Origin of the sequence: Pseudoalteromonas sp. APC 3691 (genome assembly GCF_030408135.1) — a bacterium.
Lineage (GTDB): Bacteria > Pseudomonadota > Gammaproteobacteria > Enterobacterales > Alteromonadaceae > Pseudoalteromonas.
In genome coordinates, this window is record NZ_JASDCB010000028.1 from 1 (window position 1) to 53264 (window position 53264).

48 protein-coding genes and 2 pseudogenes are annotated in these 53264 nt (G+C 39.9%); 30 read left to right on the forward strand and 20 right to left on the reverse strand.

What is annotated here, in order from left to right; all coding sequences use genetic code 11:
* The first annotated feature begins 161 nt into the window (after window positions 1–161).
* From QL998_RS10615 to QL998_RS10630, 4 genes are all read left to right on the forward strand, one after another.
* Entirely contained in the window at window positions 162–2132 is a 1971-nt protein-coding gene (locus tag QL998_RS10615; protein WP_290192653.1) for a methyl-accepting chemotaxis protein, read from the forward strand.
* A gap of 71 nt (window positions 2133–2203) precedes the next feature.
* Window positions 2204–3670, forward strand: a complete 1467-nt coding sequence (gene ubiD / locus QL998_RS10620; RefSeq protein ID WP_002960958.1) for a 4-hydroxy-3-polyprenylbenzoate decarboxylase — start codon at window positions 2204–2206, stop codon at window positions 3668–3670.
* A 109-nt stretch (window positions 3671–3779) separates the two neighbouring features.
* Window positions 3780–4493, forward strand: a complete 714-nt coding sequence (gene fre / locus QL998_RS10625) for an NAD(P)H-flavin reductase (RefSeq protein ID WP_024605927.1) — start codon at window positions 3780–3782, stop codon at window positions 4491–4493.
* 167 nt (window positions 4494–4660) lie between these two features.
* Window positions 4661–5071: a CBS domain-containing protein gene (locus QL998_RS10630; protein ID WP_024605928.1), complete on the forward strand. Its 411-nt coding sequence runs from the start codon at window positions 4661–4663 to the stop codon at window positions 5069–5071.
* Window positions 5072–5125: 54 nt separating this feature from the next.
* Here the strand turns inward: QL998_RS10630 and add are convergent, their stop codons facing one another.
* From add to cyaY, 8 genes are all read right to left on the reverse strand, one after another.
* The gene (gene add, locus QL998_RS10635; RefSeq protein ID WP_182195477.1) at window positions 5126–6127 is read right to left on the reverse strand and encodes an adenosine deaminase; all 1002 of its coding nucleotides are present in this window, start codon (window positions 6125–6127) and stop codon (window positions 5126–5128) included.
* Between the two features lie 127 nt (window positions 6128–6254).
* Window positions 6255–8942: a CHASE domain-containing protein gene (locus QL998_RS10640; RefSeq protein ID WP_024605930.1), complete on the reverse strand. Its 2688-nt coding sequence runs from the start codon at window positions 8940–8942 to the stop codon at window positions 6255–6257.
* Window positions 8943–8993: 51 nt separating this feature from the next.
* Window positions 8994–10103 carry a heme biosynthesis HemY N-terminal domain-containing protein gene (locus tag QL998_RS10645; protein WP_024605931.1) on the reverse strand — a complete coding sequence of 370 codons (1110 nt, stop codon included), beginning with the start codon at window positions 10101–10103 and terminating at the stop codon, window positions 8994–8996.
* Window positions 10100–11941, reverse strand: coding sequence for a uroporphyrinogen-III synthase (locus QL998_RS10650; RefSeq protein WP_290192654.1), 1842 nt, complete (start codon window positions 11939–11941; stop codon window positions 10100–10102). The genes QL998_RS10645 and QL998_RS10650 overlap by 4 nt, the downstream gene beginning before the upstream one ends.
* Window positions 11942–12880: a hydroxymethylbilane synthase gene (gene hemC, locus QL998_RS10655; RefSeq protein WP_024605933.1), complete on the reverse strand. Its 939-nt coding sequence runs from the start codon at window positions 12878–12880 to the stop codon at window positions 11942–11944.
* 35 nt (window positions 12881–12915) lie between these two features.
* Complete coding sequence (locus tag QL998_RS10660) at window positions 12916–13893, reverse strand: DUF2914 domain-containing protein (protein WP_024605934.1); 978 nt, start codon at window positions 13891–13893, stop codon at window positions 12916–12918.
* A gap of 22 nt (window positions 13894–13915) precedes the next feature.
* Window positions 13916–14572, reverse strand: coding sequence for an alpha/beta fold hydrolase (locus QL998_RS10665; protein WP_002960978.1), 657 nt, complete (start codon window positions 14570–14572; stop codon window positions 13916–13918).
* Window positions 14569–14892: an iron donor protein CyaY gene (gene cyaY, locus QL998_RS10670; RefSeq protein WP_002960979.1), complete on the reverse strand. Its 324-nt coding sequence runs from the start codon at window positions 14890–14892 to the stop codon at window positions 14569–14571. Before cyaY ends, QL998_RS10665 begins: the two co-directional genes overlap by 4 nt.
* A gap of 341 nt (window positions 14893–15233) precedes the next feature.
* On the opposite strand from cyaY, the gene QL998_RS10675 reads away from it, so the two are divergent.
* The 8 genes from QL998_RS10675 to QL998_RS10710 all read left to right on the forward strand — a co-directional run bounded on the left by QL998_RS10675 (window position 15234) and on the right by QL998_RS10710 (window position 21354).
* Window positions 15234–15428: a lipoprotein gene (locus QL998_RS10675; RefSeq protein ID WP_290192655.1), complete on the forward strand. Its 195-nt coding sequence runs from the start codon at window positions 15234–15236 to the stop codon at window positions 15426–15428.
* A complete protein-coding gene (lysA, locus tag QL998_RS10680) occupies window positions 15429–16682 on the forward strand; it encodes a diaminopimelate decarboxylase (protein WP_033028907.1) in 1254 nt (417 codons plus the stop codon).
* Window positions 16683–16746: 64 nt separating this feature from the next.
* Window positions 16747–17577, forward strand: a complete 831-nt coding sequence (dapF, locus tag QL998_RS10685; protein WP_002960987.1) for a diaminopimelate epimerase — start codon at window positions 16747–16749, stop codon at window positions 17575–17577.
* On the forward strand, window positions 17574–18185 hold the full coding sequence (locus QL998_RS10690; protein ID WP_290192656.1) for a DUF484 family protein: 612 nt from the start codon (window positions 17574–17576) through the stop codon (window positions 18183–18185). The genes dapF and QL998_RS10690 overlap by 4 nt, the downstream gene beginning before the upstream one ends.
* Window positions 18182–19126, forward strand: coding sequence for a tyrosine recombinase XerC (locus QL998_RS10695; RefSeq protein WP_290192657.1), 945 nt, complete (start codon window positions 18182–18184; stop codon window positions 19124–19126). Before QL998_RS10690 ends, QL998_RS10695 begins: the two co-directional genes overlap by 4 nt.
* 10 nt (window positions 19127–19136) lie before the next feature.
* The gene (locus QL998_RS10700; RefSeq protein WP_165743260.1) at window positions 19137–19844 is read left to right on the forward strand and encodes an HAD-IA family hydrolase; all 708 of its coding nucleotides are present in this window, start codon (window positions 19137–19139) and stop codon (window positions 19842–19844) included.
* A gap of 28 nt (window positions 19845–19872) precedes the next feature.
* Entirely contained in the window at window positions 19873–20976 is a 1104-nt protein-coding gene (locus QL998_RS10705) for a retroviral-like aspartic protease family protein (RefSeq protein ID WP_290192658.1), read from the forward strand.
* 21 nt (window positions 20977–20997) lie between these two features.
* The gene (locus tag QL998_RS10710; RefSeq protein ID WP_002960998.1) at window positions 20998–21354 is read left to right on the forward strand and encodes a HopJ type III effector protein; all 357 of its coding nucleotides are present in this window, start codon (window positions 20998–21000) and stop codon (window positions 21352–21354) included.
* 10 nt (window positions 21355–21364) lie between these two features.
* Here QL998_RS10710 and QL998_RS10715 read toward each other — a convergent pair whose 3' ends face one another.
* Both QL998_RS10715 and QL998_RS10720 read right to left on the reverse strand, forming a co-directional pair.
* On the reverse strand, window positions 21365–21772 hold the full coding sequence (locus tag QL998_RS10715; RefSeq protein ID WP_290192659.1) for a GNAT family N-acetyltransferase: 408 nt from the start codon (window positions 21770–21772) through the stop codon (window positions 21365–21367).
* 40 nt (window positions 21773–21812) lie between these two features.
* Window positions 21813–22118, reverse strand: coding sequence for a DUF6482 family protein (locus QL998_RS10720; RefSeq protein ID WP_290192660.1), 306 nt, complete (start codon window positions 22116–22118; stop codon window positions 21813–21815).
* A 90-nt stretch (window positions 22119–22208) separates the two neighbouring features.
* On the opposite strand from QL998_RS10720, the gene QL998_RS10725 reads away from it, so the two are divergent.
* The 3 genes from QL998_RS10725 to QL998_RS10735 all read left to right on the forward strand — a co-directional run bounded on the left by QL998_RS10725 (window position 22209) and on the right by QL998_RS10735 (window position 24612).
* Window positions 22209–22907: a pseudouridine synthase gene (locus tag QL998_RS10725; protein ID WP_290192661.1), complete on the forward strand. Its 699-nt coding sequence runs from the start codon at window positions 22209–22211 to the stop codon at window positions 22905–22907.
* A 109-nt stretch (window positions 22908–23016) separates the two neighbouring features.
* A complete protein-coding gene (locus QL998_RS10730) occupies window positions 23017–23391 on the forward strand; it encodes a BlaI/MecI/CopY family transcriptional regulator (RefSeq protein ID WP_165722699.1) in 375 nt (124 codons plus the stop codon).
* A gap of 9 nt (window positions 23392–23400) precedes the next feature.
* Window positions 23401–24612, forward strand: a complete 1212-nt coding sequence (locus QL998_RS10735; protein WP_290192662.1) for a M56 family metallopeptidase — start codon at window positions 23401–23403, stop codon at window positions 24610–24612.
* Between the two features lie 73 nt (window positions 24613–24685).
* Here QL998_RS10735 and QL998_RS10740 read toward each other — a convergent pair whose 3' ends face one another.
* On the reverse strand, window positions 24686–25069 hold the full coding sequence (locus tag QL998_RS10740) for an MAPEG family protein (protein WP_290192663.1): 384 nt from the start codon (window positions 25067–25069) through the stop codon (window positions 24686–24688).
* Between the two features lie 227 nt (window positions 25070–25296).
* Between QL998_RS10740 and QL998_RS10745 the strand changes: the two genes are divergently transcribed.
* On the forward strand, window positions 25297–26175 hold the full coding sequence (locus tag QL998_RS10745) for a DMT family transporter (RefSeq protein ID WP_290192664.1): 879 nt from the start codon (window positions 25297–25299) through the stop codon (window positions 26173–26175).
* A 66-nt stretch (window positions 26176–26241) separates the two neighbouring features.
* Here QL998_RS10745 and QL998_RS10750 read toward each other — a convergent pair whose 3' ends face one another.
* From QL998_RS10750 to QL998_RS10765, 4 genes are all read right to left on the reverse strand, one after another.
* On the reverse strand, window positions 26242–26559 hold the full coding sequence (locus QL998_RS10750; protein WP_024605947.1) for a multidrug efflux SMR transporter: 318 nt from the start codon (window positions 26557–26559) through the stop codon (window positions 26242–26244).
* Window positions 26559–28091, reverse strand: coding sequence for a bifunctional GNAT family N-acetyltransferase/carbon-nitrogen hydrolase family protein (locus QL998_RS10755; RefSeq protein ID WP_024595458.1), 1533 nt, complete (start codon window positions 28089–28091; stop codon window positions 26559–26561). Before QL998_RS10755 ends, QL998_RS10750 begins: the two co-directional genes overlap by 1 nt.
* Window positions 28092–28179: 88 nt before the next feature.
* Window positions 28180–29028, reverse strand: a complete 849-nt coding sequence (locus tag QL998_RS10760; protein ID WP_290192665.1) for an MBL fold metallo-hydrolase — start codon at window positions 29026–29028, stop codon at window positions 28180–28182.
* Between the two features lie 58 nt (window positions 29029–29086).
* On the reverse strand, window positions 29087–31372 hold the full coding sequence (locus QL998_RS10765) for a penicillin acylase family protein (protein ID WP_290192666.1): 2286 nt from the start codon (window positions 31370–31372) through the stop codon (window positions 29087–29089).
* Window positions 31373–31528: 156 nt separating this feature from the next.
* Here QL998_RS10765 and ycaO point away from each other — a divergent pair, with 156 nt between their 5' ends.
* The 7 genes from ycaO to folX all read left to right on the forward strand — a co-directional run bounded on the left by ycaO (window position 31529) and on the right by folX (window position 40218).
* Complete coding sequence (gene ycaO, locus QL998_RS10770) at window positions 31529–33289, forward strand: 30S ribosomal protein S12 methylthiotransferase accessory factor YcaO (RefSeq protein WP_024595461.1); 1761 nt, start codon at window positions 31529–31531, stop codon at window positions 33287–33289.
* Between the two features lie 115 nt (window positions 33290–33404).
* On the forward strand, window positions 33405–36767 hold the full coding sequence (locus tag QL998_RS10775) for an ATP-binding protein (RefSeq protein WP_290192667.1): 3363 nt from the start codon (window positions 33405–33407) through the stop codon (window positions 36765–36767).
* 43 nt (window positions 36768–36810) lie between these two features.
* Entirely contained in the window at window positions 36811–37440 is a 630-nt protein-coding gene (locus tag QL998_RS10780; RefSeq protein ID WP_002962344.1) for a YceH family protein, read from the forward strand.
* Window positions 37441–37508: 68 nt separating this feature from the next.
* Complete coding sequence (nadE, locus tag QL998_RS10785; RefSeq protein ID WP_290192668.1) at window positions 37509–38339, forward strand: ammonia-dependent NAD(+) synthetase; 831 nt, start codon at window positions 37509–37511, stop codon at window positions 38337–38339.
* A gap of 221 nt (window positions 38340–38560) precedes the next feature.
* Entirely contained in the window at window positions 38561–39280 is a 720-nt protein-coding gene (folM, locus tag QL998_RS10790; protein WP_290192669.1) for a dihydromonapterin reductase, read from the forward strand.
* A 22-nt stretch (window positions 39281–39302) separates the two neighbouring features.
* Window positions 39303–39857, forward strand: coding sequence for a GTP cyclohydrolase I FolE (gene folE, locus QL998_RS10795; protein WP_290192670.1), 555 nt, complete (start codon window positions 39303–39305; stop codon window positions 39855–39857).
* Between the two features lie 4 nt (window positions 39858–39861).
* Window positions 39862–40218, forward strand: a complete 357-nt coding sequence (gene folX, locus QL998_RS10800; RefSeq protein ID WP_007377309.1) for a dihydroneopterin triphosphate 2'-epimerase — start codon at window positions 39862–39864, stop codon at window positions 40216–40218.
* A gap of 17 nt (window positions 40219–40235) precedes the next feature.
* Here the strand turns inward: folX and QL998_RS10805 are convergent, their stop codons facing one another.
* Entirely contained in the window at window positions 40236–40670 is a 435-nt protein-coding gene (locus QL998_RS10805; protein ID WP_290192671.1) for a YqaA family protein, read from the reverse strand.
* A 135-nt stretch (window positions 40671–40805) separates the two neighbouring features.
* Window positions 40806–41171, reverse strand: coding sequence for a DUF4870 domain-containing protein (locus tag QL998_RS10810; RefSeq protein ID WP_007580507.1), 366 nt, complete (start codon window positions 41169–41171; stop codon window positions 40806–40808).
* Between the two features lie 185 nt (window positions 41172–41356).
* On the opposite strand from QL998_RS10810, the gene QL998_RS10815 reads away from it, so the two are divergent.
* The 4 genes and pseudogenes from QL998_RS10815 to QL998_RS10830 all read left to right on the forward strand — a co-directional run bounded on the left by QL998_RS10815 (window position 41357) and on the right by QL998_RS10830 (window position 45088).
* Window positions 41357–42058, forward strand: coding sequence for a spondin domain-containing protein (locus QL998_RS10815; protein WP_290192672.1), 702 nt, complete (start codon window positions 41357–41359; stop codon window positions 42056–42058).
* A 10-nt stretch (window positions 42059–42068) separates the two neighbouring features.
* Complete coding sequence (locus QL998_RS10820; RefSeq protein ID WP_024607274.1) at window positions 42069–42803, forward strand: spondin domain-containing protein; 735 nt, start codon at window positions 42069–42071, stop codon at window positions 42801–42803.
* A 62-nt stretch (window positions 42804–42865) separates the two neighbouring features.
* A pseudogene (locus QL998_RS10825) lies at window positions 42866–43590 on the forward strand (response regulator transcription factor).
* Window positions 43591–43600: 10 nt separating this feature from the next.
* The gene (locus QL998_RS10830; RefSeq protein ID WP_024605412.1) at window positions 43601–45088 is read left to right on the forward strand and encodes a HAMP domain-containing sensor histidine kinase; all 1488 of its coding nucleotides are present in this window, start codon (window positions 43601–43603) and stop codon (window positions 45086–45088) included.
* A 43-nt stretch (window positions 45089–45131) separates the two neighbouring features.
* Here QL998_RS10830 and QL998_RS10835 read toward each other — a convergent pair whose 3' ends face one another.
* Window positions 45132–47306 carry a S9 family peptidase gene (locus QL998_RS10835; RefSeq protein ID WP_290192673.1) on the reverse strand — a complete coding sequence of 725 codons (2175 nt, stop codon included), beginning with the start codon at window positions 47304–47306 and terminating at the stop codon, window positions 45132–45134.
* A gap of 191 nt (window positions 47307–47497) precedes the next feature.
* On the opposite strand from QL998_RS10835, the gene QL998_RS10840 reads away from it, so the two are divergent.
* Window positions 47498–47968 carry a DUF2721 domain-containing protein gene (locus QL998_RS10840; protein WP_121953461.1) on the forward strand — a complete coding sequence of 157 codons (471 nt, stop codon included), beginning with the start codon at window positions 47498–47500 and terminating at the stop codon, window positions 47966–47968.
* Between the two features lie 90 nt (window positions 47969–48058).
* Window positions 48059–48511, forward strand: a complete 453-nt coding sequence (locus tag QL998_RS10845) for a cytochrome c (protein WP_024598794.1) — start codon at window positions 48059–48061, stop codon at window positions 48509–48511.
* Between the two features lie 90 nt (window positions 48512–48601).
* Here the strand turns inward: QL998_RS10845 and QL998_RS10850 are convergent, their stop codons facing one another.
* Window positions 48602–51724 carry an efflux RND transporter permease subunit gene (locus tag QL998_RS10850; RefSeq protein ID WP_290192674.1) on the reverse strand — a complete coding sequence of 1041 codons (3123 nt, stop codon included), beginning with the start codon at window positions 51722–51724 and terminating at the stop codon, window positions 48602–48604.
* A 12-nt stretch (window positions 51725–51736) separates the two neighbouring features.
* A complete protein-coding gene (locus tag QL998_RS10855) occupies window positions 51737–52915 on the reverse strand; it encodes an efflux RND transporter periplasmic adaptor subunit (protein WP_290192675.1) in 1179 nt (392 codons plus the stop codon).
* Between the two features lie 222 nt (window positions 52916–53137).
* On the opposite strand from QL998_RS10855, the pseudogene QL998_RS10860 reads away from it, so the two are divergent.
* Window positions 53138–53264: pseudogene (locus QL998_RS10860) on the forward strand (IS5/IS1182 family transposase); the annotation flags it as partial.

Here is a 53264-nt window from a genome sequence, read left to right on the forward strand (position 1 = left end):
TTCTGCTTGCTGAGAAGCTATTTATCGACTTGCAGAAAACAATATGTATCTGCAAGCCTAGCCCTTGAGTTATTATTCAAAAATCAGCTGCCTGATGTATTCATTTCAGATGAGGCTGAATAGTTACAATAATTTTAGCTTTTACAGCCATTGGTTTATTGGTGCTAACAAGTAGTGTGTTTTTTTATTGGTCATTAAACAAAATTAGCGTTAACAATACCCGAACCGAAAAATTAGCAGTTCCGGTACAACAGTTCAGTAAAGATTTAAGGCTATCATTACTGTCTATTACCAAATTTAATGCCTTAGCTTACAGCCAAGCAAACCTTGATTTACTTCAACAAAATAAAAAACAGGCGCAAGCTGAGCAACAACAATTTAGCGATATGCTCAATTCGTTAAGCACTCAACTAAATCAACAAATAACAATGCAAAATTTACTCGCCAGTACCAACGAAGGCTTTGAGCAACTGACTAAAGTAAGTGTCGCAATGTTTAGTGCTAAAGAGAGTAAGTTTGTAGCGCAAAATTCCACCATAGAATTATCAGCAACGTTTAACGAGCAACTTTACAATTTAAGTTCTAACTTACTTGATATAGAACTTTTAGAAGTGCCTGCAAAACAGCAGGCGCTACTTAATGCTATGTTTGGAACAGCGACCCGTATAGATGATTTATTGTTTAACTTAAGCAATAATATAAAAAGCATTACTCAAACTACAAGTATCAATGATTTAAATAGCCATCAGCAAGATACCCTATTTCTACTAGATAACATCCAACCTAATTTCACCTATTTAGAGCAACAAGCGCTACCCTTTAATAATGCGTTTAATGCTAAAAATTTAACGACTAAGTTTAATCAATTAAGAGAGTTACTTAACAACGATACAGGAATTTATGCCCAACAAAATAAAGTACTCAAAAGTACTATTGCTGCGGCTCAAAATTTTGAACACTTTCAACAGCAATTTATAACAACAGAAGATCAGCTTATTGAACTTAATAAATTGGCTGATGAGCGCTTTAATGCCTTACAAACTAATGCAAAGGCCGCCATAAATACAGGGATTAGTTCTGTAGTAATTATTACGATTGTTTTAATTATATTGATTATCGCTATCTCTATTTTTACAACTCGCGCAATGCTAAAACCGCTTAAAAAAGTAAACCGCGATTTAGCCCGAATCGCCTCAGGTGATTTATCAAAGCGAAGCCACCCACGTAGTAAGGATGAATTTGGTACTTTGCTAAATAACATAAATAAACTCAGTGAAGACCTTACTAACCTAATTGGTGCAATTAGTAGCGACGCCCACGAACTAGACAGCAGCGCTATTAAAACCAGTGAAAAAGGTCAGCAAATGACGGTTGTTGCACAACAGCAGTTAGAGCGAAGCGCGCAGGCAACATCGCTTGCACACAATATGCTAATCAACTCACAAGCGGTTTATGAACAAGCAGATAAAACATCAAGTGAAATAACAAACGCATCGCAATTTGCAAATGATGTAAACGAGATTGCTAATCAAAATAGTCTAAGTATAGAAACTTTATTGCAGCGTCTTGATAAAGCAGTAGGCAGCACAGAAGAACTCGCACAGTACACTCAGCTTATTGAAGCCATTGTTGAAACAATTAGTAGCATTGCCGAGCAGACTAACTTACTTGCACTTAATGCTGCAATTGAAGCAGCGCGAGCGGGTGAAAACGGACGCGGGTTTGCTGTAGTTGCTGATGAGGTTCGATCATTAGCTGCACGTACACAAACCTCGACTAGCGAAATAAACACCATGATCCAAACATTGCAACAACACACTAAAACAACTCAAGAACACATTACTGATGGCCAACACCAAGCCAAGCAATGTGTTAAAAACAGCACTGAACTAAATAAAGCCGTAGAGCGTATTAAAAGCACATTGTTGTCTGTTAATCAGATGAGTGAGCAAATTGCTCATGCATCACATGAGCAATTGACTAACAGTGGCGACATTCAACAAATAATGGCAAAGGTGACAGAGCAAGCAACCTTGAATGCCCAAAACGCGACAACCCTAGCAAGCGAAAGTGAAGACGTAAACCAACTTGCACACTCTTTAACGAGTGCCGTAGAGCGCTTTAAGTTTTAAGTGCAAGTAATGACTTGCCTTGCATGAAATGGGTATAATACTTTAACTCTTTTGCTTAATAGCGGCCCACAATGAAATATAAAGATCTACGTGATTTTATCGATTTGCTTGAAAAAAAAGGCGAACTTAAACGTATCACCCAAGAAATCGACCCGTATCTTGAAATGACCGAAATATCTGATCGCACATTGCGTGCAAAAGGCCCTGCGTTATTATTTGAAAACCCAAAAGGCTACGATATGCCGGTGCTTACCAACTTATTTGGTACACCAAAACGCGTAGCAATGGGCATGGGCCAAACAGATGTTAGCGAGCTTCGCGAAGTGGGCAAGCTACTCGCTTTTTTAAAAGAACCTGATCCACCAAAGGGTATTAAAGAAGCTCTAGGCGCTATACCTATTTTTAAGCAAGTGCTTAATATGCCTGCAAAAGAAGTTAAAAAAGCGCCTTGCCAACAAGTAGTTTTAGAAGGTGATGATGTAGATTTAACTAAATTACCTATTCAACATTGCTGGCCAGGTGATGCAGCACCATTAATTACTTGGGGCCTTACAGTTACCAAAGGGCCTTATAAAAAGCGCCAAAATTTAGGTATTTATCGCCAGCAATTATTAGGCAAAAATAAAATAATTATGCGCTGGTTGTCACATCGTGGTGGCGCGCTTGATTTTCAAGAATGGTGTAAAGAAAACCCAGGGCAACCCTACCCTGTATCGGTAGCATTAGGTGCCGATCCTGCCACTATATTAGGTGCTGTAACGCCTGTACCTGACACTCTAAGCGAATATGCATTCGCTGGCTTATTACGTGGCAGCAGAACCGAAGTTGTAAAATCTATTTCAAATGACCTACAAGTCCCTGCCAGTGCAGAAATAGTACTTGAAGGTTACATAATGCCTGGTGAAATGGCGCCAGAAGGCCCTTATGGTGACCATACCGGTTACTATAATGAAGTAGATGACTTTCCAGTAATGACGGTCACTCATTTAACGCATCGTAAAGATCCTATTTATCACAGCACATTTACCGGCCGTCCGCCTGATGAGCCTGCTATTTTAGGTGTGGCACTTAATGAAGTGTTTGTACCGATACTACAAAAGCAATTCCCTGAAATTGTCGACTTTTACCTTCCGCCTGAAGGGTGCTCATATCGTATGGCGATTGTAACAATGAAAAAACAATATCCAGGCCATGCTAAGCGCGTGATGATGGGAGTTTGGTCGTTCTTACGTCAGTTTATGTACACCAAATTTGTAATCGTCTGCGATGACGATGTTAACGCCCGCGATTGGGAAGATGTTATTTGGGCTATAACAACCCGAATGGATCCAGCGCGTGATACAACATTAATAGAGAACACACCTATTGATTATCTCGATTTTGCATCGCCAGTCTCAGGTCTTGGTTCAAAAATGGGAATGGATGCTACCAATAAATGGCCTGGCGAAACCACCCGCGAATGGGGCGAGCCTATTGTTATGGATAAAGACACCAAAGACCGTGTAGATGATATTTGGGAAAGCCTTAATATTGTTTAAGTGTTTATATGTAAGTACATATCAGGCTATAAAATAACCCTGCAGATATGCTAGAATCGAGCTATTCGATTGCGTATCTGCTGTTACAAGCGCTGCTAAAAGGTAAAAAATGCAAACATTAAAAGCTGAAGTTGTAGCTATCAGCCCACTTACAGAATTTGTTCATAAAGTAATTTTAAAGCCACAACAACCGGTGACCTTTGAAGCTGGCCAATACATGCAACTCGTATTAGGCGAAAAAGACAAACGTGCTTTTTCTATAGCTAGTCGCCCTTCACAGTGCGATGCAATAGAACTGCATATTGGCGCCTCAGGTGCCGATTCGTATGCAATGCAATCGTTAGAGCATTTACGAAACGCCCATACCACAGGGCAGTTAGTAGACATTGAAGCTGGCTTGGGTATTTCACAGTTGCGCCTGCAATGTGAGCGCCCTATTATTTTACTCGCCGGTGGTACTGGTTTTTCATACGCAAAATCAATGGCTGATCATTTAGCTGAAATAAAATGCGACCGTCCTGTGTTGTTTTACTGGGGCGTAAAAGAAGAATCTGCTTTATACGCACACACAGAAATGCAAGCATGGGCAGATAGCCATGAGAACTTTAAGTTTATTCCTGTAGTAGAAAATCCATCTGCTAATTGGCAAGGACACACTGGCTATGTACACAAAGCAGTAATGCAAGATATTGTGTCACTAGAACCATACGATATTTATATGGCAGGTCGTTTTGACATGATAGGTATTGTCCGTGATGACTTTATTATTCATGGTGCAATTCGTGAAAACATGTACGCAGATGCATTCGCATTTATCAAATAATTGAAATTTACTTTCAGTTATGAATAAAGGCACCTAATCGGTGCCTTTATTTTTATAGCAACAAATATTTAATAGTTAAAACCTATCAACTCCATCAATATAAACAATTTCCTAAATCCCTATCTATAAACCATACTTTGTATAGAACATCAGCGGGAGAGACCCAAATGCTAAATACAAAAGTAAAAGATTTTATGCAACGCAAGTTGCCAAATATCACACCAGATACAGAAATGACGACAGCCATAGCAGAACTACAAAAATTTAAACTACTTGGCGCACCAGTATTTGATAAAGATAAATGCTTAGTTGGATTTATATCAGAGCAAGAGCTGTTAAAACCACTTACGCAAAGCAGTTATTTTTGTGATGGGATGGTTAAAGTATCGCAGCTTATGCAAACAGAGGTAGTGACCGTCAGCGGCGATACCAACATTATTGAGCTTGCACAGCAGATGCAGCCTGGTAAACCAAAAAACTACCCTGTTGTAGAGGGCATTAAAGTAATCGGTATGATCAGCCGAGCAGATGTACTTAAAGCACTTTACGATAATTACATAAGCTGCCAAACACACTAAATTGCAGATACAAAAATGCCGCTTATATAAAGCGGCATTTTTAATGCTCTTACATTAACGTGCGCTAACGAGTGATAAAAGTTCTTTTTTATCGCCATCGCTTAAAAATGCTATTTCTAACGCATTTTTTTGGGCTTTTTCCATATCAGCTTGAGATAAGCCTGCTTTAGGTGCAGCAACGGTATATTCATACTCAATTTCAATACCTTCAACCGCAGGATCATCAGTATTAATACACGCTAAAATACCATGATCTAAAAACTGTTTAAGTGGGTGCTTAGTTAAATCGTTTACTGTACTGGTTTGAATATTACTTGTTAAGCATGACTCAATACCAATACGGTTATCGCGTAAATAATCCATTAGTTTTGGATCTTCAATTGCTTTAACGCCATGCCCTATTCTGCTCGCACCCAACTCATTAATTGCTTGACAAATACTTGGAGCGCCAAGTGCTTCTCCAGCATGGACAGTCGAAGCTAAATACGCATTTCGTACTTGTTTAAAGTGCTCTACAAACAACTCACCCGGGAAGCCAATTTCGTCACCGGCTAAATCAACAGCGACTAAATCATTTTTAAATGCGAGTAATGCATCAAGCTCTTTTTGACACGTTTTTACGCCATAAGTACGCGATAAAATACCAATCAAGTTAGCTTTTATATTTGCGCCCTTTGTTGCTGATTTAATACCATCAACAACGGCCTCTACAACGCCTTCTGGGTGTAAACCTTGGCTTTGTGCCATGTAGTAAGGGCTAAATCGAAGCTCCACATAATCAAGACCTTGTGCTTGTGCATCTTCAATGTTTTCAATTGCGATACGTCTACACGCATCGTAGTCGCCAAGCACAGTAACTCCCCAATCTAACTTTTGTAAAAAAGCCATGAGGTTTGGTTCAGGATCAATAACTTGAACATGAGGGATTAATGCTTCAACGTTATCTGCAGGTAGCTCTATATTAAACTGACGACCAAGTTCTAATATGGTTTGCGCACGTACATTACCATCTAAATGACGGTGAATATCTAGCAAAGGTAATTTTCTATTGATCATAATAGCAACCCAGTTTAGTTAAATTTGCGCGCATGATACGCAGATACAGTTATTTTTCAATTCTATATGATTTGCGGTAAGTTTTAGCGGTCATATGTCTGCTTTTTGTGCAAAAAAATGATATAGCCTATTTTCCTGATAAGTGATGCCAAAGAGTTTTAAAAAGCGTATCTGCATCAATAGGTTTGGTAATATAGCCATTCATTCCACAGGCTAGTGCCTTTTTAACGTCATCGTCATGGGCGTTCGCCGATAGCCCTATTATGGGTAAATCAATTAACTCTAAATCACGACGAATTACTTTTGTTGCTTTGAGTCCATCCATTTTTGGCATTTGAATATCCATAAGCACAATGTCGTAGCTATTTTCGGCTAGCTTTTCTATGGCTTCAAAACCATCGTTAGCAATGTCGGCAATACAGCCTTTCGTTTTTAAAATAGCATTAGCAACATGCTGATTAAGTGGATTATCTTCTACTAAAAGTAATTTATAGCCTGTAAATGATAATGTACTTACGTCTATTGCGTTGTATTGCTGCTGAATTTGCTCTGCCTTTGGTAAAGGCGATATTAGCGGCAAACTAAATGTAAATGTAGAGCCTTTACCTTCATAACTAACTAAATCAATTGCACCACCCATTAACTCAACCAGCTTTTTGCAAATACTTAATCCTAAGCCTGTACCACCATATTGGCGTGAGGTTGAGCTATCAGCTTGTGCAAACGGTTTAAACAATTGTTTCTGTGCTTCGCTACTAATACCAATACCCGTATCGTTAATACTAAAATAAGTCATTTTTTTCGATTGCCAAATTTTCAGAGTGATTTCACCTTCCCCTGTAAATTTAACCGCATTATTGAGCAGATTCAGCAGCACTTGTTTTAAGCGAATTGGATCGGTATTAATGACCAAATTTGATGTTTTATCAAAATCGAGACTTAACTTTATTGATTTAATGTCAGCCTCAAACTGAAGTAAATTAAGCATTTCATCCGCTAAACTCGCTACATTAATAGGCTCTTGTATTAAGTCTAGCTTGCCTGCTTCCATTTTTGAAAAGTCGAGCACATCGTTTAATACCCTCAGTAAAACACCAAGTGCCCCATCTGCTTGCTCTATGTAACTTCTAGCTTGTTGCCAATCGTTTTGCTGGAGCGCTAAATAATGCAGCCCTTTTATACCGTTAATAGGGGTGCGGACTTCGTGGCTCATGTTTGCTAAAAACTGCCCCTTTATATGACTCGCTTCATCTGCTTTTTGTTTTTCTTTGCGTAGTGTATATGTTTGCTTGGCCACTTGTTCGCGAATTTGTATGTTTGTACCAGTAACTGAAATCAAAAATGTAATCAGTAACCACACAAACAACATACCTACTATTTGTGCAAGCCAATATACTAACCAAGACGTTCTAACTATTGGCTCATATAACTCAACCTGCCACATACGTTTGCTAATCAACAATTGATATTCTTTAAACAGCGTTTGCGAGTTATCGGTATCGGCAATATAAATTGCCTGCTTTTTCCCTGGTATCGTTGTATCAAAAAAACTGACTGAAATTGAGTTGTTGTGATCAAATAATAGTGTTTGCGATAAGCGTTTCAGACTGACAATCGCTGCCACAAAACCTTGAAAATCATCTTCGGTAGACGACTCTCCAAAAACAGGATATAAAAAGAGTACACCGTCTTCAGCTGTATTTTGGACCAAGTTAATTGGCTCACTTAGTGCAAGTTCATTAAGCTCTTTCGCTTTGCTAAGCGCTGCACCTCTTACTTTACTAGAAGCTAAATCAAACCCTAAAACATCTTCATTACCTTTTAAGGGATATACGTACTTTACAGGAAAGTAATTACTACGCGTACCTGCTGGTTGCCAAGCTCCATCTAGTGACTTTTCTTTTATATATAGAGGTTTGCCTGTGGCTGTATTATCACGAGCTTCAAAATCTGCGAGTTTATTTGCTGGTATATAAGGTATCCATTCAAACGCTAGAATTTCTTGGCTGTAGCCCAACTGCTTTGAAGTAAATTGTTTGAAGTCTTTAAAATTCACGTCATCACTACTAGCAAAATATGCAGCTAGTAATCCTAAGTGAGCAGTAATACCGTCGAGCTTTTGGCTTATAGCGTTTTGTACAGCAAGTACTTTGGCTTCTTGCTTTTGAATATCTTTTTCTTTTTTAACACTGGCAGCACCATAAAAACTAACGCTGATTAGTATATAAATTAATAGTGAAGGTAAAATCACCAGCATACGATGGCGTACTTGCGTGTAGTTAAAAGCAGCCAATACTAATGGTGTAAATATAAGTACACCAATACTGTCACCAATCCACCATGCGATAAAATTATCAAAAATAGCATTGGTCGGAATCACATTATTTAATGCTAATAAGCTAGTTCCTACTCCTGCAGCAATAACGCAGCATATTGGCCCTGCGACTATTAAGCTTTGAACACTGTGTTTTAAAGAAGATAAATCTAGTGGAGCTTTTATAACATTTACTATAATTTGACGGCCAACCCAAGCCTGTAAAGCCGAGGCTAAAGTAACGCAAGTAGCTTGTAAAAAAACATTAAAGTGAAGAATATCGACTGCGTTATCAAGGTGAATTAAGTTAGTACAAAAAGCACCAATAATAAGGCCAACAAATGACTTACGTCCCCAAATTAAAAAGCTCGCTAAAGCAATTCCTGAGGGCGGCCAAGAGGCGACCGCATAGCCATCTACAGCAAGAAGTGAGTTACTAAAATACCCAGTAAAAAAATAAGCACAAGCCAAGCTAAGGGTTAATATTAAAAACTTTCTCAAAGCTTGTGCTCCTGAACTACAAAAAATGCTAAGTAGTTATAGTGTAGTCATTTATTGATATAAAACGAGCGCCTTTTCTGCCTGTGCACTATTTTTATAACTCAACACAGCTTGTTCAGAGAACTGTTTTTTATTTTCACTATTCAGTGCTTTATCAAAAATTCTAGCTGCTAAGTCATAATCACCCTTAGCATTAGCAAGGCAAGCTAGCGCAAGTAATAGTGAATTATTTGAATCATCCTTCTTAAGGCGTTCTTGAATGCTTATTTGCAACTTAGCTGCATCGGCTGCTGTTGCTTTACTTAATATATTTGCAAGCTCTAAGTGTTGCTCACTATGCTTAACCATCTTAATTAAGTCACTTTCAATAACAGCCAATTGACCTGCTTGCGCCATTTGCATTAAATATGCGGTGTGGGCATGAGCTTGCAGCTTTTTCGGTAGCTGTTTATATTTTTCACTCAGCTTGTCTGCATCTAACGCATTAAAATAAGCACTAAATAACTGCGTCCACTGTGCATCAGTAAGTGCTTTTTTGCGCAGTAAACGCGGCAAAAAGTCTTCCAGCGCACTAAAGTGTTGTTGCTGTACTAATACTTCTGCATAAAGTTTTAACTCAAGTGCGGTGGCTTTTTTAGCTTCTGCGCTAATACGCATTTGTGATTCAATCGCGCTACTATCGCCACTTGCCAACCATAGCTTTGCTACTTTTAATTGATGCTCTGGGCTTATTTCAAATAAACGCTCAAGTGCTTTATCTGTTTGATTATTAGCAAGCGCTGCTTTTGCAAGTAATGCTAAGCGAATATCTTCAAACTTATCTGGTACGCTATTACCCGATAAAGCCTGTTCTACGTGCTCGTAATCATCATTAATAGCACTCCACAGAGCCTGCTCAATAGCTACTTGTTTGCGCTCTTGGCTACGTGCAAAAAAGCCATGCTTAGTATTATGATAAATCGATAATAAATAACGAATTAACTTATATGTTAAATATAAAACAACAGCGGTAATGACTGCCATTATACAAAACGATACTATCGTGCCTTCTATCGTCGTATTGTTAAATGAAATAAGTACATAACCTTTTTCATCTAGAACAAATGGAGTAACCGCTAGTACAACAACAATAGCTACAATTAAAATAATTAGCCCTATCATTGCGCCCACTCCTTAACCTTTTGTGTACTGTTTAAGGTTACTTTTGGATTAAAGTTAAGCTGCTCTTTTTCAAGTTTAGACAACGCTTTAAGTACCGTTTTAGTTGTATCATCGTCTTGCTTAAAGTACTCACCAACTAAACGTTTTGCTTCACTTAAGGCGCTAAAGAAAATACTCGCCTGCTTACTCATAAGTGCATCTTGTGCCTGAGTTATATTAAGCTTGATTCGTTGATTTATTAAATGGCGCTCTTGATCCGTAAGTAATGGCTCAATGGAAACACCCTCGTGCTGACGAATAGTAATAAAGCTATCCACAATTTTATTCCAGCTATTACTCAAGTTTTGCTGCCAATCACTCACGTCACCACTTAAAGCATTTTCATCTATTGCAGCTGCTTCTTCTGGTAAATTAACTGCATTAAAAACTAAGTCGTCAATACTGCTTAGTACACTGTTTAGCTGTAAATAAATAGCCTCTGTTGCAATAGGTTTAAGGCTATCAAGTGTTTGTATATCTTGCATAATCGCTTGGCGAACTTCAACTGTTCCTGGGTGCTCACTAAGTAATCCATCTAAGCGCTTTAAAACAGCACTAGTGCCTTGGTAGTCTTTTTCAGCCCATAGTTTAAACTCAGCCATACGCTGTAAGCTGGTTACTTCTTGCGGGTTTAACGATGAGCCTTGTTGCTGCGCCTTTTGCAAAGCCGCTTTTAGTTCTTGCTGATTTTGAACTGCACTTTCATTTAGGGCTGCGGCAACTTTTTCTTCACTATTAAACAGCGCTTGTTGCAAATTAGATTGCGCCGATTTAAGTGCTTGCAGCTCCTGGGTGAGTAACTTATTTTGCTCGCTTAACTCATTAACGGCTAGGTTTTGCGCCTTACCAGCATTTAATTTTTGATAAAACTCGTAACCCACGCCTGAGGCCACAATTAACGAAATAAGAAGCGCAAGTACTGCAACCTTACTTATTTTTTGTTTACTTTTGTCTGCCGTACTTTTTGTAGCTGTAGGGTCTTGCTTAGTTGATTTAGCAGAGGTCGTGTTAGCTATTGTTGGTGTGGCTTTTTCTGCCGTTACTGGCTTTGACTGTTCGCTCATGTTGCTACCTTGCTGATTTATGCAGGTAAACATAGCATTATCGCTAGCCCCTGCTGCAATGTGTATATTAGCCGAACTTACCTGTTGCAGCTTTAAATAAGCGGCTATACGCTCGCTAGCAACATAAAATCGGCACTGTTGTAACCATTGTAGTTGGTGTGCAGTAAGGCTTTTAAATATAGCATCAACTGCTGCATTACTTGTTGTGACTATACCGTGTACATTCTGGCTTTTCCAGTGGTCTGTCCAGTTGGAGGTGATACTCTCTGTAGGCTCACGTTTGTACACAACACAATTATTTAAAAAAGCACCGCGCTCTTTGAGCGTTTTAGCTAACTCAGGACGGCCACCTTGGCCCTTAACTAATACTATATTACAGCCATCCACCTCGGCGAGTGATTTAAGCGCAAGTAACCCTTCTGAATCATACTGCTTTGGTACTGCTGCGCGCACACCAAATTGCTCATATATAACATCGGCTGTTTGTTGTCCAACCGCATAAAATTGCGCTTTGGTATTTATACCTGGTTTTAATTGCGAAAGTGCACTGACTGCATCTTGCGATATAAATATTATTTTATCTGCATTTAATAGTGGACTAAGCTCAGTGCTGGAGGGTGTTAAATGCGTTATTTTTAATACCGGAAATAAAGACGCCTGATAACCCGCTTGCTCAAGTTGCTGTGCAAGGGCTGCGCCTTTTCCTTCGGGCCGAGTTATCAGAATATGTGTCATTTATGCGTCTCTATAAACTTCAGCTAGTATTTTGTCTGCACCTTGAGCTAGTAATTTTTTAGCAAGCTCAATACCTAGTTTTTCTGCGTCATTTACATGGCCTGTTACTTCGTCACGTAAAATTTCGCTGCCATCAACAGCACCAACTAAACCACGTAAATGCACTTGTTCGCCATCAACCAATGCATAAGCACCAATAGGAACTTGGCAACCACCTTCTAAATAGCGATTCATCGAACGCTCTGCGTTTACGCGAATACGTGTTTGTGTATGCTCAAGTGGTGCAAGTAATGCTTTGGTTACTTCATCATCAATACGACATTCAATACCTACAGCGCCTTGACCATTTGCTGGTAATGACACTTCTGGCTCAATGTAGTCAGCAATACGCGACTCCATTTCTAAACGAATAAGCCCTGCAGCCGCTAAAATAATAGCATCATATTGGCCGTCATCTAATTTACCTAAACGCGTATTTACATTGCCGCGTAAATCACGAATATCTAAATCAGGGCGAAGTGCCTTAATTTGGCACTGGCGGCGTAGGCTCGAAGTACCAACAATAGAGCCTTGTGGTAGGGCACTTAAATTTGCAAAATTGTTTGATACAAACGCATCGCGTGGATCCTCACGCTCACAAATAGTATGCAGTGCTAGCCCTTGAGGAAACTCTACTGGCACATCTTTCATAGAATGTACGGCAATATCAGCACGGCCATCTAGCATGGCTTGCTCTAGTTCTTTAACAAATAAGCCTTTACCGCCAATTTTGGCCAATGGCGTATCTAAAATTATATCCCCTTGTGTCGACATTGGGACTAATTCTACGCGCACATCTGCATGAAAACGCTCAAGCTCTGCTTTTACAAATTCGGCCTGCCAAAGTGCTAGAGCGCTTTTGCGCGTTGCGATGCGTACTAATTTTGTTTTTTCTGTCATAGGGGTATCCAATTAATTACTGCGTTTAGCCAGTTTTAGTCAGCTAAAATTCTAAATTCTTTTTGGGCAATTAAATTACCTTGCTCATCAACTACATCAACACGCCAATGACCTGTTTGTGTGTTCATTATATTTTTTGTTGAGTACGTTCTGTAACGAGGCGAAGTAACATTAAGTGTAATTTCAGCCATCGTTTCACCTTCAAACGACCAAACATGCTTAACTTGCTGGCCTTGAAGGTTTTTAATCTCGCTAAAAAACGATAACCCTTCCTCAAACTGGCTTAACCTAATATCAGCAGCAAACACATTAGTAGGCTCACGCTTACTTACTTTACGAGTAAGTACCGCGCGACTAATTTTATCCGTGTCTATTTGCGCCCCCAATGCCACACTTGCCACATGTGCTGTAGAGGAAAAACCTTCAGTGCCACTCAATGCGCCATCATCACTTTCTAACTCTAAAAGTAAGTCACTTTGACTTGCAGGCTCAGTTACGTTTTGGGCTTCTGCGGTTTCTTCTTGCACATCATTATCAAGGTTTGAGTTTAACTCTGTATTAATACTTTCGCTTTGATCAGTAACAATATCGTTGTTAGCCAACAAAGCCGGGGGATTATTTACAAGGTCTACTTCGGCAGGTGTATTACTTGAAATGCTTAGTTGAGTCTCATTTTGCTCAGCTGACAACGGTTCAATCCGAGCTTGCATTACCTCTGCAGGCTCATTAGGGCTATTGTTTACTGATGATTGAGGCTCAACATCCATTACCTCATCGCTTGTTTGGTTTTCAGCGTTACTGCTGAAACTTAAGAATTGTTCCTGCTCATTTGGGTGCTCACCTTGATCTGCATTAACAGAGGTGGTTAAGCCATAAACAACTGCTGCAGAGGTCATTAATACCAACATAGCAATACTCACAATACGACGCCAATTCCACTCGTAGCTTACCGTTGGTACGCTCTGTTGTAATTCGCGTTTAACATTTGCTTTTATAACTATTTTTTGACTCATATTGACCTCAGCGGTTCCAAAATTAGCTTAAACGAGCAATTAACCATTGGCGAATAGCTTGCAATTCTTCTGCGCAAACTTGATGAGCCATTGGATATTCTTGCCAGCTTACATCCATGTTATGTGCTGTTAATACTTCAAACGCATTTCTACCCGCACTGTGCGGTACAACGTTATCTTGGCTACCATGAGCCATAAATACGTTTAAATCAGTATGTTTTGCTTCATCAGCAAATTTGTGTGGCACACACATATAAGTAGAGAGCGCCATAACACCCCCAAGCTTTTGCTCAAAGCGCGGCGCTAAATGCAAAGACACAACACCACCTTGAGAAAAACCAGCTAAAATTATTTTATTAGCAGGAATGCCATTAGCAATTTCTTTATTAATTAACTCTTCTACCTTTGCAGCAGAATCTCTTACGCCTTGTTCATCGGCACGCTTATCTAATTCTATAGACTTAATATCGTACCAAGAGCGCATTTCCATGCCACCATTTATGGTGACCGGTTGCACTGGCGCATGCGGAAAAATAAACCGTATACCAAGCTCGCTTGGTAAATTTAGCTGTGGGGCTACTGGCGCAAAACCATCCCCAGAGTCACCTAAACCATGTAACCAAATAACCGTTGCTTTGTGTTCACTTTGGGCTGCATATTCTACAAATTCTAAACTCATAGTGATGATTGCCACTTAACTTCTTGGCCTGCTTGGCGAGTTGAGGCTTCATTTATAAACGCCCAAAATTCAGCGCCAGAGCGGTTATCAATCCATAACCCATCACGCATTTCAAAATGATGTCCGTTAAACTTAGTCGCAACCCATACTTGATGAAGAGGTGCTTGCTTATTGATCACTATTTTACTTTTATCAGGAAAAATAATTTCTAAAATACCTTGTGCCGATTCATAATCTAAATCAGCTTCGCAATCATCAACCTGCTCTTCAATAGTGAACATAAGAGCTTCGGCTAATTGGTGATATTCGTGTTCAGTCATTGTTATTTCCTTTGCAGGCGAGCCGCCTAATATTGGGTACGTTTTAGCTTTGAATTAGCTTTAAAAATGTGCAGCTAGGGCCTGTTAACCTTTCAGGATTGAAATTTGTTCTATCTAGGGGCGATTTAATCGCGGCGCGAGATTTGTAACCTAGTGGACTAAGTTAAAACCGAGCAACAAAGAGTAAATCGTTCCTAGGACGAACCCAACGGGCAGCGCAAATTCAACCTCGAGAGATAAACAAGTCCTAGTGTAACAGGAATAAAATCATCCGCGAATAGCTGCATTTTTTAGATATTCTGTTACTCTGCGATTATAAAGCCAGCAACCGTATTAATCTAATGAAAGCGACACATACCTTACAATTAAAAAGACTATTAATAAGCACTGTACTGTTAAGCGCCTTAGCTGGCTGCGGACAAAGCGGTCCGTTATATTTACCAGAGCAACAAACAGAGCAAAAACAACCTCAAAATACAGCTAAACCAGCCACTACCGCTGAGCAAGCTAAAACATCGCAAAGTCAGGAGCAATAAATGGATTATTTTAACTACAAAAACAACCAATTATTTGCCGAAGACGTCAGCGTAGCAAGCATAGCGCAGCAATACGGCACGCCGTGTTATGTATACTCGCGTGCTACATTTGAGCGCCATTACTTAGCATTTGCTAACGCCACTAAAAATCATAAAAGCTTGGTATGTTACGCTGTAAAAGCAAACTCAAATATTGCCGTACTTAATATATTAGCGCGCTTAGGATCGGGTTTCGATATTGTATCTAAAGGTGAACTAGCGCGTGTAATTAAAGCGGGAGGCGATGCTTCTAAAGTGGTTTTTTCAGGCGTGGCTAAAACGTCTGACGAAATAGCTTACGCATTAAAACTGGGCATTAAATGTTTTAATGTAGAGTCGGCGTCTGAGCTTGAGCGTATTTCTGAAGTGGCTTGCGAGCTTAACCTAGAAGCGCCTATTTCTATTCGCGTAAACCCAGACATAGATGCAAAAACACATCCGTATATTTCTACCGGTTTAAAAGAAAATAAATTTGGTATTGATATTCAAACAGCAGTGAGTGTTTATCAACAAGCAGCGGCTTTACCTGGTTTAAAAGTAATTGGTGTCGATTGCCATATTGGCTCTCAATTAACGCAAGTTAGACCTTTTTTAGAAGCCCTTGATAAATTAATGGCGCTTATTGATGAGCTAAAAACTAACGGTATTGAGCTAACTCATTTAGATATTGGTGGCGGTTTAGGCGTGCCATATAATAATGAGCAACCACCACACCCAAGTGAATATGCAGCACAAGTTACCGAGCGCTTAGCTAACTACAAACACCTTGAACTTATTTTTGAACCAGGACGCGCCATTGCAGCTAATGCGGGTATTTTGGTTACTCAAGTTGAATTTATTAAACAAAACCAAGACAAATTTTTTGCCATTGTCGATGCGGGCATGAACGACATGCTTCGCCCTGCGCTTTATCAAGCGTGGCAAAAAATTATTCCGGTATCCGTTCGCGACGACGAAACACCTACTCACAACTTTGATATTGTGGGTCCCGTGTGTGAAACCGGCGACTTTTTAGGAAAAGACCGTGAACTAGCGCTTAAACAAGGCGATTTACTTGCACAACGAAGTGCGGGTGCATATGGCTTTACAATGAGCTCAAACTACAACTCGCGCCCGCGTGTTGCAGAAATAATGGTAGATGGTCAGCAGCATCACCTTATTCGTGAACGCGAAACTATTGAAAGCCTTTATCAAGGTGAGAAAGTTTTACCATAAACGTTTTTGTCTACTAGCTGCTCTGTGGCATGATTAGCACAGAGCAAAACCGAATTAGAGCGCTATGTTAGTTAATTTTTCCAAAATGCACGGCTTAGGTAACGACTTTGTTGTGATTGATAACATTACACAAAATGTTTTTTTGTCGCGAGACCAAATCAAAAAACTGGCAGATCGCCACTTTGGCATTGGCTTTGACCAATTGCTGATGGTTGAAGCACCATATTCACCTGATCTCGACTTTCATTATCGAATTTTTAATGCCGATGGTACCGAAGTAGAACAATGCGGTAACGGCGCACGCTGTTTTGCCCGCTTTGTACGCATGAAAGGCCTTACTAACAAGCACAAAATTAGTGTATCGACTAAGTCGGGCAACTTAACGCTCTACATAGAAAAAGACGGTCAAGTAACTGTTAACATGGGCCATCCTAATTTTGAGCCAAGTAAAATTCCGTTAAAAGCCAGCAAACGCGAGCTTACTTATATTATTAGAACGCAAGAACACACTGTATTTAGTGGCGCGGTATCTATGGGTAACCCGCATTGCGTGCTAGAGGTTGACGACGTAACCACCGCACAAGTTGATATATTGGGTCCATTACTTGAAAACCATGAACGCTTTCCCCAAAAAGCGAACATTGGCTTTATGCAGGTTGTATCGCAAGAACACATTAAGCTAAGAGTGTGGGAGCGCGGCGTTAACGAAACCTTAGCCTGTGGCACTGGTGCATGTGCAGCGATGGTGATTGGTCATATGCAAAATAAATTATCAACAACCGTTCAAGTAGATTTGCCGGGCGGTACTTTGCAAGTGCGCTGGAGTGGTGAAGGTCACCCGGTACGTATGACTGGTCCCGCAGAGCATGTTTTCGACGGACAAGTAGCACTATGAGCGAGCTAAGTACAGAGCAGGTTATTAATTACTTACAGCAACATCCTGACTTTTTAGTTCATCACCCTGAGCTACTCGCACAACTTGAGCTGCAACAGCAAGCTCAAGGTGCAACGTCACTAGTACATATTCAGCAACGTCAATTACGCGAGCACAACACGCTTTTAAAAAGCCAAATAGATGCTATGAGCAAGCATGCAACGCAAAACGAGCTCGTATATCGTTTGTTTAGCCAATGTCATCGCCAGCTTTGGAATCATGACGATTTTGACACTCTTGCAAATAATCTACGCAATATAATTTGCTCGAGTGAAGATGTTAACGACTGCAAATTAGTAAAATACAATCCCGAGTACGACGAGCTTATTGCGCATCGCCTTACCCATTCTGGGCATTATTTAGGGCGAATTAATAAACAAGAGCGCGAACAATTATTTAGTGAAGATACACAATCCGTCGCTATTTATTTAATTGGCGACACCAAGCACCCTATCGCTATTTTGGCGTTTGGTAGCAATAACGTAAACCATTTTGAGCCCGCGCAAGATAACCTGTTTGTGCTCGACTTAATAAACGCATTACACCTGCGGTTACAAAAACTAGCATGAGTGACGATGCGCCTAATATTACTGAGCTAAGTGACAACTGGCGTACACCCATAACGCTATTTAGCGATTATTTAAAGTTTGAAAAACAATATTCAGCGCACACAGTTAATCAATACGTAAGCCAACTTGGCTTTGCTGCCCTATATTTTAGCAAACTATGTGATGACTGGTTTGGCGTACAAGGCGAGCATATTCGCCGCTACAGTATGGCACTGCGATCAAAGCAATTAAGTGGCCGTACAATTAGCTTAAAGCTCAGTTGTATTCGCAGCTTGTATAAGTTTTTAAAAGCAAAAAATATTGCCGAGCAATCGCATTACCATAATCCGGCTATAGGTATAAAAGGCCCTAAGTTTGCAAAGCCCCTACCTAAAAATCTCGATGTAGATCAAATGGCACGCTTGCTCGAAATACCCGACGACGAACCTCTCGCAATTAGAGATAAAGCAATGATGGAGTTAATGTATTCATCAGGGCTGCGTATAAGCGAGTTAGTTGGCGCTAACATGCAAGATATTAGCGCTGCCAATGGTGAAATTTTAGTGCGTGGTAAAGGTAATAAAGAGCGATTAATTCCGGTGGGCAAAAAAGCGTTAGACGCATTAAAAAAATGGCTCACAATACGCCCTCAGTTTGCAAAGCCCGATGAAATAGCAGTATTTTTAAGTAGCCAAAAAAACCGTATTTCGATTCGCCAAGTGCGCCTACGCATGCAAGAGTGGGGAATAAAACAAGGCATTAGCTCGCAGGTTCATCCGCATAAGCTACGCCACTCGTTTGCGTCACATATTTTAGAATCATCTGGTGATTTACGCGCCGTGCAAGAGTTACTAGGGCACAGCAGTTTGTCGGCTACACAAGTGTATACACATTTAGATTTTCAACATTTAGCCAAAGTGTACGACAACACTCACCCTCGTGCAAAAAAACGAACTGATTAGGTAAATAAAAATGATCCGATTTAATCGTGCTATTAAGCCATTTTCTGTCATGAGCTTTGATTTAGACGACACGCTATACAACAATCACCCCATTATAAAAGCAGCGGTTAAAGCGCAGCAAGATTATTTAAACACGCTCCCTAGCTACTTAGCCCAAGGCCCCAAATACTGGCAACAATGCCGCAATGAGGCCGTATTAAAGTTACCTGAACTTGCTGATAACGTCACTAAATGGCGCCAACATACACTGCGCTTAGCCCTCTCTAAACTAGATTTGAACGAGCAAGAGGTAGAGCATCATGCCGATGCTGCCTATAACGCCTTTGCCAATGCGCGCAGTAAAATAGTGGTAACCGACGACGTACTAAAGCTGCTAGATAACTTAGCCCAGCACTTTACGCTGGTTGCTATAACTAATGGTAATGTTGAAATTGAACGCTTTAACTTACACGATAAATTTGAGCTTGTATTACAAGCCGGTATGCACGGTAAAGCAAAACCTCACAGCACCTTATTTGATAAAGCCGCCGAGCACTTAAACGTTGCTAAAAGTGAAATTTTACACATTGGCGATAGCCTAGATACCGACGTACAAGGCGCAAATAATGCCGGTTGCCAATCGGTATGGTTAAACGATCAAGGCGCCAATTATGCTTATAAAGGGCTGGCTGATATTGAAATAGCCAATATTCATGCCTTAACGCACTTTATTAAATAATACCAATTGCATTAAATAAGAGGTCACAATGAGCCACTATACCAAGCTAATTACCTTGCTATTAATTGGCTCACTTAGCCTTAACGCTTATTTATTGTGGCCGCAGCCCGCGCCAACCAAAGTACAAAAAACGCAAGGTGCTGAAAAAAGCATATCGCCTAAACAACAAAATACGCTATTAAATACGGCAAAGCAGCAGTTTAAAAAACACCAATTTGAAGCCGCACTTAGTAGCTATCAACAACTCAAAAACAGCAATCCAGAAATCGCAAAAAACCTTTATTCATCGTGGCTAGTGCAGCTTAAAACATGGCTAAATAGCAATTTATTACTCAGCGAATCATTTCTCAATGCGCTATTAAATAACAGCCCTTATAACGTAGAGTTACTTAATTTACAGGTTGAGTATTTAATAAATAGCGAGCAAACACAAAACGCCATTATTGCTTTATTTGAGCTTAATTCATTACTGCCTGCTGATCAGCAAAGTAATGTAAATACACGTTTAAATACGCTCACTCAAAACGAATTACACACATTAACTGAGCAACAAAATTGGCAAGCTATTATTGAGCAAACACAAATTTGGCTTGATTATAAAAGCGATAACGCGCAGTTTTTATATCCGCTTGCGTATGCCTACTATCAGCAAGGCGATTTAATTAGCGCACAAGCAACCCTTGATCGAATGCCAAACCAGCACAATCTAAAAAGCCAAGTGCAAACACTGCAAGCGATGATCAATAAAGCACAATCGCAAGACGACTTTGTTGCTTTAACGCCTTACGGCGCGCATTACTTAATAAACACCGAAATAAATAATAACCTATCAACCGAACTAATGATTGATACAGGCGCAAGCGTAACCTCACTACCTACAAATATTATTGAGCAAATTTCGCCACAGCCTTTATATTTAGGCGATGTAACGGTAAATACAGCGAATGGTCAAATTGTTGTAAAGCGTTATCAAATTGAATCGTTTAAAGTGGGCTCGCAAATTATTTACGGCTTTGAAGTGCTAAGCATTGAAAACACCCGTGGGCAAGGTTTGCTAGGAATGAACTTTTTATCGCGATTTAAATTCAATATAAATCAGCAAACAGATGAGCTAGAGTTGAGCGCTAAATAATTAAAAACCCAAAGGTAACACATGACACTAAATAACTATTTAAAAGCACTTGCTGAAAACCCAAAAAGCATTCAATTTACCGATACAATGGCCGTGATAGAAGCAAATTACGACTTTACTGCATGTGGCTTTAATAACCATGGATTACTTAGCGCTGCGAGTGAGAACAACGGCTCGTGTAAAATTTTTGCGTTTGCTAAATTAAACGATTTAAGTAAACAAAATACGTTGGATTGTTTTGGTAAGTTTTACCGAGAAGACGTGCTGCAAAACCCTAAAGGGGATGATCATATGAACATTCGCACGTTTATGTTAGCACCAGAGGCAACACCTTTTTTAGGTATTACCTTTGAAGGCGAGCCACTAAAAGCGAAATAGCCAGCAAAAATTAAAGTGCTTTTTCCATAAAATAACGCGTACCTGAGCGTGGGTAATTATTAAGTTGATACTTAACACTATAACCGCGCTTTTCGTAAAAAGGTTTTGCCTGAAAATCAAGTGTATCAAGCTGAGCAGTTGTTGCTTCTAGCTCAATAGCAGCTTGCTCAAGTGCCGTTAGCAGTTTATCTGCAAGCCCTTTCCCTCGTGCACTATCGCTACACCAAAGCCAACTAATCATCAGCCAATTTCCAAACACACACCCACTAATACCGGCAACAAGCTCGCCTTGCTCATCAGTAAATTTATAACCTAATGGCACTCTTTGCGCATCAAAATACTGGGCGTTAAATTCAACCATTTGTGCGCGAAGCGCTGAGTTTAACTCATCGGTATTATCTACTGTTAATTGATACATGTGCCGCCCTTAAAAAGCAGATACTAGCAAATTAGCTCAATCAATACAGATTATTTTTACCGTAAGGTACTTCAAGCATATTGCTGCTGGTTTTTTCTGGCTGGCCACACATTTCATCATAGGCGCTAGTATGTCGAAGCACCATTTCGGCGTAGGCTATTTTGTCAAAACGCTTTTGTACATGCAGTGGGCTGAGAGCTCTTAAAAACTCACCGCTGTCTTCTGTTACATAATATTCAACGTTATTAATCATTACCGATACTTGATAAAGCGCCATATCTAAAGAGTGAACAATAACTTTTTGTAGCGGCTCGTGCTTTTTTAACTGTGAAAATTTAATACCCATAATTTTTGCCTTAATTAAATTTAACATTATCGATACGCAGCTTTGCTATAATCGCGATCAAATTTTTATTAGCCGCTGGCATCACACGTTATGAGCACAAAAACCCGACTCGCTAAATATATTGCCCATGCAGGTATTTGTTCTCGTAAACAGGCATCGCGTTTAATTGATGAAGGTGTTGTGACTGTAAATAATCGCCCAGCAAATCATATTGATCACGTTGATGAGCAAGACACAATAATAGTTAACGGGCAAGAAATTGAAGGTGTAGCAGATTTAGTTTATTTTGCGTATCACAAGCCGGTAGGCATTGACTGCAAATTAAATATTGATGACCCTGCCAGCCTTATTCACTACTTGCCTACACTTACCCGTGTTTACCCTATTGGTCGATTAGATAAAGACTCTCGTGGTTTGCTTATTTTGACCAACGATGGGGGTTTTTGTAACCAACTAATACATCCAGACTTCCACCAGCCTAAACATTATTTAGTCACCGTACATAAGCCTTTAGACGATGCTTTTTGTAAAAAAATGGCAGCAGGCGTACCCGTTGATAAACACATAACCCTGCCTTGTGAGGTAAGTAAAATAGCCAGTAACCAGTTTAGTATTGTTTTAAAGCAGGGGCTAAACAGGCAAATACGTAAAATGGCGCATTACTGCGGATACAAAGTTATTGATTTATATAGAGCGCAATTTAGTGGCCTTGCACTAGAAAGTTTAAACCTCCCTGAAGGGCAGTATATCCGCATTAATAAAGCTGATATTTTAAAAGCCCACAGCTAACCTCCTGCCTATTAGGTTAAATAACATGCTAAAAAGTTAAAAAATAAACTTGCATTTATAGATTACAGGTGTAGTCTTTTAATTAAAGATTACATTTGTAGGCAATAGCATGATTGAGTTATCAAAAGCAGAGTTTGACGTGCTCGACGCACTTTGGATTAACTACCCCGCCACCGCGAGCCAAATAATTGAACGCTTAAGCGACGATAAGCAATGGCACGAAAAAACAATTAAAACCCTACTAGGTCGACTAGTAAAAAAAGGCGCACTTACATTTGAAAAAGAAGGTCGCCAATATATTTATATGCCGTGTATTGAGCGCGCCGACTACACCTTAAAAGAAAGCCAAAACTTTATTGAGCGCTTTTTTAGTGGGCGTATTGCGCCACTTGTAAGTGGTTTTGCTAAATCGGAGCAGCTTTCTCAGCAAGATATAAACGAGCTTAAAAAAGTTATAGATGACTGGGAAAAAAACCAAAAATAAGGGATTAACATGGTTATTCAAACTGGTTTTAATTGGTTGATTGAGCAGCAATTACTATTAAGCATTTGGTTTTGTGGATTTATTTTACTCGAGCGATTTGGTTTAAAAGCCCTTGGCTCACGGTTTGTATATAAATTAGCATGGCTATTACCTGCAGCATTGGTTATTGCTAATTTACCAAATGCGGTTAAACCACTGCAAAGTAGCAATATTAGCCATTATTTAATCACCCCTAACCAGCCCTTTGCACATGGAATGGGTATTAACTGGGCGCTCATGTATGTACTTATTACTGCAGGGTTATTAATAGCTAGCTTTATTACACATACCCGTTTTGTTAAAAATCTGCAGTTAACTGAGTTAACACAATTTGAAGGTACTCTTACCACTGGTGTTAAAACCTACACCAGTCAACATGTAGCCACACCAATGGTGGTCGGGATTTTAAACAGCAAACTGGTGTTACCGAGTAACTATAATACTCAGTTTGATAAAGCCACATTAGCGCTTATTTTAGAGCACGAAAACGTACACATTAAACGCAAAGACAACTTAACAAACGCACTTATATTACTGCCTACTATTTTACTATGGTTTAACCCACTAGCTTGGTTTTGTTACGCAAGTATGCGCCGACTACAAGAGCTGACTTGTGATGAACGGGTACTTAGCAATAAGACCACACAACAACATATTTTATATAGCAAAGCCTTAATAAGCTGTGCGGCAAATGCGCCCACAGGACTTATAGCTTATTCACACTACGGAGATAAAAAAACGATGTTACAACGACTTACTAATATAAAACACAGCGGGGAGCGTTCAAAGTTTGCTAAAGGTGGCTTATTACTTGTAGCCGCAAGCATGCTAAGCGGCTTAGCAATTGCAAAGCAACCAGAAGTAAATAAAACGCAAGAGGAACATATTTCACCAACAATACGCATTGAACCTGCTTACCCAATAAAAGCAGCTCAACAAGGGATCAGCGGCTCTGTTGTATTAAAATACGATATTGCAGCAAACGGTAAAACAAAAAACATTAGTGTTATTCAATCTAAACCTAAAGATGTTTTTGATAAATCAGCGAAAGAGGCACTAGCAAAATGGAAATATAAAGCATCTGATTCAGGTTTTGAAGATGTACTTGTACAACTAGATTTTGCGATTAATAGTGAAGTGGCGCCTACCGATTTAATTGAGCGAATTAAAGTATCGCATTAACGCCACGAGTTGTTCAAGACTACAAAGCAAGCGCCCTTTTAGGCTGCTTGCTTTGTGGTTTTAAAATATAAACCTACAAACTCACCACAATCATGGCAATGGCTGTACCCAAACCAATAAACCAAACTAATGAGCGAATTATATCTAGGTTCATATAGTAAAATACGCAATACAAAACACGCGACACAATATGCGTAACCGCTAGCGATTCGGTCACTGCACCTACAGAGTTAGTGCCGAGTACAACTGCAATAGCGACAGCAAAAACAGCAAGCGATTCAAAACAATTTTGATGAGCAGCGAGCGCCCGTGCACCAAAGCCGGTTAATTTTATTTGTTGCGCCCTTGGGTGTTTATTGTCGTATCGACCTAATTTTGCCATTGCTATAGCAACCGGCACTTTTGCAAAGTAAGGCATTAATACCGCAAGTAATGCACATACAACTAATGTTGTCATAATTTATCCTTTTAATGTTTCGGATAATTTAGCATAAGCGCAATAAAAAAGCCGCCAGATACGTTTATGACAAACTCTGGCGGCTAACACCTACTATAGCTAAATTTATCCTCAAATCCGTGCGACATAATGTCGCAGATGATGAATATTCAACATCACGGTTAATACATCGCTTTACTTCACAAAGCTTGCTAACTTTACTGCCTTACATTTTAACGATGACAATCATGACTTGGATCTTTTTCACTTTTTTAGCCGCTTTCATGCAAGCATGGCGTAATGCCCTGCAAAGTAAATTAAGTAACGATGTGAGTGTTGCTGGCGTAACCCTCTCCCGCTTTATTATTGCAGGCCCTATTGCTGCCGTGTATTTATATGGTTTGTATCAATATCAAGATACCACCATGCCTACATTTAATAATGCCTTTTGGGGATTTATTGTAGGCGCAAGTGTTATGCAAATACTTGCTACCGGTTTAATGGTTAAGTTGTTTAAAATGAATAATTACGCTGTAGGTGCTGGTCTTGCTAAAAGCGAGGCGTTAGTAGCTGCCATTTTAGGTGTATTATTTTTTGGCTCGGCACTTTCTTTGCTTGGTTGGCTTGGTGTGTTTTTTGGCGCTATTGCCGTATTGCTGCTCAGCGGCATAACAAGCGTTAAACACTTTAATGCTAAAACTGCATTACTAGGCCTTGCTTGTGGTACTTGCTTTGCACTTACCTCACTGTGGGTACGAGAAGCGAGTTTAAATTCAGGGTTACTATTCCCACATTCTGCCGCTTGGGTTTTACTGTTTGTAATCAGCCTACAAACGCTAATACTACTTGGCTATTTATTATTAAAAGAGCCGCAAACACTCAGTAAACTGTGGCAATACAAAGGCACTACAGTCGCAATTAGTGTTTTTAGTTGTGTCGGCTCTATTGGTTGGTTTAGTGCAATGAGCTTACAACATGTTGCTTACGTTAAAACACTTGGACAGGTTGAAGTATTTTTTACCATGCTAATTGCTGTACTTTGGTTAAAACAGCCACTTAAAAAACAAGATACTGCAGGCTTAATACTCATAGCCATTGCCGCTGTTTTGGTCATGTTGCCAAGTTAAGGGCATAAAAAAGCGCAGGCTTTTATACCTGCGCTGTTATAATTTTTATAGCTTTAAGAACTGATTCTAAGAGCTTATTTTAAGTGTTATCACACCGCTAATAATCATTAGTACACCGGCAATACGACCAAATGTGGCGGCATCGTTATAAAACAATATACCCACTAAAAACGTACCTGCAGCGCCAATGCCTGTCCACACGGCGTATGAGGTGCCCATTGATATTTGCTTTTGGGCAAGCCACAGCATAAAACCACTAGTAACTAAAAATGCCACCGCTATTACTATGCCTTGCCATCGGGTTTCTGGGTTTTGCGATATTTTTAAGCCAATCGGCCAGCCAATTTCAAGTAACCCAGCAATAATTAAGTACACCCACGCCATTAAACGTCTCTCTTTTTAACAATCACTTCGTATAAATCTTCGCGGCGATCTTTTAAATTACGCACTGTGCCTTCGCTGTGAAGTATTTTAAGCTTATCCATATCAAGGTCACTAAATAGCAGCATTTCGGTGTTTGGTGTGGCTTCGTTAAGTGTTGCATCGTGCGGGAACGAAAAGTCCGATGGCGTTAATACCGCCGATTGTGAGTACTGCACATCAAGACTTTCTACCTCTGGTAAATTACCCACCGAACCTGCAATTACCACATAACATTCGTTTTCTATTGCACGCGCTTGTGCACAGTGGCGCACACGTAAATAACTGTTTTTAGTATCAGTCCAAAATGGCACAAACAGAATATCTAACCCTTGTTTGGCCAATATGCGTGAAAGCTCAGGAAACTCTACATCGTAACAAATTTGAATACCTACACGACCGGCATCGGTATCAAACACGGCAATTTTATCGCCGCCTTGAATAACCCAATCGTTTTGCTCATGCGGGGTTATGTGTATTTTACGTTGCTCGTCTATTTTACCGCTACGATGGCATAGGTAACTTACGTTATAAATTTTATCATCTTCGGCAAGTGGCATAGAGCCGGTAATAATATTAGCGTTGTATTCTATTGCCATACGCGACATGGCATTTTTAAATGTTTCGGTGTATTCCGCTAAATAGCGAATCGCTTCTGTTTGATTACTTTGATTCCCTAGCCCCATTAGTGGCGCATTAAAAAACTCAGGGAATAGTATAAAGTCACTTTTGTAGTCAGATACGGTATCTACAAAGTATTCAACCTGCTTTAGCATTTCTTCAACCGATTCAACACAACGCATTTGCCATTGCACAGCACCTACACGCACGATTGATTTAGTTGACTCAAGTACCGTGTCGGTTGGCTCATACATGATGTTATTCCACTCAAGTAGAGTGGCGTAACCAACAGACTCTTGATCCTCCGGTAAATACTTTTTAAGTAATCGTTTTACCTGAAAATCGTTAGATAACTGAAAACTTAAAATAGGATCGTATAATTCTTTTTGATCTACTTTTGCAATGTATTCCATTGGCGTCATTTCACTGCTGTGATTGTAATAACGCGGAATACGCCCACCTGCTAAAATAGCGCGTAAGTTATATTGGCGGCACAATTCTTTACGGGCATCATAAAGGCGACGACCTAAACGCATGCCTCTGTGACTTTCGCTAATAGCAACATCTAAGCCGTATAGCGCATCGCCGTCGGTATCGCTAAATACACGGTCGTGACCGTCTGCAATATCTTCGTATGTATGCGGGTTTGAAAAACGCGTGTAATCAACCTGCACGCTTAATGCTAAGCCCACCAGCACGCCGTCATCCACAATACCTATTTGCCCTTCAGGAAACTGGTCTATTAATCTAAAAATGGTATGACTTGGCCACGCACCGCCTAAGTCGGGATACGCTTGATCCATCAAGGTTTTAATTTGCGGATATTGCTCTCTGGTTAAGTTACAAATTTCAAGATGGGTTTTTTCTGCCGACATACACAACTCCTTTGGGCATAAGAAAATAAAAGCCGAATGTACGTTAAAGTACACTCAGCTTTGTATCATGTTTTTTACGTTACGCGTACTACTTTAAGCTACGATAAAAAAGTGTGGTTACTTTCTCTTTTGGTAACCAGCCTGCGTATTCAAGATTCAGCTCAGCCAATGGATCGGCTTTAAGTACTTGCTCTAAGCTTGCATTATTTTGCATTGCTTTTAGCATTACGTCTTTCGCGTTTTGAACTAGCTTACCATACGCTATCAGTCCTGAACGGTCACTTACCTTGCCGTGTCCTGGTATTACTTGAGTGTTGTCGTCAATTTGATTAACTACATCGTTTACTGCCGCTAAAATACCATCAACGCTGCCGCCGCTATCTACATCAACAAACGGTAAGCTGCCAAAATTAAAGTAAATGTCGCCCATGTGCACTATGTTGTCGTTACTAAAAAAGATAACCGAATCGCCATCGGTGTGTGCATGTTCGTAATGCACTACATGGGCGTGTTCGTTATTAAAATGTAGTTTTAAGTCATGACCAAAACTAATGCGCGGTAAAAAGTCTGACCCCTCCCCGTGCTGCTCTTCTAAACGTTTGTGTACATTGTCGTGCGCTATAACATGCGCACCCGCTTTAGCAAAGTTCTCGTTGCCACCGGTATGATCGCCATGATGGTGAGTATTAATGACAAACTCTGCACTGCCTGGTTTTAAATCGCTAATGGTTTTTTTAATATCATCTGAGAGCTTGGCAAACTGATCATCAATAATATAAATGCCATCATCGCCTACACTTGCTGCAATATTACCGCCTTGCCCAAATAGTACGTATACATGGTCACTTAATTTTTGTGCTGTTACTGGGCCATCATCGGCTTGCGCTGTAGTGCTTAGTAATAAACTTGTTATTAATGCGGGTAGTATTTTTTTCATTTTAGTTCTCTGTTGTTTTATTAGTGATTATATAGAACGTGTTTAGCTATACTTTAGTTCATCGCGTAGGCTCTATTACTATTTGATGTATTAATTCTTGAGGTAATAAAGGCGTATGTTTGCCCTCTACATAGTCACTAAAACCCGCTCTATAAAATTCAGATAACGGATGCCCCGATTGACCACCCGGAATAGCTAAAATTGCACGTTCTAAATGACCTGGTTGAGCAATAAAGCGCTGCGATGCGCCAAAACTACGCCCTTGTACAGCGGGCATGTAACTATCGCCAAAACCTTGTGCTGTAGGCATATTTAAAAACTTAGCAAGTAAGGGGATTTGCTTTGCAAACGGATGCTCTATTACTAGCTCGTTTACCTTGCCCCACTGCCAACTTTGTACATTATTACCAAATTGCTCGGTAAGCTTAGTAACAGTTTGGCTAAATGCACCGAGTAATTGCGCATCCCAACTTTTAAATTGTGGGTTTAACCATGTGTCGGGTTTGTTGTTAATAAGCTGCCAAACTGCGGGCTCTAAATCTCGTTTTACGTATTTTAGTGTGCCTTGTTGTTTATTTAGTTGACTTTCAATATTACTAAATAAAATATTAATCACTTCATCGCGGTAGCGCTTAACTAAGGTATACCCTATGGAGGTTGAACATGCACATTGCTGCCAATTTTCGAGCGCGGTTATATATTGCTGATTTTTGGTTTGATCGGTTTTTAACTGCTTTAATAGCAAAGCATGCCAAGGCATTAAAAAGCGAGCTTGGTTATCAAGCTGTAGTGCGTAAAAGTCGCTCTCTGCAAATGTTTGTTTTTCAAATAATCTATCGCGTATTTGGCTTGAGCGCGCGCCCAGTGCATAGCCACCATTACCAAAACGGGTATTATCTTCAGCCGACACCACGCGTGAATTACCAGTCCATAATCGACCGCTTTGTGGGTTTTTAACAAATGGGCGTTGTAACTCGCTTTGCTGCCAAAGCGCTGAGTAGTCATCGGCATTTACGCCAAGTTCGCTAGGCGTTTTACGCGCCGGTATACCGCCCATGTTTTTCCACGCTGCGCTACCAAGGCTGTCTACCACCATTAGGTTTTGCACCGGAATGCCCACATCGCTTGCTACAGCAAGTGCATCATCTACCGTTTTGGCTTGCTCTAATTTTAATAACTGCATATTAACGGCATAAGGCTGATGGGCAGCCCAGCTCAACGCATAAGGTTTTTCGTTAATATATTTTACAGGTCCGTATTCACTGAGTATTAATGAATAGTTTTCAACCTCCCCATCGGGTAATGGGATAGGTTCATCAACTTGCCATGTTTTACTATCATCGTTTAATGCAATCCAATCGGCAGTATCTAAATAACCGTTAGTAAATCCCCATGCAACATTGTTGTTAGTGCCAACAACAATGGCTGGTGCACCGGGCAGCGATACTCCGGTTACCTGAGTCTGCTCACCACTGTGCATGTAATTTAATTGTGCCCTGTACCAAATTACAGGCACTGCCATCGATAAATGCATATCATCCGACACCATTCCAGCCCCTGTTTTAGTAAGCGCTCCTGTAACAGCCCAGTTATTACTGCCGCGCTCTTGGTTTGATTCAATACTTTTAACTATATGCTTTGTTTGAGTTGGCAAAGTAGGTATGCCGCCGCTATAAGGCGCTAATTTGCTGCCATCAAGCGCGGCTTGGTACTTACTCGGTTGCGTTAAAAAATCAACCATTTGCTTTGTGTACGCTTGCTCAATTTGAATAAGTGCTTGGTCGCGCTCAAATGTGGCGCTTTGTAAATCAAGGTACATGCTAAATATCACAAGTAGGCTGTCTTCACTTAGCCATGGCTTTTGTGCTGCACCTGTTAGTAAATATTCAAAGCTTGAATACCCTACTTGCGCTAAGCCTTCGTTTACACCTTGAGCGTAACTTTTAAGTAATTGCTTATCTGCCTCTGGCAGGGTTTGTAAAATAATTTGGCTACGTTTACGTAATTGATGAAAACGCATTTTTTTATCGAGCCCCAACGCTGCTTGGCCAAATAATTCACTTAACTCACCTGCGGCATTACGCCTTAGTAAATCCATTTGAAAAAATCGGTCTTGCCCATGCGCATAACCTAAACCGTAGGCGGCGTCGTTTCGGCTATTGGCGTTTATTACTGCTTGCCCTAGTGCATCGCGCGAAATTTTTACAGGCTCTACTACCGCGTTACTGCGTCCGTTTCCATCAAGGGCGGGTAAACTTAAACTAAGTACCCCATAAACAACAGCGGTACTTGCCAGCCCTAATATCACAATTAATAACAACAAGCGTTTGATTACTTTAAACATCACCGTTTCCTTTGCACGTTTTGACCAAGCGTTAAGCACATATAATAACCACAGTTTTATTAAATAATAATGTTCTTGCTCGCAAAGGGTGAAATAAACATCAAAATCCACGATAATGTCAGCTCCACACATCGTGCAGAACTAGTTGAGATCAATATGACTGAAAAAACATTTATCAAAGGTAAAGACCGCGACCTAGAATCGTCAATCTCTACCATGCAAAACAAGCTTAAAGCCCTAAACATTAATGTTGAAGAAGCGCTTTGGCTTAACCCTGTAGCTAACTGTTATTCGGTTCATATAAAAGACAGCGACTGCGGTGTTATGTTTACCAATGGTAAAGGCGCAACCGACAAAGCATCTATTGCTTCAGCACTCGGTGAATACTTTGAACGTTTAAGCTGTAACTACTTTTTTGCAGACTTTTATCTAGGTGAAGAATTTGCTAATGGCGAGTTTACTCATTACCCAAGCGAAAAATGGTTTAAAGTTGAAGGCGATGAAGTGCCAGAGGGCATTATGGATGAAAGCTTATGGGATTACTTTGACCCAGAGCGCGAACTAAACGCATCACACCTTTTTGATTTTAACTCAGGCAATATCGATCGTGGTATTTGTACCCTGCCATACACACGCCAACGCGATAACCAAGACGTATACATTCCGGTAAACGTTATCGGTAATATTTTTGTATCTAACGGTATGAGCGCAGGTAACACCAAGTTTGAAGCTCGTGTACAAGGTTTATCAGAAGTATTTGAACGTGCTATTAAAAACCGCATCATCGCCGAAGGTATTTGTTTACCAATCGTGCCTGAAGATGTTGTTAAGCAATACCCTAAAATTCACGAAGCGTGTGAAGAACTTCGCAGCCATGGCTTTCATTTACGTATTGCCGATGCATCACTTGGGGGCAAATACCCTGTAATGAGCGTAACGCTTATTAACCCAACAGATGGCTCTGTATTTGCTTCTTTTGGTGCTCACCCATCATTTGAAGTTGCACTTGAGCGTACCGTGACTGAGTTACTACAAGGTCGACGTCTTGATCAGCTAGATGTATTCCAACCTGCAACATTTGATAACGATGAAGTAGCAACACCAGAGAACATTGAACTGCACTTTATTGATTCAAGCGGTTTGATTTCGCATGATTTTTTCCGTGCAAAACCTGATTTTGAATTTGTACACTGGGACTTTAGCGGAACAACTGAAGAAGAATATAACTTCTGTACTGACCTAATTCATAGCATGGATCATGATATCTACATCATGGATTACACGCACCTAAACGTATACGCGTGTCGTATTTTAGTACCAGGCATGTCTGACATTTACCCTGTTGATGAGCTTATTTGGCGTAACAACAACGAAGGCGCAAAATTTCGCGAAACATTCCTATCGCTTGATCAGTACGATGCAGAGCAATGGATGGAAATTTACGACAGCCTTGAAGAAGCAGGCCACAGCGATATTATCCGCGCCGCAGAATTTATTGGCCTTGCAACCGATGCCGACACACCATGGCACACTCTGCGTATAGGTGAGCTTAAAGCGCACCTATGTTTAGCTGCAGGCAGCGAAGAAGCCATTGATTGGGTTGACTGGATACTTCATACAGGCCAAGTAAACGAAGAGGCAATGCGCCACTTCCGCTGTTTAAAAGCAGTTCTTGAAATTAAATACGATGACGAGCGCGAATACGCAGATTACCAAGATGCACTAGGCTTAATGTTTGGTGCTAATAATGTAGCGCTGGCTATAGAAATTGCCGAAGGTAAAAAGCAGTTTAACGGTTTAACTTTCCCTGGTTTATCGCTTGAAGGCTTTAAAAAGCATGCGGCGCTACTTGATGGTTACCGCAAGCTACATGTAGCAAAGCAAAATCACTGGGCGCGTGAAGTTAGCGACTCGTAACTCGCTAAACTACTAATTATAAAAAATAAACGGCGCATTTGTTAATGCGCCGTTTTCATTTGTGTAATAAATTAGCTATAGTTAATTTGCCTAAATTAACGCCACGATGTAGCTAATGCCACCATCTACTAACAATAAAAAAACGAACGTTCATAACTTTAAGTTGACCTTTTGGTTATCGCTTACGCTAACTGTACTAGTTGGTATCGTTCTTGATCGTATTAACTACAATCGTGTTAAAGATGCTCATCGCCTACAAATTCTTTCTGAAGTAAGTACATATCGAGCTCAATTAGAATCTATTTTAGTTTCTAATATCCAACTAGTTCGAGGTTTAGGTGTTGCCGTAGCGGCGCAGCCTGATTTACAGCAAACACAGTTTGAACAAATTGCCCAACCACTATTTAAAACCTCAAATGAGCTTCGCAATATTGGTGGCGCTCCCGATATGGTAATTCGTATGACTTACCCCTTAAAAGGTAATGAAAAAGCACTCGGTTTAAACTTTTTAGAAGAAAAAAACCAACGCGCTGATGCTATTAGAGCTCGCGATACAAATACCATTGTAATGGCTGGCCCATTAAAATTAATCCAAGGTGACATAGCACTTATAGCCCGCGTTCCTGTTTACATACCGCCAGAAAATCGCTTTTGGGGATTACTTTCAGTTGTTCTCAACATTGACAAAGTCTATGAAAATTCAGGTATTTATGAGCTAGAAAAAGAATACAACGTCGCTTTACAAGGCAGGCATGGACTTGGCAGCAAAGGGGAGTTTTTTTACGGTAATCAAAACATAATAGAGCAAGACCCCCTTGAGTTTACGTTAAGCTTTCAAGGTGGCAATTGGCAACTTTACGTAGCACCTAAAATAGGTTGGAGCCCACCAAATTCAGCTGTGTGGCCACTTAGGTTATCAATTATTATTATTTGCGGATTATTAATTTGGGCCTTTTTATTCTTTTTGAAAATGCTTAATCGTCAGCAACAAAACGAAAAAATGCTTGAAGCAATGAGTGATCTAGCCCAAATAGGCGCATGGTCATTTAACTTAGAAACGAAACAAGTATATTGGTCTGATATGACCAAAAAACTATTTAAATACCCATTAAATAACCAACCAGAATGGCCTACAGATTTAAATTACTTTAAACAAGGCACTAGCAGAGAAACAATTAAACCTTTAATTGAACGAGCCATAAAATATGGTGAAAGCTACGAAGTTGAATTAGAAGTAATGGATGAAGAAGGTGAATCTGTTTGGGTACTTGTACATGGTGAAGCAGAACGAAAAAATGGACGATGCACACATATCTTTGGCTCATTACAGAATATTGATACCCGTAAAAAAATTGAATTAGAAAATAATAAAACCGCATTACACAACGAAATTTTAGCCTCCCTGACCGTTAATAAATTAATATTAAATGGGCAACTTAGCCAATCAAAAGACATTATTACTAAAGCAATCTGCCAAGCATTTGATATTAAACGTGCCAGTATTTGGTTTTTTAATGAAGACAAATCCCAACTAAGCCCTTTTGCCATACATAGCAAACATTCGTCTAGTGATAAAATTGACTCTATTTGGCTAAGAAAAAATCTTCCCGGCTTTTTTAATGCAATAGATCACCAGCCTGTATTTAATGTGCCTGACGCCCAAGAACACCCAATACTCGAGCCAATTAAAGAACAGTATTTAATGACTCTCGAGATTAAATCAATGCTGTGCGTAATAATCCCTGCAGGAAGTGGCGCTATAGGAGTCGTCTGCGCAGAGCAATGCCAATCAAAACGCTACTGGTCTAAAAACGAAGAAAGCTTTTTAATTGCCGTTGCAGCGTTAATAGGCAGCTTGCACTCAAGCCAACAGCGAATTGAAACCGAACAAAAACTAGTTTCTGCCAAAGAAACCGCCGAACAAGCTGTTGAAGCTAAAAGTGAATTTTTAGCGAGTATGAGCCACGAAATTCGCACCCCAATGAACGGTGTTTTAGGTATGCTTAACATAATTAAGCAAACTCAATTGGACCTACAGCAAAAACATCATATTGAACTTGCTCAATCATCAGCTCAATCTTTGCTTAATATAATTAATGACATATTAGACTTTTCTAAAATTGAAGCCGGTAAGCTCGATATTGAAAACGTGCAATTTAATTTACCTCGGTTATTAGGCGAAGTGGTGGAGTCCTTTGCTTTAAAGGTAGAACAAAACAATACAAAACTTATTCTAGATGCTACTCAAATAACTGTTAGCGAGATAATTAGTGACCCTAACCGCTTGCGCCAAATTTTAAATAACTTAATTGGCAACGCGGTTAAATTTACTATTGATGGCGAAGTAGTCATTACTGCCAGAATAGATGAAACAACGGATGGCTCGTTCCTTCAATGTTCGATTATTGATACTGGTATTGGTATTGACCCTAAAAAACAAGCGTCGTTATTTGACTCATTCACACAAGCCGATGCTTCAACAACACGCCAATTTGGGGGCACAGGGCTTGGCCTTGCCATAGTAAAACAATTGTGCGAACTGATGAACGGTGAAGTGAGTGTAAACAGTATGCAAGGTGAAGGAAGTACATTTTCTTTCACAGTACAAATACAACCGCGCTTAAGTAAAGAACAAGATTTACCGAGTCATTTAATTAAAAACAAACATATTTTAATTATTGATGAGTGCTCGTTAAATGCTAACACCGCTAATAAGCAGCTCACTGTTTGGGGTGCAAAAGTTAATTGTATACATAACTATCTTGAGGTTGATGATTACTTAAGTAATATAACCACCCACCCTGGTGCTATTTTAGTTGATTACTACTTTTTTGAAAAAGCCCCACAAACGCATATCACCGCGCTTAAAAACTTTATAAATATGCATAGTTGCAAGTTAGTTATTATGGCGCCAATGAGTTATTCGTCTGAGGAGTCTAAAGTAGGTATGGAAGTCGACTGTATGATTTTCAAACCACTCACACCTTCTGATTTGTTTGACTCACTCACGAACGATAAATACATTGAACAACAGCAGCAACAAGCACAGCTGCAAAACAAGCTAACTAAAGCACCGGTACTCGATTCATCAGAGCCACAACTACTACTCGTTGAAGACAATAAAATAAACCAAGTAGTTGCCTCGGCGCTATTAAAGCAAGCAGGTGTGATTTTTGATATTGCTGAAAATGGACTTGAGGCAATTGTAAAGCTCAATGCAAAACAAGGTAAACCATATAAGCTAGTTTTAATGGATTGCCAAATGCCCGAAATGGATGGCTACCAAGCCACTAAAGCCATTAGAGAAGGTGATGCAGGTAAAGATAATGAAAATATTACTATTATTGCGCTAACAGCCAATGCCATGCAGGGCGATAAAGAAAAATGCCTAGCCGCAGGCATGAACGACTATTTAAGTAAGCCTCTCGATTTAGCAGCATTACAACCAAAGCTTCAACAATGGCTTGGCATTCAATAAAGGTGTAAGCTAATAAAATACGCTTACTAATTTGAGATTATTTATGCAGTTATCAACAAATCAACAACGTATTCTTGGTTGCCTATTAGAAAAACAAAGCACGACGCCAGAGCATTATCCGCTATCGTTAAACGCTCTCGTGAACGCATGTAACCAAAAGTCTAACCGCGATCCTGTGTTAAGTCTTACAGATGAAGACGTGCAAAACGCACTTGATGAACTAATAGAAATGCGTTTGGTTACAATAGATGAAGGTCTTTCGGGTCGCGTAAATAAATACGATCACCGCTTTTGCAACACTGAATTTAGTAATCTGCAATTTTCTGCTCAGCAGCGTGCCATTGTTTGTTTGTTACTTTTGCGTGGTGCTCAAACCCCTGGTGAATTAAGAACCCGCAGTGCTAGGCTTGCTGATTTTAATAACGTAAATGAAGTAGAGGCAGCGCTCAATAAACTGATTGAAAGCGAGTACGTCACAAAGCTAGAGCGTGAAGCTGGAAAACGTGACAGCCGATATATTCATTTATTTGGCGAACAACAAAATAATCCCGCCGATGCCTTTGTTGCTCTACCAAGCGAAGTAATTAAAGACAAAGAATTAAGCGATTTACTTGAAGAAGTAGAAAAATTAAAAGCAGAGCTTCGCCAAATAAAAGCTCATTTAAAACTTTAATTAATTAAAACTAAATCACATAATAAGTTTATTGCGTATCACATATTAAATTTTATAAGGAGCTGGCAATGCGCGCCGAAATTATGGCTGAAATGAAGGTTCAGTCAACGATTGATGTAAATGCTGAGATAACTCGTCGAGTTGCTTTTATTAAAGCACGTTTAGTAGCTGCTCACTCACGATCATTAATACTGGGTATTAGTGGTGGTGTTGACTCATCAACTTGCGGTCGCTTATGTCAACTTGCCGTAAACGAACTAAATAAAGAGCAAAACACAAACAAGTATCAGTTTATTGCTGTGCGCCTACCTTATGGTGTACAAGCTGACGAAGATGAAGCACAAATGGCGGTTGATTTTATTCAGCCAAGTAAACGTATGACCGTAAACGTACAACCTGCTGCTGATGCACTGCATGAGCAAGCGATAGCTGCCGTAGTTGGCTGTGGTGAAGCACTGCCTGAGCAAGCGCAAGTAGACTTTATTAAAGGTAATGTTAAAGCGCGCCAACGTATGGTTGCTCAGTACGAAATTGCAGGTTTTTGCCAAGGTTTAGTAGTAGGTACCGATCATAGTGCTGAAAACATTACTGGTTTTTATACTAAATTTGGTGACGGCGCGTGCGATTTAGCTCCGCTATTTGGTTTATCAAAACGCCAAGTGCGTGCACTTGCTACTGCGCTCGGTGCTCCAGCTTTATTAGTAGATAAAGCACCTACAGCTGATTTAGAAAGTGACCGCCCAGGCTTAACAGATGAAGAAGCACTTGGTTTGAGCTATGAGCAAATTGATGACTTTTTAGAAGGTAAACCTGTGTCTAATGATGTTGAACAAAAGCTTGTAAGTATTTACACGCGTACACAACATAAGCGACAACCAATTCCAACAATTTACGATTAATGTTTAGTAAATAAGAAAAGCAATTAACCCTTTGAGGATTAATTGCTTTTTTGATCGACAGATTAAGAAGCTGCGTATATTTTAATAAATTAACGCTTTGAATTTTATAATACCAATTGCATTAAATTAGTGAGCTATTATAGCCCTATGAAATAGCGATAAAATGATGATATTTTTAATTATATTGGTATAACTACCCGCCAAAGAGAACACTGCCTTATATGACATCGCCCATTTTAATTACCGGCGCAGGCCAACGTATTGGTTTAGCACTTGCTCAGCATTATATGGCTCAAGGGCAAGCTGTTGTTATTACGTATCGTACTCGTCACGCCGCTGTTGATAAATTAGAGCAACAAGGCGCTGTATGTATTTATGCCGATTTTAGTACCGATGAAGGTATTAGTACATTTATAAATACGCTTAAAGAGCATACAACATCGCTGCGCGCTATTGTTCATAACGCATCAAGCTGGGACTGCGAAGCTAACAACCCTGACTTTGCAGCACTGTTTGATAATATGATGCGAGTACATGCCAAAACACCGTATTTAATTAATTTAATGTGCGCAGAGCTGCTTTTAAACTATCAGCAAAATGAAAAAGTACCTGCCGATATAATACATCTTACTGATTATGTAGTTGAAACAGGCAGCCCTAAACACTTAGCTTATGCAGCAAGTAAAGCAGCACTCGACAACCTAACCAAATCGTTTAGCGCTAAATATGCGCCAAATATAAAAGTGAACTCGGTTGCTCCATCGCTCATTATTTTTAATGAACATGACGACGAGCAATATAGAGCTAAAACCCTTAAAAAATCATTAATGGGCATTGAACCCGGATGCCAAGAAATTATCAATAGCATTGATTTACTATTACAAAGCCACTACATCACAGGGCGCTCTTTGCCTATTGATGGCGGTCGTCATTTAAAGTAAATATAAATAAACTGAGATATTTATGCACAATGAATTAAAAGAAAGTTATGAAAAAATCATCACCGCTGTAGGTGAAGATGCTAACCGCGAAGGCTTACTTGATACGCCAAAACGTGCTGCAAAAGCAATGGAATATTTAACGCAAGGGTATCGTCAAACGCTTGATGAAATAACTAATAAAGCAGTATTTACATCTGACGCTGACGACATGGTGTTAGTACAAGACATAGAGCTCTACTCTATGTGTGAGCATCATTTACTGCCTTTTATTGGCCGTTGCCATATTGCTTATATACCAAACGGTAAAGTATTAGGCTTGTCTAAATTTGCCCGTATTGTTGATATGTTTTCACGCCGTTTTCAAATTCAAGAACAGTTAACGCATCAAATCGCTAAAGCAGTTGAAGAAGTTACTGGCGCGAAGGGCGTAGGCGTTATTGTTGAGGCAAGACACATGTGTATGATGATGCGTGGTGTAGAAAAGCAAAATTCAAGCATGCGTACATCAGTAATGTTAGGTAACTTTAGAAGCGATCCTAAAACACGTAACGAATTTTTGCAGCTTATAAAAGGTTAACCCTATGGCTAATGCAATCATTAACGTTACTAATTTACGCCTGCGTACGTTTATTGGCTTTAACCCCGATGAGCGTGAAAAAAAGCAAGATGTAGTGATCAATCTAGAGATTCATTACCCTGCTGATGACGCGTGTAAAACGGATGAAGTTGACCAAGCACTTAATTATAAAGTGATCACCAAAGAAGTAATTAGCTTAGTAGAGCAAGGCCACTTTTTACTGCTCGAAAAATTAGTGGCTGAAATTCTTGCGGTTTGTCACTCACACCCAAGTGTTCATTACGCTAAAGCACGTGTTGATAAACCACATGCACTGCGTTTTGCCGACTCAGTGTCGTTAACGCTCGATTGGGCTAAATAAGGCCTTAAAAAATTTATTTAAAAAAGCTTTTCGAATCCTACGGCAAGGGCGGTAACCGCTAAATAGCGAGCGCCTTTGCCTAGTGTTACTAGTAATAAAAACATACTAAAGCGTACTTTAAATATTCCCCCAATCACCGTTAATGGGTCTCCCACAACGGGTAACCAAGCAAACAACAAACTATACACACCGTATTTATTAAATTGCTTTTGTGCGCTATCAAGCCCTTTTTGCGATACCGGAAACCATTTTTTATCTTTAAAACGCAGTACCTGCGTGCCTAACCAGTAATTAACGCAGCTTCCCAATACATTTCCAAGCGTTGCGACGCACCACATAAGCCATAAGTTAACTTTACCTTGGGCAATCATTCCCACCATTATCACCTCAGAAGAGCTGGGCAATAATGTGGCAGATATAAATGCGCTAATAAATAACGTGAGATAAAGCATAATGCCCTTATGGCTAAACGTAAAAACCCAGCCTATAGCTGGGTTTATAATACCAATTTTATTAAAAACATAATCATTCTAGCGTATTAAATAACTCACTAATTTATTCAATTGGTATAAAAATAAACTGTATGTTTATTTTATCAAATTTAAACTAAACGGGTAATTAAACTCTTTACCTTCGTTAGCTTTAATACTCGCCATTACAACCATTACAAACCCAAAAATTGCCACTATAGGTAGTAATATTAAGCCTACTGCTACAAACATCAGTAAAAAACAAACTACATATGCAATTGCCATCGTTATTTGAAAGTTAAGCGCCTTTTTACCGTGCACGTCAACAACTGGCATTTCATCTCTTTTAATTAACCACACAATTAATGGCCCAATTATTGAGCCAAACGGCACAATAAATCCGGCAAGCGCACTCAAATGGCATAACATAGCCCACATACGGTCATCTTTATTAACTGGTTCAACCTGTTGATTTTCTTCCATAACACTCTCCTTTTTGTTTTATGTATGTTGCCTCTTAACTAAACAAATGTCTACAAATCAACCAACGTATTTGTATTTAAAAATCACAGCGTAAAATCTTGTGATAAAAAAGTGATAAGTTTGTGAGAGTTTCTGGAGACGATTATTCAATACTTAACTCGAATCATCACTTACAGGAAATAATAATGAAAGCTTCTACATTAACAATCGCAATTCTTTTAGCGGCAGCTAGCCAATCGACTATGGCCGCAGAATTAGACCTAAAAGTTACTAACCTAACCAAAGGTATTCACTTTACTCCACTGTTAATCACAGCACACAACAGCGAAGACACACTGTTTGAAGTAGCAACGCAAGCATCTACAGCACTACAAACAATGGCTGAAGGCGGCAATATTGCAGAGCTAGTTGCACAAGCAACTGCTGCGGGTAGTGATATGGCTGCAAACCCAGCTGAAGGTTTACTTGCACCAGCCGCATCTACAACGGCAACACTGAGCACGACCGACGGTAATGAGTACCTATCTTTAACTGCAATGATGCTACCAACTAATGATGGCTTTATAGGCTTAAACAGTTGGAAAATACCAACAGAAGCGGGTACTTACATTATTAATTTAAATGCTTACGATGCAGGCACAGAACAAAACAATGAGCTTGTAGTTGAAGGCTCTGGCGCACCAGGTACTCCGGGTATTCCTGCTGCTCCAGGTGGCGACGCTGGCACTGGCGGTACAGGTGTATTAAGTGGTGATACAAATACTAACATTCATATTCACCCGGGTAGCTTAGGTGATGACGATTTAGAAGCGGGTAATAGCGATTTAAGTAATACAGTACACAGATGGTTAAACCCAGTAGCACAATTAACCGTTACAGTTAAGTAGGATCATGATTATGTCATCTGCTAACAACCTTAAAAAAAGTCTACTAGTGCTTGCACTTGCAACCACACTTGCAGCGTGTAGCGATAATGATAACGACCCAGTTGTTGAAGAGCCGGTCGTTGTTGAGCCAATTGTTGTAGAACCTGTGATCAGTGAGTTTACTATTACTTTTAGTAACTTAACTGCAGGACAGCCTTTGTCACCACTCTCTGTCATTGCTTTTGAAGATGAAGCACCTTGGACATTCGGTACAACAGCTTCTGTTGGTTTAGAAATGCTTGCAGAAAGCGGTGCAAATGAAGAATACCTCAGCTACGAAAGTGCACTTGCTGCAGTTTCAGCTGAAGGCGCTATTGGCCCTGGTGAAACCACCACAGTAATCATTACTGTTGAAGAGCAAGAAACGCTTAATTTGTCATTTGCTGCCATGCTTGGGAATACAAATGATGCTTTTACCGGTCTTAGTTCTTTAGATGTATCAACATTAGAAGTTGGCGGTTCGTTATCACGCACTACGACTGCTTATGATGCGGGTACGGAAGCAAATACAGAAACAGCTGAAACTGTGCCAGGTCCTGCCGCTAGCGGTGAAGGGTTCAACGAAATACGTGACGATACAGCCGATATAATAACGATGCATCCAGGCATTGTTTCAAATCAAGATGGATTATCTACATCAGCACTTGGTGTTGAACATAAGTTTGATAACCCAGTATCGAAAATAGTAATTACGCGCACGCAGTAACGTTCCAGCTTGTAATGGGGAAGTAAGGGAGCACGGATGCCCCCCTTTTTACGAGGTAATACATGCGTCACGAAAAAATATTAGTAGTAGAAGATGACAGAGAAATAGGTAAGTTAATTACCACGCAGCTAACGTCGCTTAACTTACATGTTGATCATGTTGTAAGCGCAGAACTAGCCTTAAAAAAATAGCTAAGCATCCCTACGGACTTATTTTACTCGATATAAACTTACCGCAAATGGATGGTTTGAGCTTATGCCGAAAAATAAAAGAGCATTACCCAACTACCTCCGTAATTTTACTCACCGCGCTGAGTAGCGATATGGACAGAGTTATTGGCCTTGAAATGGGCGCCGATGATTATATTTGTAAACCCTTTTTTGCACGCGAATTACAAGCCAGAGTAAAAACCCAATTACGCCACAGAGCACAACTACTCGCAGGCCAAAACAACGACAACTCCCCCGTTGATAGCGAACAAACGCTAAACGTAGGGTCACTCCACATTGAGTTCAGTTCGCACCAAGTGTATTTAGGCAAGCAAGCCCTTAACCTTACCGCCACCGAATTTGATTTACTCGTTTACTTTGCACGCCATCCTAATCATGTTTTTAGCCGCCAGCAGTTACTCGATAAAGTATGGGGTTACCAACACAGTGGTTACGAGCACACGGTTAATTCACATATAAACCGCTTACGTGCCAAGCTAGAAGAACACCAACAAGCGCCTATCATCGAAACAGTTTGGGGGGTTGGTTACAAACTAAACCCTAGCCAACTCAATTAAGACACCTATTATGAAATTATCTTTGTATCAAAAATTAGTTATATCGCTAGTCGTAATTTTTTGTTTTATTTGCGCCCTAGTTTACGGCTGGAGCAAGCAATTAGAACTGACTTCAAAACACCACGCCGAACAAAATCTGCACTTAGCGTTAGCGGAACATTTAGTACAAGATAACCCACTAATAAAAGAAGGGGTTTACGACTATAAAGCGCTTGAAAACCTCTTCCATACCTTAATGTTATTAGGTCCTGCGTTTGAATTTTATTTTGTAGACGAAACCGGAAAAATTCTTACTTACTCAGCAAAGCCGGGTAAAGTTAAACGCACGCACATTAGTTTAACGCCCTTAAAAAGGCTGATTAACGACCCAAGCGCTGCACCTATTTATGGTGATAATCCTCGTAATAAAGAGCAACAAAAAATATTTTCAGCCGCGCCAGTATTTAATCAAGATAAGCTACAAGGTTATTTATATGTAATTATTGGTGGTGAGGCTTACGATACCTCACTAAGCACTGTAAAAAATAATGACAAGTTATGGCTAGCTGCTTTATGGCTTGGCTCTGCACTCGCATTTTTATTTATTGCGATGCTAATTTTACTACGTTTTTTTACCAACCCAATTCAGCGCTTAGCACGCGATGTTAGTAATATTGAAGCCGCTAACTACAGCCTTACCGACACCAAGCTAAGTAACTATTCAACGCAAAAAAGTAACGAAGTGCATAGTTTAGGGCGAAGTATTCAAGCCATGTTAACGCGTATTAATGAGCAGTTTAAAGCGCTTGAACAAGGCGATAAACAACGCAAAGAGTTGCTGACCCATCTATCGCACGACCTACGTACACCACTTGCTTCACTGCAGGGGTTTTTAGAAGTATTAAATCAGTCGGGTGAACAACTAAGTAAACAAGAGCAGCAAGAATACTTACAGGTATCGCTTAATAATTGCGGGCAATTAAAGCTACTCATAGAGCAAATATTTGAGCTTGCTCACTTAGAAAATGGCGAAATAAGTATAAATAAAGAAACCTTTAATTTAGGTGAACTCATTTACGATTGCATGGCAAAATTTAGTTTAGCCGTTGACAAAAAAGGCATTAGTTTGTCGGTAGAACCTGCGATTTGTGATTTTCCTGTGGTTGCCGATATCGCTAAGCTAGAGCGAGTACTGAGCAATTTAATTGATAATGCAATTAGGCACACCCCTCGCGGCGGCAGCATTGCAGTACATGTAAAACGCAGTGAAGATAATCAATTATTTGTGCATGTATCAGACACGGGTGTAGGCATAAAAGAAGATGAGCTGAATGCTATTTTTGACCCGCACTACCAAGCAAGTAATTCTAATAAAGAGGGGCGCCAGCAAGGTGGTTTAGGATTGGCTATTTGCAGAGGGTTATTAAAACTGATGGATAGTGAAATTTACGTACAAAGTGAAATTGGTAAAGGCACTATGTTTAGCTTTAATTTACCACAAAAAAAGGTGCTTTTTTAAAAAGCACCTTATTGAGTTAAATCTATTTAAATATAAAGAGTAACTACTTTTTAATACCTGCTAAATCAAGCATAAATGCATAGTTTAGCGCGGTATCTTCTAAGCGTTTAAAGCGACCCGATGCACCACCGTGCCCTGCTTCCATATCTATTTTAAACAGTAACTTATTGTCATCAGTTTTATAGTCACGCAACTTAGCAACCCATTTTGCAGGCTCAAAGTATTGAACTTGCGAATCGTGCAAGCCAGTCGTTACTAGCATATTAGGATATGCTTGCTTAGATACTTGGTCGTATGGCGAGTAAGACAGCATGTAATCGTAATACGCTTTTTCGTTCGGATTACCCCACTCGCCGTATTCATTTGTTGTAAGCGGAATGCTCGCATCAAGCATTGTGGTTACTACATCTACAAACGGTACCGCAGCAACCATGCCTTTATAAAGCTCAGGCGCTTGGTTTGCTACTGCGCCCATTAATAAGCCACCAGCACTGCCACCTAACGCAAATATTTCATCTTTTGCGCCATACTTTTGAGAAACCAATGCTTTAGTTACATCAACAAAGTCATTAAACGTATTCTTTTTAGTGAGTAGCTTGCCGTCTTCGTACCAAGGGCGACCTAGCATTTGTGAGCCACGTACATGGGCAATTGCAAATACAAAGCCACGGTCAAGTAAACTCAAACGCGTGCTTGAAAAAGTAGGATCCATGGTTGCGCCATAAGAGCCGTAACCGTATTGCAGTAGCGGGTTAGTACCATCTTTTTTAAACGCGTCTTTACGGTAAACTAAGCTTACCGGTACTTTTATGCCATCACGTGCTGTTACAAAAATACGCTCTGAGGCGTAATTATCAGCATCAAAATCACCTAATACAGCTAGCTGTTTAAGTAGTTTTTTATCGCCAGTCGCTAAATCTACATCGTACGATGAACCAGGTGTAGTCATGCTTGTGTAGTAAACTCGTAACGTGCTGCTATCTATATCGTTATTACCATAAGTACCAATTGTATAAGCGCTATCGTTAAAGCTCAGTGGTAACTCTTTACCTGTTTTTAAATCACGCGCAATCAACTTTGATTGGCCCATTTCACGTTCTTGGTAAACTAAGTAGTCATTAAATAAATCAATGCCTTCGAGTTTAATATCATCGCGCGCTGGGATCACACTTTGCCAATTAGCCTTGTCGCCTGCTTTATCAATATCAACTTTCATCAGCTGAAAATTTACAGCATTTAAGTTAGTTACAATGTAGTAAGTATTCCCTAGCTTCGAAATATCATATTCAAGCCCTGCTTCGCGCTCAATTAAGCGTTTAGGCATTGCCTTAGTATCATCAGCACTTAATACAGATACGCCTGATGCAGCCGTGCTGCTGTGCCAAATATAAATTTCTGACTCATCTTTGCTTTTACTCATACCCATGTAGTAACTGGTATCAGTTTCTTCGTAAATTAGCTCATCATCAGCTTGCGATGTACCTAATGTATGACGATACACTTGGTAACCTAGTAGAGTTTGTAAATCTTTTTTAATGTAGTAAACCGTTTTATTATCGTTTGCCCACACAATGCCACCGTTGGTGCCTTCAAGTGTGTCTTCGAGTAATTTACCGGTAGTTAAATCTTTTATTTTTACGCTATAAATACGACGACTAACAGTATCTTCGCCATAAGCCATTAAATTGCCATTAGGGCTTACATCTAAACCACTTACTGCATAATAATCATGACCTTTAGCAAGCTCATTTACATCTAAAATAACTTGCTGATCGGTACCTGCAAAATCGCTGCTGCGTAAGTAAGTAGTGTACTCGTTATCGCCACGTGTTTGTGTTGAGTAAAAATAATCACCGTTTTTAACTGGGACCGAATCATCGTCTTTTTGAATACGCCCTTTTAGCTCTTCAAACAACTCACTTTGCAGCGTTTTAGTATGTGCGAGCATTGCATCAGTGTATGTGTTTTCAGCTTCTAAATAGTTAATTACCTCTGGTGCTTTACGTTCATCATCACGTAGCCAATAGTAATCATCAATGCGTGTATCACCATGAATAGTCATTTCATGTGGCACTCTTTTAGCAACCGGCGCAACAGCTTGTGCAACTTGAACCGTTTTAACTTGTGTATTACTTTTTTTGGTTTCTTCAGGGGCTTGATTACAGCCACTTAAAATAGCGAGTGATAGTGCTGCGAGTGCGAATGGAGTACGTTTCATCAGTCAAAGTCCTTGTTGTATTTTTATTTTTTATTAAGTAATTAAATATACCTAAAAATAACCTGTGTTGTGATTTAGTTTGTGAAGCTATGTAAAGTAAATCAACGTAATTCCTCTTTTCTTAATAAGCCTACATCAGGTACTCTGTAGATATATAAATCACTTTTAAGCTCAACTGATTAAGGGTAGTAATGAATAGCGAAGTAATTAACATTTTAACTATGGCAAAAGTAATTCAAACGGCCGTTGCTCCCGTATTTTTAATCACAGGTATAGCAGCAACTTTAGGTGTTTTGTCTAATCGCTTAGCACGAATTACCGACAGGGCGCGTTTACTAGAGCGAAGATTAAAAGTAAATACAGATGACGATTTTAATAAGTCGCTAGCAACAGAGCTGCGCGCCTTATTAAAAAGATCTCGATGTATACATATTGCTTTTAGCTTAAGCGTATTAAGTGCCTTACTTGTATGTGCTGTGGTTATGTTTTTATTTTTGTCGCACATACAATCAATTAACTTAAGCGTGACCATTGCTTGTTGTTTTGTAGCTGCAATGGCGTTACTCATTTGTGCATTTATTTCGTTATTAGGTGAAGTGTTTTTAGCAACCCGCAGCATGCGAAGAGGCATGATATTTGCCGATATAGGCATTAATGATTAACTTTTCATTAAATCCGTCGTATTCGCTTGAATAAAGATGACGTTACATACAAGATATTAAATTAGGAATAATACTCAACAGGGGCAAACTATGAAATTGAAAAAAGTATTAGCAGGTATAGCATTAGCTACATGTGCACTTAGCGTATCGGCAAATTCTGCATTTAAAGAACCAAGTGACGCGATTGAATACCGCCAAGCAGCGTTTTCAATGATCTCAGTACAAATTGGTGACATGGGCGCAATGCTAAAAGGTAAAGTACCTTTTGACGCAGAGCAATTTAAAATGCGTGCTAACAACGCTGCTGCACTTTCAAAAATGCCATGGGAAGCGTTTTACGAAGGGACAGATAAAGGCGACACAGCTGCACTTGCTGCTGTTTGGGCCGAAAATGCAACCTTTGTTGAAAAAGCGAATGCTTTTGCAGCAAATGCAGATAAGCTAGCGTTAGCTGCTCAATCGGGCGATAAAGCCGTAATTGGTAAAGCTTTTGGCGCATGGGCTAAAGGCTGTAAAGATTGCCATAAGCAATTTAAAGATTAATTATTGTTGTAGCCAGTTTAACAACAATAAATAGATAATAAAAAAGCACTGAGCGTTAATAACGGTCAGTGCTTTTTTTATGTTTTTTATCTACGAGACTTTCACAGCTCGGCTTTTAAACGGGCGCTTAAACACAGCACCAATATCACCTAAAATAATATATAGGCATGGCACTAATATAAGCGTTATTAACGTTGCAAACATAACAGCAAAGCCAAGTGCTACTGCCATAGGTATTACAAACTTAGCCTGCAGGCTTGTTTCAAACATAATAGGTAATACACCAGCAAAGGTTGTTATAGACGTTAATAGTATTGCTCTAAAGCGGGCACAACCGGCTTCTATTACTGCATTTTTAACGCTAACACCTTCGCGGCGAACTTGGTTTACATAATCGGTCATTACAAGTGAGTCATTAATCACAACCCCTGCTGCGGCAATTAAGCCAAAGCCCGACATTAAGCTCATATCTAAATCAAACCAATAATGACCCCAAATAGCCCCGGTTAAACTAAACGGAATAACCGACATTACAATAAGCGGTTGTGAATAGCTTTTAAGCGGCACAGCTAGCAGTATGTATACTAAAATCATTCCGCCAATAAAAAACATTATTTGCTCATTAGCTTGAGCTTGCTGCTCTTCTATTGCGCCACCAAGCTCTGATTTAACACTTGGGAATTCTTCTATTAGCTGTGGCAGTAGATTTTCTTTTACTTGCTTAACCACTTCGCCTGGCTCAATTTGCTCTTCATCAATATTGCCATAAACATACACGGTACGGTAACCACCTTCGCGGCGTATATAGCTAATACCTGGCGTTTCTGTTAGCTCTACTACATCACCAAGAAGTACTTCTCGCCCCTGTGGGGTAGTAACAACGGTGTGCTTAAGCGATGAAAATGCCTCACGAGTCAGCTTAGGGTAACGTACCATTACGCGTACTTCTTCGCCGTTTCGGATTACGCGCTGCGCTTCGCCACCATAAAAACTGGCTCCCACTTGATTTGCAATACCTGCCAAATCTAAGCCTAAATCATAAGCAACAGGTTTAAGGCTCATTTGCACTTCTTTGCTCGCAGGATCTATGGTTGAGCTAATATCAAACAACCCTTTTTGCTGTTGAAGTAATTGAATAAAACGACGACCCGCTTGATTTAAAGTATCTATGTCTGAGCCATACAGTAAATAGCCAAACTCGCCGCCGCCATTACCACCGCCGCCACCAACATCGTCTTGAATAGTTAACGACTTAATACCAGCAATAGTCGGCATAGCCTCACGCCATCGGCGAGAAAGCTCAAATGCATTGTATGGACGTGAATCTTCGTCAACTAATGGAGCTAGTAACTGCGACTCAGTTCTGCCTTGGTTAAATACCAATACATCACGAATAATTTTTTGGCCAAATTCACGCTCTGTTTCTTCATCGACTCTAAGTACCATAGCTTCTATTTCGCGAATAGCGGCAATGGTTTGTAAATCAGAAACATTATCGTTCATTTCAACTTGTATTTGTGGAAAGTCATGCGGCACTTTAGGAGTTGGAACTGTACGTACTTTATTAGACGTAATAAGTGCAATACTGATTATAAACATTGCAATAAAAGCAAACAAAACAGTCCAGCGCCAATCAACACACTTAGCAATAAAACGTTTATATGGACCATTTACGAAACCAAAAAAGCGTGTATTGAAGCGATCGCGCCAACCACCTTTTTTGATCGGCGAAAAGTGCGTATGAGCAATGTGAGCTGGCAGTATCAGCTTTGATTCAATCAAACTAAATACTAAACACAGCATTACTACAACGGCTATACCATAAAAGAAGGCACTTTCTGGCCCGCTCGACATTGTGAATGGTGCAAATACAGCAATCGTTGTTAACACACCAAAGGTTGCAGGGGTCGCGACTCGGTTAGCGCCACGCACAACATTTTCTACACCACCGCCGCTTTTTTCAACTTCGGTGTAGGCAGCTTCCCCTATCACTATGGCATCATCCACCACGATGCCGAGCACCATTATAAAAGCGAATAACGAAATAATATTAATGCTAATGCCAAATAGCGGCATCATCATCATGGCCCCTAAAAAACATACAGGTAAGCCAATCATTACCCAAAGCGCTAGTTTAAATCGCAAGAATAACGACAACATAATTGCCACCAAAATTGCACCTTGAAACAGGTTAGCTTTCATCATATCAAGGCGAGCATTTAGGTAGTAGGTCATATCCATTAATGGCTCTAATCGAATACCTGGCGGTAGCTGCTTATTTTTTTGATCAATAAACGCTTTAACCGAATCCGCAACGGGAATCATGTTTTGCTCTTGCGTTGCTTTAACCGATAAATACACCGCGTTTTCGCCATTAAACTTAAAGTAGCGCTCACCTTCGATAAATTGATCTTTAATAACTGCAATATCTTGCAGTAAAACCTTAGCGCCATACTCGCCAATTTTTACCGGAATTTGCCTAAACTCTTCACCTGAGTAAAACTGATTCTCGACGCGAACAGAAATAACACCTGCGTCTGTTTTTAGCTGCCCCGCCGAAAAGTTAGCTGAGTAACGGCGTACCGCATTCATCACATCACTAAGGGTTAGATTATATTGGCGCAGCGTATCGGGGTCTATCTCAATTGCAATTTCGTCAAGCGGTACATCGTTTTCAACGAGTGAAACATTAGATAACTGTAGTAACTCATCCTCTATTTGGTTTGCTATAGGCTTAAGCTCTGTAAGTGGTAAATCAGCAACGAGCGTCATACCTATTACGTCTTGCCTAAACTCAACTTGACTTATGGTGACCGGTTCCATACCCGCCGGAAAAGTCGCAATACCATCAACACGCAACTTTACTTTATCAAGCACATCGGTAAGTTTTGCATCGGTGTTTATTTCCAGGCTGGCTGTACCGCCATTTCTAAATGCGCGATACACGCCTTTTTTAATTTCGGTTATATCTTTAAGTGACTCTTCAACTTTTATAAGAATACTTTCTTCTATTTCCTGAGGAGATGCACCGGGGTAATTAGCCTCAATATTAATGTAGTTAATCTCTACATTAGGAAACATTTGACGCTGAATCGTAAAGTAACTTATAGCCCCCATAATAATGATAAAAAACATCATTAAATTAGCGGCTACTGAATTATTAGCAAAGTAGGCAATTAGCCCTGTTTGTTTTTGTTGTATTGACTCGCTCATAACTATTACACCCTACAGCTGTTGCGTGTTTGAAGTGCTCGTTTCTGAGCTTTCAGGTTTTGCAGCTACACCTGCAATTTTAACCTGCATTCCTTTTTGCGGGTATTCAGGTAAAGTAATAACGAGTTTGTCATCGGCATTTAAACCACTGCTAATATAAAAATACTCACCCTCTTCACGAATAACCGTTACTTTGCGAGGCTCTAGTTCTTGGTTTTCGTTTACTACCCACACAGTTTGGTTGTTAACTAAAGCTTGCGGTAAGCGGTAAATATTATTAAGCATTGCACCTGCAAAATTTACCTGTACGTAGCTGCCAAACTTAATGGCTGGTTGTATGTTTTTAAGACCGTATGGGTCTTCTATACGCACTACTAAACTACTCATACGCGTAGCGTTATCAACAATCCCTAGGTCGCGGTCAATTACACCTTCACGGGTGAAGCTGTTTAGGCCTTTTTGAATAATCGTTGCGGTAATACCTTTAATACGTTCTGGCAAAAAAACGCTATCGAACCCTGCTATAGGAATAATCACTTCAGCGGTCTCAATATTATTGAGTTCAGCAACTTGCGAACCCATAGTGACAAATTGTCCTACACCTATATTTCGACTAATAACCAATGCATCGTAAGGGGCTGTTACTTCACAATTATCTAAGTCACGTTGTGCACGTTTTAATGCAGCTTGCGCCGACTTAACAGATGCCTGCGCACTTAACACTTGAGGCTTACGTAAAAATAAGTCGGTACGCGCTTTACTTGGAAAGCGCTTGGCTTCGTCTTCGGCTACTTGAGCTTGAGCTTGTTCCTCTATTAAACCCGCTTGTGCGCGAGCAAGCTCGGCCTCTGCAACAAGTACTGCTGCTTCATAATTATCTTTTTCGATAGTGAATAACGTTTCACCGCGAGCAACTATGCCACCAGCTACAAAATTAGGATGCCAACTTAACACCTCGCCCGACACCTGCGCCGAGAGCTGTGTATTTTCAAGAGGCTTTACTTCACCGTAGCTATTAATAATAACTTGATGATCGTTTGCAATCACTGGCTCAACTTGCACTGTTGGACGAGTATCAATTACTTCTTTTTTTTCTGGCTCTTGTGCAATGGCATTTATTCCCATAAAGCCAACAACACCAACAATGAGCGCCACAAATGGAAAAACCCATCTAAGTGAATTTGTTTGCATATTCTATTATCCCCAAAACTCTATTAACATCATAATACCAGAGCCTTATGAAACATTAAGGTGACATTTGTAAGCAACTGTTACAAATGCATGTATTAATAGATAAAATAAAGGCGGTAATTCAAAAACGACTAGGGCGTGTTGATCTTTGTGGTATGAAAAACAAACAGCATGAAGATAAGGTATAATTGAATTCGCCAGAAAACTTTACACCGAACCTATATGCCAAGATTAATGTTAACAGACGGGACATGGAATGTCTTATCAAAAGTAATGTACTTAAGTGGTCGAATTTATAATAAGCCCGACCATAGAAAAACGCTCGAAGGCATACTGTATAAGATGCGCA

Bases quoted from the DNA above. Each gene is read 5' to 3' on its own strand.
- QL998_RS10630 (WP_024605928.1), top strand. From the start codon at position 4,661: ATGCTAAATACAAAAGTAAAAGATTTTATGCAACGCAAGTTGCCAAAT.
- QL998_RS10710 (WP_002960998.1), top strand. From the start codon at position 20,998: ATGACACTAAATAACTATTTAAAAGCACTTGCTGAAAACCCAAAAAGC.
- QL998_RS10780 (WP_002962344.1), top strand. From the start codon at position 36,811: ATGCAGTTATCAACAAATCAACAACGTATTCTTGGTTGCCTATTAGAA.
- QL998_RS10690 (WP_290192656.1), top strand. From the start codon at position 17,574: ATGAGCGAGCTAAGTACAGAGCAGGTTATTAATTACTTACAGCAACAT.
- hemC (WP_024605933.1), bottom strand. From the start codon at position 12,880: ATGACAGAAAAAACAAAATTAGTACGCATCGCAACGCGCAAAAGCGCT.
- QL998_RS10735 (WP_290192662.1), top strand. From the start codon at position 23,401: ATGGTTATTCAAACTGGTTTTAATTGGTTGATTGAGCAGCAATTACTA.
- QL998_RS10675 (WP_290192655.1), top strand. From the start codon at position 15,234: ATGAAAGCGACACATACCTTACAATTAAAAAGACTATTAATAAGCACT.
- QL998_RS10835 (WP_290192673.1), bottom strand. From the start codon at position 47,306: ATGAAACGTACTCCATTCGCACTCGCAGCACTATCACTCGCTATTTTA.
- QL998_RS10705 (WP_290192658.1), top strand. From the start codon at position 19,873: ATGAGCCACTATACCAAGCTAATTACCTTGCTATTAATTGGCTCACTT.
- folE (WP_290192670.1), top strand. From the start codon at position 39,303: ATGCACAATGAATTAAAAGAAAGTTATGAAAAAATCATCACCGCTGTA.
- cyaY (WP_002960979.1), bottom strand. From the start codon at position 14,892: ATGACTGAACACGAATATCACCAATTAGCCGAAGCTCTTATGTTCACT.
- lysA (WP_033028907.1), top strand. From the start codon at position 15,429: ATGGATTATTTTAACTACAAAAACAACCAATTATTTGCCGAAGACGTC.
- QL998_RS10715 (WP_290192659.1), bottom strand. From the start codon at position 21,772: ATGTATCAATTAACAGTAGATAATACCGATGAGTTAAACTCAGCGCTT.
- QL998_RS10810 (WP_007580507.1), bottom strand. From the start codon at position 41,171: ATGGAAGAAAATCAACAGGTTGAACCAGTTAATAAAGATGACCGTATG.
- QL998_RS10740 (WP_290192663.1), bottom strand. From the start codon at position 25,069: ATGACAACATTAGTTGTATGTGCATTACTTGCGGTATTAATGCCTTAC.
- QL998_RS10840 (WP_121953461.1), top strand. From the start codon at position 47,498: ATGAATAGCGAAGTAATTAACATTTTAACTATGGCAAAAGTAATTCAA.
- QL998_RS10645 (WP_024605931.1), bottom strand. From the start codon at position 10,103: ATGATAGGGCTAATTATTTTAATTGTAGCTATTGTTGTTGTACTAGCG.
- dapF (WP_002960987.1), top strand. From the start codon at position 16,747: ATGTTAGTTAATTTTTCCAAAATGCACGGCTTAGGTAACGACTTTGTT.
- QL998_RS10660 (WP_024605934.1), bottom strand. From the start codon at position 13,893: ATGAGTCAAAAAATAGTTATAAAAGCAAATGTTAAACGCGAATTACAA.
- QL998_RS10700 (WP_165743260.1), top strand. From the start codon at position 19,137: ATGATCCGATTTAATCGTGCTATTAAGCCATTTTCTGTCATGAGCTTT.
- QL998_RS10725 (WP_290192661.1), top strand. From the start codon at position 22,209: ATGAGCACAAAAACCCGACTCGCTAAATATATTGCCCATGCAGGTATT.
- QL998_RS10765 (WP_290192666.1), bottom strand. From the start codon at position 31,372: ATGTTTAAAGTAATCAAACGCTTGTTGTTATTAATTGTGATATTAGGG.
- QL998_RS10805 (WP_290192671.1), bottom strand. From the start codon at position 40,670: ATGCTTTATCTCACGTTATTTATTAGCGCATTTATATCTGCCACATTA.
- QL998_RS10830 (WP_024605412.1), top strand. From the start codon at position 43,601: ATGAAATTATCTTTGTATCAAAAATTAGTTATATCGCTAGTCGTAATT.
- fre (WP_024605927.1), top strand. From the start codon at position 3,780: ATGCAAACATTAAAAGCTGAAGTTGTAGCTATCAGCCCACTTACAGAA.
- QL998_RS10855 (WP_290192675.1), bottom strand. From the start codon at position 52,915: ATGCAAACAAATTCACTTAGATGGGTTTTTCCATTTGTGGCGCTCATT.
- QL998_RS10745 (WP_290192664.1), top strand. From the start codon at position 25,297: ATGACTTGGATCTTTTTCACTTTTTTAGCCGCTTTCATGCAAGCATGG.
- nadE (WP_290192668.1), top strand. From the start codon at position 37,509: ATGCGCGCCGAAATTATGGCTGAAATGAAGGTTCAGTCAACGATTGAT.
- QL998_RS10730 (WP_165722699.1), top strand. From the start codon at position 23,017: ATGATTGAGTTATCAAAAGCAGAGTTTGACGTGCTCGACGCACTTTGG.
- QL998_RS10695 (WP_290192657.1), top strand. From the start codon at position 18,182: ATGAGTGACGATGCGCCTAATATTACTGAGCTAAGTGACAACTGGCGT.
- ubiD (WP_002960958.1), top strand. From the start codon at position 2,204: ATGAAATATAAAGATCTACGTGATTTTATCGATTTGCTTGAAAAAAAA.
- QL998_RS10755 (WP_024595458.1), bottom strand. From the start codon at position 28,091: ATGTCGGCAGAAAAAACCCATCTTGAAATTTGTAACTTAACCAGAGAG.
- QL998_RS10775 (WP_290192667.1), top strand. From the start codon at position 33,405: ATGCCACCATCTACTAACAATAAAAAAACGAACGTTCATAACTTTAAG.
- QL998_RS10750 (WP_024605947.1), bottom strand. From the start codon at position 26,559: ATGGCGTGGGTGTACTTAATTATTGCTGGGTTACTTGAAATTGGCTGG.
- QL998_RS10760 (WP_290192665.1), bottom strand. From the start codon at position 29,028: ATGAAAAAAATACTACCCGCATTAATAACAAGTTTATTACTAAGCACT.
- QL998_RS10650 (WP_290192654.1), bottom strand. From the start codon at position 11,941: ATGACACATATTCTGATAACTCGGCCCGAAGGAAAAGGCGCAGCCCTT.
- folX (WP_007377309.1), top strand. From the start codon at position 39,862: ATGGCTAATGCAATCATTAACGTTACTAATTTACGCCTGCGTACGTTT.
- folM (WP_290192669.1), top strand. From the start codon at position 38,561: ATGACATCGCCCATTTTAATTACCGGCGCAGGCCAACGTATTGGTTTA.
- QL998_RS10815 (WP_290192672.1), top strand. From the start codon at position 41,357: ATGAAAGCTTCTACATTAACAATCGCAATTCTTTTAGCGGCAGCTAGC.
- QL998_RS10850 (WP_290192674.1), bottom strand. From the start codon at position 51,724: ATGAGCGAGTCAATACAACAAAAACAAACAGGGCTAATTGCCTACTTT.
- ycaO (WP_024595461.1), top strand. From the start codon at position 31,529: ATGACTGAAAAAACATTTATCAAAGGTAAAGACCGCGACCTAGAATCG.
- QL998_RS10845 (WP_024598794.1), top strand. From the start codon at position 48,059: ATGAAATTGAAAAAAGTATTAGCAGGTATAGCATTAGCTACATGTGCA.
- add (WP_182195477.1), bottom strand. From the start codon at position 6,127: ATGATCAATAGAAAATTACCTTTGCTAGATATTCACCGTCATTTAGAT.
- QL998_RS10665 (WP_002960978.1), bottom strand. From the start codon at position 14,572: ATGAGTTTAGAATTTGTAGAATATGCAGCCCAAAGTGAACACAAAGCA.
- QL998_RS10820 (WP_024607274.1), top strand. From the start codon at position 42,069: ATGTCATCTGCTAACAACCTTAAAAAAAGTCTACTAGTGCTTGCACTT.
- QL998_RS10720 (WP_290192660.1), bottom strand. From the start codon at position 22,118: ATGGGTATTAAATTTTCACAGTTAAAAAAGCACGAGCCGCTACAAAAA.